This window comes from Polynucleobacter sp. MG-27-Goln-C1 (assembly GCF_018881905.1).
GTDB lineage: Bacteria > Pseudomonadota > Gammaproteobacteria > Burkholderiales > Burkholderiaceae > Polynucleobacter.
Map to the genome: position 1 here is coordinate 282,464 of NZ_JACVPM010000001.1, position 54,677 is coordinate 337,140.

Consider the following 54,677-nt stretch of genomic DNA (forward strand, 5'->3'; position numbering starts at 1 on the left):
GGCTGGTTTCTCATCCAGTCGGCTGTATTGAAGAAAGACTCTTCCAGTTGAGCGCCGATCTGGCCATCAATACCGCAATCTTCCATCGCACGATACATGCATGCCAGCCATTGATTGCGTTCCTTAAGACCAATCTTGAAGGGTAGATGCCTGGCCCGAAGCATTGGGTGACCATACTTGGGGGAATAGATATCTGGGCCTCCCATCCAACCCGATAAGAAGAGCTTCAGCTTTTCTCGCGAGTTTGATAGATCTTCCGAATGCATGGCCCGCAATTCTGAGAAGGGCTCTTCTAAGGCCATCAAGTCATAGAAGCGGTCAACCAATTCTTCAACCTTTGCTGCGCCACCAATAATCTCGTATGGGTTTTGTCGTTCGCTCATGCCCCAATTTTAATGCCAATAAAGCAGGGAATTGGCAAGTCTCCGTTTTGGGTATAGAGTGGAAGAACGGCTTTACTAGTTACTTAAACCCCTAATACACCTAAAGGAGAGTGGTAATGGACAAAAAAGATTTGCAAGCATGGCAACAAGAAAAGGCAAAAGAGTTATTTGCGTATTCTCATAAATTGCTAGATGCCGCTAAAGATTTGAGTGCGCACCATCTTGAAGAGATGCAGTGGGGCATGAAAAATGCCATGGAGAGCGCCAAGTCTGCAGCTAAAAATGATCTTGCTAAGCTCAAAGAGTTGCAAGAATCTGCGACACAAGAAGCTGCAAAGCGCGCAACGGTATATCAAAAGAAGGTGAAGTCTGTCCTAAGGGATATTGGTGAGGATGCGGCTGATGGAACCGAAAAGCATTTAGAAAAAGTACGCAGCTCCCTGGTGGGCTGGCTTGAAGATGTTGAGGACAAAATTCCAGGTCATGCTGATAAGCTATCTAAGGTAGTTCATGATATGTCGACTGCAGGGCAAAAGATGTTTAAAGAAGGTCGAAAAATCGTGAATCAGGTAGCCGATGCTGCTGAGAAAAACATAGAAGAGCATCTCAGAAAACCATCGGATACAAAAAAGAAGACTAAGTAATTAGACGTTTCGTAATCTTAGTAGCAAGAGGCCACCCAAGAAGGGTGGCCTTTTTTATACCCAGCCCTGAAGCCAAACCTCAGTATCTTTGAGGTCGCGCCAGGGAATGATCTCTACCTTCTTATCAAATACCGCTTCGATCTCCACGAATTCAATTGCGGCCTCAGGAATCTCTGGAAGAATGACCTTGCTCACCAGAAAATGTTTTCGTTTCTGAATGGGTTTGACTGCTGTCCATTTGGTTAGTAGCAGTTTCTTGGGATTGAGTGGGTTTTGTTCTTTAGAGGGCATTGCACTGAAATTCATTTGCACCGCTGATGAGTTTTCCTGAGTCAGGGGTAAAGTTGTAGCTCGAGTCCTTGGTCTGAGCGGGGCACTGTAAATCAAAGTAACTCACGGGGCCTAGACTTCCACAGTAGTCGTATTGCCGATCCTGAAACTGCATCTGGGCTTTTTTGAGAACCATGGCCGACTTTGAGCCAGAGTTATCTAGGCATGACCAAGTCGTATACGTTTCCCTGCCGCAAGCCAGGAGCCCTAAAGGCAATATCAATAAAAACAGTAATTTGTTCATAGCGATGAGCATAGCCTTATTTAACGCTTTTTGCTGATCGATCGTTTTGTATTAATATTTATCTCAACGGGTTCCCAAACTGGGAAGATCGCCAATAAGAAAAAATATAAAAGGAGAATTATGGATATCAATCGTCGTGATGCATTGAAGCTGGGCGCTACTACTGCTATCAGTGGAATGCTGATGCCCAATATGGCTAGCGCCTCAGAGCGTGCACCTATTGTCGTGGAGCCATTGACTGGTAAGGCAGGATTTCGGGTGGCCAATTACTTGCCCAAAATGGGTGCTAGCTCGCGCTTAGGCTTAGTGACAAATGATGGCCTAGTGGTAGATATTCCTGGTGAGGCTGCTAGACAAAAGCTCACACTGTCATTTGACCCTACTTCAATGATTTCCTTAGCTGCATCAGGCAATCATGGTTTGCTGGATTTAGCTGCGCTATTTAAGAATCGTAGCAAGAGCTCGGTTAATGTAAATCAAGTGGTGTTGCTCTCACCAATTCCGAAGCCACAAAGCAATATCTATTGCGTGGGTTGGAACTACCTGGATCACTTTGATGAGGGTATGCAGAGCCGCGCTGATAAGACTGTAAAAGAGTATCCCAAGGTTCCGGTACTGTTTACCAAGGGTACTCAAACTATGAATGGTCCGTTTGACTCTATTCCTTACGATGGTAGCTATTCGACTGCGATTGATTGGGAAGCAGAGCTAGCTGTCGTCATTGGTAAAAAGGGTAAAAATATCTCCGAAGAAAATGCAATGGATTACGTCTTTGGTTATTCCGCCTATAACGATACAACTGCGCGCGATGTTCAGCAAAAGCGCCACTCAGGTCAGTGGTTCAAAGGCAAGAGTCTAGATGGCCATGGTCCAATGGGTCCATGGGTTGTGACTGCTGGCGGCGTGAACTTGGATGACACCCGCATTATTTGCCGAGTCAATGGCGTAGAAAAACAAAATGCCAGCTATAAGCAGATGTATTTCAAAATCCCTGTGGTGATTGCGGAGTTGTCGAGAAGTTTAACTTTGCTCCCTGGCGACATTATTGCTACTGGTACGCCATCAGGAGTGGGTTACAGCAGAAAGCCACCAGAATTTCTGAAACCGGGCGACATGATGGAGACTGAAATTACTGGAGTTGGAATTATCCGTAACAAAATTGCCTAGTTAGGAATGGTGGCGTCTGATGAGGCGCCACCATTATTCAGATTTACAGCACCCAGAAGTGATGGGTGCCATCTTTACCAAGTTGCTCTACCAAACCAAATTCCCAATCTAGATAAGCCTGCATTGCTGCTGGATCTACGCTAGTTCCTTCATAAGGTCGTTTGTAACGATCTAATGGTGGGGATGCTAAGTGAGTCGGACCTTTTTCAATATCAAGACCAGCATCAATCCAAGACTTATTGCCACCAGACAATACACATATCTCTGCTTTTGTTAGTGCCTGAATTTCTGGGGCGGCAAAAACAGCAAGCTCACCCGTAGTGCTAGTGAGTACATAACGATTTGCCTTTGGCAGTTGCTCTAAGGCCTTCGAGAATTGCGAGCGAAGTGCAAACCAGCTTCCCGGAATATGACCCTTCACATAATTGGCATGCGTACTGAGGTCTACACAGATGGTGTCCTTGTCATTCTGTAACCAGCCTGCAGCTGTCTTGACATCAACGACTTGAATCTTCGGTGCTGCTGGAAGAGGGGCAATCCAAGCGCCTTTTTCGGTGAGATCTGAAGCTGTGATATCGTCGATGACGTAAACATCCCAAGCCATCTGAGCAAGCCATGAGGCGGGCATATTGGCTCTCACTCCACTAGGGTCTGCTAAAACGATGCGTGCACCACGAACAGGGGCGACCATTTCTGTTTCTTGTACTAACTGCCCGCCTGGAGTGGAGCGAAATCCAGGGAGGTGTCCAGCTTTATATTCTTCGGGCGTTCTGGTATCAAAAAAATACGTCGTTCGCTCAGCTTGAGATTTCCACTTCTCAATATCGGCAAGCTTGACTCGTTTAACTCCAGCTTGATCGGCAACGCCACGCGCACGGTCAGCTGCGACCATGGCAGTGCCTTCGCTGACTTCTTTGAATTTACGACTTTGCCCCTTATCCAACTCTTGACCAGCTAGAGTCCAGCCAATTGTTCCGTTGCGCAAGGCATTCACTTCATTTGGAATACCTGCATTAATCAGAGATTGGGTGCCGATAATGCTTCGCGTCCGTCCTGCGCAGTTCACAATGATTCTGGTCTTTGGGTTTGGTGCCAGCTCAGGAACGCGTAGGACTAGCTCGGCACCGGGGACGCTGATTCCGGTGGGGATGCTCATGGTTTGATATTCATCAAAGCGACGGACATCCACTACCACCACATCTTCCTTGTCATCAATCAACTTCTTTACTTCTTGAGCGGACAGGGAGGGTGTATGTCTTTTGGATTCCACAAACTCACCAAAAGATTTACTTGGCACATTCACATCTTTAAATACTTCACCACCAGCCGCTATCCAGGCTTTAACGCCGCCCTCAAATACAGCAACATCAACATAGCCCAGCGCAGAAAGTCTTTCTGCTGCCAGTTGAGCATCTCCTTGACCATCATCTAAGGTGACAATCGGTACGTCTTTTCTGGGAAGCTTGCTCAGTGCATCGACTTCAATACGAGAGAGCGGAAAATTGGCTGCGAATAAAGGGTGCTCCTGTGCATGCGGGTCTTCCTCACGCACATCCAATAGTGCAATCTCTTCTTTTTTGAGGAGCTTGTTTCTAACAAATGCGTAATCTTGTTTTTTAATCGACATAAATTCTCTTCTTGATTTTTATTTTTATTGATCTATGTATTAATCTAATTTAGCGTTAGATTTTTTAACTACTTCAGCCCAGCGAACAATCTCTTGGTTGATGTAGTTGGCCAGTTCAGGGCGGCTCATTTTCGGAGCTGTGGCACCCATAGCTGCCCAACGTTCTTTGATATCAGGCGAGGCGAGGGCAGTCTGTACTTCTGCACTCATCTTGTCGACGATCTCTTTTGGTGTTCCTTTGATTGCCCACATTGCATACCAGCTGTACACCACAAAGTCTTTAATGCCCAGCTCTTGCGCAGTTGGCACGTTAGGGAAAGCATCCACACGTTTTTGTGTTGCTACTGCAACAGCAATCAACTGACCGTTTTTGATGAAGGGGGCTGCACCAGCTAGGGTGTCAAACATCATATCCACTTGACCGGCTACTAAATCTTGGAGGGCTGGTCCAGTTCCGCGATAAGGGATGTGGGTGATGAACAGCTTGTTTTGCATCTTAAATAATTCGCCGGTCAAATGCTGGGAGGTGCCGTTACCGGTTGATGCGTAATTGTATTTACCTGGATGCTTACGAATTTCTTCAATAATCGATTTCAGATCATTTTTCGGAAACTTGGTTGGGTTGACCACGATGACATGGGGCACGCTGCCAATGATGGCAACTGGCTCAAAATCTTTGGTGATGTCATAAGAAAGGTTGGTGTACATGCTCGGGGCAATTGAGTGGTGCACTGCGCCAAGAAGCCAGGTATAGCCATCTGGAGCCATTTTTGCAGCCGCTGCTGCACCAAGGGTGCCACCAGCGCCACCTTTGTTATCCACAATGATTGAGGTGCCCATTTGTGTGGACAGCTGCTTTGCTAGCGGGCGCCCAAAAGCATCCACGGCACCACCAGGGGGAAATGGATTAATAAAGGTAATGGGCTTATTGGGGATTGGCCAATTGCTGGCTTGGGCAAAGGATTGCAGGCTAAGTAATGCGCCAGCCAATAAAACAAGGATATTTCTGATTTTCACGTTTGTCTCCGTTAGTTTTTTAGTAGTTTTCCCTAATTTAGAGGATTTGGCGAATATAAGAGTTATCCCTGATATCCACCCTGAATTCCTCTGGTTTTTCTAGGGATATACTGATTCCGAGCTCAATACTCATACTTTGATCAGACATATAGGAGACAAGATGTCACAACACGATACATTGTTGGCTGCTTTCGAAACTTACAAAGCGGAAAACGAAAAGTTTATTGAAAAAGGCGTTAAGGCATCTGCTGCGCGTGCCCGCAAAGCGTTGCAAGAAATTGCTGGTGCATGTAAAGAGCGTCGTAAAGAAATTACAGCCGCTAAAGAAGCGATGGAAGCTAAGAAGTAATTCTTCTTACCCTGAATTGAATTCAGCCTGGCCCCCAAAAGGAGCCGGGCTTTATTTTTTATACGCTTACTGAAAATAAGGTGAGCTTCATCGCTTTACTCCTAATGGCTAGCAAGCTTTGATACTCAGGGCTATTAGCCCATGACTGAGAGTGTTCCAAATCTGGAAACTCCAGCTCAACAAATGCACTAAAGGAATCGCAATGTAATTCATTCCAGAAGAATGCATTGAATGATCCACGAGCAGTAATCTTCCCTTGATATAGTGCCACTGTATCCCCCACTTGAGATCGATACTCCTCAAAAGCCTCTGGATCATTTAACTGAATCAGGCCAATCACTTTGGTAGTCATGCCATCTCCTGGTAATTTATTGGACTAGTTTATAAGCAAGCTATAGTGAGATCTTAGAACTTCACTATCTCATACGAGGCGTATATGAAAGTCGCATTTTTGGGTTTGGGTAATATGGGTCTGCCAATGGCCCTCAATTTAATTAAAGCAGGGCATCAAGTCTATGGCTTTGATTTGGTGCAGTCTCAGCTTGATGCCTTCAAAGCTGGCGGTGGCATTCCTGAGCAGAGCGCATCAGAGGCTGCCAAGGGTGCGGATGTCATTATCAGCATGCTCCCAGCCTCACGCCATGTTGAGGCTTTGTATCTGGGTGATACCGGCTTACTTGCCACAGCCAATCCAAAGGCCTTACTCATTGATTGCTCTACGATTTCACCAAAGGTATCGCAAGCTGTGGCCGCTGCCGCAAAAGCCAATGGTTTTGCCATGATCGATGCTCCAGTCTCTGGTGGAACTGCAGGGGCTCAGGCGGGGACCTTAACCTTTATGGTGGGTGGTGATGCTTCAGCGCTTGAGTGTGCCCGACCATTATTAGAGAAGATGGGCAAGAATATCTTTCATGCGGGTGCAAGTGGCAGTGGGCAAACCGTTAAAGTCTGCAACAACATGTTGCTCGGTATTCAGATGCTGGGAACAAGCGAGGCATTGCGCCTAGGAATTGCTAATGGCATGGACCCCAAAGTGCTCTCTGACATCATGTCCAAGAGCTCTGGTCGCAATTGGGCTTTGGAGCTCTATAGCCCTTGCCCTGGGGTGATGGAAAACGTGCCATCCTCAAAAGGCTATGCAGGGGGCTTTGGTGTCGACCTGATGCTGAAAGACTTGGGCTTGGCCACTGAGAATGCTGGCGATCTAGATGCTAGCGTTCCATTGGGGGAGTTATCCCGCAAGCTGTACGAAGCCCACAGTAAAGCAGGAAACGGCCAGCTTGATTTCTCGAGCGTTTTTAATCTAAGGGCGGATTAAAGCAATACTTCCAGATGTTGATTTTGTTTGTCCGTCATTTGTCCAATGACACAGGCGCTAGCGAAGTGATGCTGTTTAAAGATTTCTAAAACAGTATTCACAGCATCGGCGCTGCAGGAGACGAGTAAGCCGCCGCTAGTTTGAGGATCCGTTAGAAGCGCTTGCTGTGCAGGGCTAAATTGCTCCGGTAAATGAACCTCCGCTCCATAGCTTTGCCAATTACGATCTGATGCACCAGTAATGACGCCTTGATCAGCCAGGCTCTGAACATTGGAAAGCAGGGGAACCTGATTCCACTGAATTTGTGCGGTGAGCTTTGAGCCTCGAGCTAATTCCAAAGTGTGCCCGGCAAGACCAAACCCAGTAACGTCAGTTAAAGCATGTACGCCAGGTAGTATTGCAAGATCAGGACCTGCAGAATTTAACTTGGTCGTGTTGGCAATCATCTCTTGATAACCAGCGTCACCTAAGAGATCTTTTTTAAGGGCTGCGGATAAGATGCCGACGCCTAGTGGTTTGCCTAGAATTAATACATCTCCAGTCTGAGCGGCCGCATTGCTCTTAACGCGCTTAGGGTCAACAATACCAATAGCAACTAAGCCATAAATAGGCTCAACGGAATCAATCGTATGACCACCTGCAATCGGAATACCTGCTGATCTACAAGCTTCAGCACCGCCTTCAAGAATGCGTGCAATTGTGGCATTTGAAAGCACTTTAATAGGCATGCCAACGAGAGCCAAGGCAAACAGCGGGGTACCGCCCATCGCATAAATATCACTAATAGCATTAGTGGCAGCAATCTTGCCAAAGTCAAATGGATCATCAACGATGGGCATGAAGAAATCGGTTGTTGCAACAATCGCCTGAGACTCATTAATTTGATATACCGCAGCATCATCAGAAGTTTCAATGCCAATCAAGAGCTCTTTTGGAAAAGGTAACTGCGGAACGCTTTTCAGGATTTCTGAAAGAACGCCGGGAGCAATCTTGCAACCGCAACCGCCGCCATGTGAGAGGGAGGTTAAGCGGGGCTCTTGGGTAGATGGAGTATTCATATCAATAAACTCAATGTATTAAATCGTATGGATGCAATATTAGCGGAGACTTAACGATTAAAACTGCGCTTAGGCGGACTTCCACGTTTAGCAGCTGGCTTGCCTCCACCATTACCGCCACCATTTCCACCGCCAGCATTACCTGGCCTAGGCTTACGAGATTGTTGGTGTTGTTGGCTACGCAATTGGATCGGTTGCGCTACGGCATTCGGATCTGGTTCAAATCCAGCAATCACCTCCTGTGGCAGTTTTTGCTTGATGAGCTTTTCAATATCACGGAGCATTTGATGTTCATCAACGCAGACCAAAGATACTGCAACACCATTTGAGCCAGCTCTACCAGTTCTACCGATACGGTGAACGTAATCTTCAGATACGTTTGGTAAGTCATAGTTCACGACATGGGGGAGTTGATCGATGTCGATACCACGTGCTGCAATATCGGTAGCAACTAGTACGGTGATCTTTCCATCTTTAAATTCTGCTAAAGCCTTGGTGCGCGCGCTCTGACTTTTATTGCCATGAATCGCCATCGCAGTAATACCATCCTTTTCAAGCTGGGTTACTAATTTATTGGCACCATGTTTGGTGCGAGTAAATACCAAAACCTGTTGCCACTGATTGGTTTTAATCAGATGTGCCAATAAAGGATGCTTTTGGGTTCTGTCTACTGGGTGAATGAGTTGAGCAATCGCTTCATTCGTGCTGTTACTACGTGCCACTTCAATCAATGCTGGTGAATTCAGCAAGCCATCAGCCAGTGCTTTGATCTCGGTCGAGAAAGTTGCTGAAAACAGTAGGTTCTGACGTTGCTTTGGCAATGCAGCCAAAATCTTTTTGATATCACGCAAGAAGCCCATATCTAACATGCGATCTGCTTCGTCCAAGACGAGGATTTCAATATTGGCGAGTGAGACGCAATTCTGTGACATTAAATCAAGGAGGCGACCTGGTGTTGCCACCAAAATATCTAGCCCAGCAGCGATCGCTTTAATTTGTGGATTCGCACCAACGCCACCAAAGATCACTGTAGATTTAAGGCCAGTATATTTGCCGTAAGTCACAACAGACTCTTGAACTTGGGCGGCCAGCTCGCGGGTAGGTGTCAAAATCAAAACGCGCAATTGACGCTTGCCGCCAGTTTTAGCAGTACTGCTTAAGCGCTGAAGAATCGGTAGGGTGAAGCCGGCAGTTTTACCGGTACCAGTTTGAGCTGCAGCGAGTAAGTCTCCACCCTTTAATACCGCAGGGATGGACTTTTCTTGAATGGGGGTGGGGCTAGTGTAGCCTTCTTCACTAATAGCGCGAAGAATGGATTCTGATAAACCAAGATCTGTAAATAACATAGGGACCAAATAAATATTGGCCCGTATTCAATTAAACGACTATCCCGGCCAATGGGGTGAGCTGCCACACTTGCAGTGTTTGCAGAAAGAGCCCCTATTTTAAGCTATCAGGCTGCATTCCAAAGATTTGGCGTTACTGAATTAGCATATCCCGAGACAAATAATTTTTCTGCGCCTGTAATGGGGTCAAACACAGCGCGCTGGATGCGGCCAATATTTCCACCATAAACATGAATGCTGATGGAAGTTTGGTCACTCAAAGCATTCTCGACCACATGGATGTCATGTGTTTGGGGGGATACGGTAGCAACTTGACCTGGGTGGCAAATGAATGACTCATTGGCTTTATAGCTGCCATCAGCCTGTTGGTAATAGTCAGCACTGCGTTCTTGCCCTCGCAACTGGCCAATCATGCCCCAGACAGTATGGTTATGTAATGGCGTCTTTTGACCGGGACCCCAAACAAAGCTGACTACTGAAAAGCGATCGAGTGGATCTGCATAGAGCAAGTATTGTTGGTAGTACTGAGGATGTGGTTTGCAAAACTCTTCTGGTAACCAGTCATCAACCTGAATTAAGTTTTCTAAGAGCTTTTTGCCTTTAGAGAAAACAATTTCCTCACTCGGCTTGCTCTCTATAAGCGTTGCGAGTTCTTTAACAAAAGTCAGTAGCTTGCCTTCTTGCATTGAAGTCTCTTCAGTAGTGATGTTATTGATCTGCTGCAAAGAGCCAGTCAGGTAGGCCCTTTGGTTTTAGGGTGGTAGTGTCAACACAGACAATGTGCAGTAATGCGGTAGCAAGAAGTTCTGGCTCCATTCCTTCGACGATACGTTTCGCAGTTTGCTTCACTGCAATTTGGGTGCGACCACGGTGCTCAATGATTTGATCAATGCTTAAGAGGTCATCTAATCGCCCCGGCCTATGAAAGTTCATCGTGATTTCTCGGACGGGAAGAACGATCCCAAATTCATTGACCAACTTTGTTGGGCTTAAGCCTCTTTGCTGCAGCCATTCAGAACGGCTTCTTTCAAAGATCTCTAAATAACGAGCGTGATACACAAATCCTGCTGCATCGGTGTCCGAGTAGCAAACACGAAAGAGGAAAGGGGGATTGCTTAATTGGGTCATAGGGGTAAGGTGCTTTTAGATATATAGAATCATATCGCGATGTGCGATCCCGGCTTCATCGTAGATATCACCTTGTGCAGTAAACCCAAACTGCTCGTAAAACGGCATGGCAGATAGTTGGGCATGTAATTCCAGTTGGGTAATGCCCTGGGATTTGCTGAGCTCTAGCAAGGCACGAAGTAAATCACCTCCAATTCCCTGTCTTCGATGCATCGGCAATACCGCCATGCGTCCAATTCTGCCAACGTTCCCAGGTAAGGTCACAAGGCGAGCCGTCCCAATGCATTCTGAGTCCAGATAGGCTAGAGCATGCTGTGCGAGTGGGTCGTACTCGTCGAGCTCCATCTCTGCTGGAACGCCTTGCTCTTCGATAAAGACGCGTTTTCGAACGGAGTAGGCCTCTTCCTTGCCATCTAGCCAGGATTTAATCAAGATCACGCGTTTATCTCTCAGCTATCTATATGTGGAGGCAAATTGGCTATTCAGCCTCAAATGTAGCAAATTGCAGCTTTTTTGGCTTCAAATATTAGCTCTAAAGCTTATAAGTAAGCCACTTCATGGTTAAAATGAATTGGTGGTGCCAGAGGGTTGGCGCCCCTCACAAACCTTTATTTAGGAGTTATCTTGAAGAAATCTTTATTGGCTACATTAGTTGCCTCACTCGGTTTAGTTGTTGCAGGTTCAGTATTTGCTCAAGCACCAGCAAAAATGTTGCCTTTGGCGGCTGAAGCAATTGTATTGACTGCTACTGTTGATTCAGTGGACGTAAAGAATCGTATCGTTGTTCTTAAGGACGCTAACGGTAACTTGGCTCAAATGAATGTATCCAAGCAAGTAAATGATTTGGATAAAGTGAAAAAAGGCGATGTGTTTGTTGTTGAGCATGCTCAAGCGATTGCAGTTGGTTTAGTTGCTGCTCCTAAGGGCGCAAAACCAGGTGTTTCAGGTGTTCGTTCAGTAGTGATCGCTGGCAAAGGTTCTGCTAAGCCATTTGAAGAGACTACTGATACTGTTTATGCAACAGTAAAGATCAGCACAATCGATGCAAAAACTCGTGTTGTGACATTTACATTACCATCAGGCGAGAAGCAAAAGGTTAAAGTAGACCAAAGCGTTTTAGGTCTTGAGAAATTCAAGGCTGGTGACGACGTAATGGTTGAGTTCGTTGACGACACAGCTATTGGTTTCACAACGCCAAAGAAATAAGTAAAAACTAATTCAGCATTAATCATGCTGGAGCAGTAAAGAAAAAGGCCCGCATTGCGGGCCTTTTGCATATCAGCTAAAGATTAAGCGTCTTTGGCAATCATCACATCAGAAGCTTTGATTACCGCCCAAGCCTGATCACCAACTTTGAGCTTGAGTTCATCAACGGCCTCATTAGTAATGGAGGCAGTAACAATGTGGCCAGCACCAATATCTAACTTCACGTGAGAAGTGGTTTGACCCATTTTGAGTTCAACAACTTTACCGCTGAGAGTATTGCGTGCGCTGAGTTTGACTTTAAGTTCCATGATTTCTCCTAGTGAAGGTATTGTTTGGCGTAGACAGCATCATTGTAAAGAGCTTCTTTGTACTGCGCCTTGCCGTAGTTGCGAATAATGGCCTGGCCTTCATCAGAGGCTACAAATTGAATGAACTTAGCGGCAATATCGCGGTTCTCAGTGGCGCCGACAGGGGCTACTAAAGCATCATAGGTATTTACTAGGTAGGGATCGCCGCGATAGAGAATCTGTAGATCAGGGGCAACATTTTTCTCCGCCACCCAAGTGCTGCTATCTGTCATGAAATACGCTTTGTCAGTATTTGCCCGTTTAAGCGAGGCTGTCATGAAGTCATTGGTCACGATGTACCAATTACCTTCAGGTGTAATCCCGGCCTTCTTCCAGATATCCATTTCTTTCTGGTGGGTGCCTGATTTATCGCCGCGAGAGATGAAATTAGACTGTGCCTTGGCGATCTTTGCATAAGCATCAGCGCCACTGCTAGCGGATTTGATTCTGGCGCTATCCGCTTTAGGCCCAACGATATAAAACTCATTGGAACCAATCAGCGTCCTACCAGTTGCCCATCCTTCAGCAATTGCTTTATTAACACCCTCTGGTGCGTGAACCATGATCATGTCTACCTGCTGTGTTTTCAGCAGATTAAGGGAGGCACCACTTCCGGCTTTAATCCAGACCAAGCGTGCGCCTTCCTTTTTGTCGAACGCCTCACCCAGTTGTTGCAGAAGGCCTAACTCTCCAGGGCTGCCGGTTGCCAATTTAAAGCTCTTGGCACCTTGACCATAGGTAGCTTCCACTTTGGGAGGGTTGGATTGCGCTAATGATGTTTGCATTCCAAGCCCTATTAATAAACTGGATAGAAGTGCACTAAATAACTGTTGTGGATATCTCATGCTAATTATTTACTAGCGTTAGGGAAGAAGAGTTGCTCGCCACCAATTTTGTAGCTTGCAATAACATCTTGACCATTTTTAGAAATCAGCCAATCAATAAACTCCTGTCCTTCAGCTTTTTTCACATGCGGGAATTTCGCTGGGTTTACTAACATGACGCCATACTGATTAAATAGCTTTGGATCGCCTTGAACCAAGATGACCAAATCGCCGCGGTTCTTAAAGGAAAGCCAAGTAGCGCGATCAGCCAAGATATAGCCATTCATTGCGGATGCGGTATTGAGGGCAGGGCCCATGCCAGATCCAGTTTCTTTGTACCAGGCGCTAGGTGCCACTGTAATGGCTGCATCTTTCCAGTAACGTAATTCGGCAGCATGCGTACCACTCTTATCACCACGAGATACGAATGGTGCTTGCGCTGCTGAAATTTTCTGAAACGCTACTTTGATATCTTTGCCGCCACCAATTTTCGCCGGATCGGATTTAGGTCCAATCAATACGAAGTCGTTGTACATCACTTCGTAGCGTTTTGTGGAGAAGCCCTCAGCTACAAACTTTTCTTCAGCAGGTTTGTCATGAACAAACACCACATCAGCGTCGCCACGACGACCAATATCCAAAGCTTGGCCAGTTCCAACGGCAACTACTTTGACATCGATACCGGTTTTCATTTTGAAGATTGGCAAGATAAATCCAAAGAGACCAGATTGCTCAGTAGAAGTTGTGGATGACACAACAATGCTTTTCTCTTGCGCATAAGCAGTGTTGCTTAAAAGTGCTAGGGCAGTAATGGCAGATGCCAGTATTCGGGTAAATGAGAATTTCATCTGAGTTCGCTTCCTTAAGGGTGTTCGGTTAAGATCTGTCATATTACAAAACATCAATATGCAAAAAATTACATATGAGAATTCAGATCCGACCCACCCTTATTTTTGGTAATAAGAACGCCAAAGATCCGGCCGTTGTGGACTTGGTCTGGCTAACTAGCCTCTTAAAAGACATCGAGCACGGCAAAACCTTGATGTCCGCTTGTAAGAAGATGGGCCTCTCCTATAGAAACGTGTGGCAAAAGCTTAACGATGTTGAGGAGGCCTTAGGCTTTAAATTGATGGATCGGGTTAGAGGGCATGGATCCCAGCTCTCTGAATATGCCAGGTACCTGATTCAATTTACCGATGATTTTGACCAAAAAACAGTGCGCTTGGGTCAAACCAGCCTTTCTCATCTAGAAGAGGGCTTTGCTCAATTTAGAGTGAAGGCAAAAAAACAGTGGCGGCTTGCCAGCAGTAGCGACCCCATTATTCAAAAATCCGTGTTGGATATCGGTGGTTTTGAATTAATTACAGCGGGATCGGGCGAGGCGCTTGAGCGCCTATTCAATTACGAAGTGGATATTGCGGGCTTCCATGTATCAGACCAGCAAAGCTCACAAATTATTGCAAAGCGCCTAAAAAAAGAGGGGATGCAAATCTTTCCGGTGATGAAGCGCGTTCAAGGCTTGATGGTCGCTAAAGGTAACCCCCAAAATATTAATAGCCCTAAGGACCTGTTGCGTCCCAAGATTCGCTTTATTAATCGTCAAAAAGGTTCCGGTACGCGCCTCCTGCTCGATACCATCCTAACTAAAGAAGGTATTGATTCTCATCGTATTAAGGGCTATGAGAATGAGGAGTTCACGCACTCTGCAATTGCGATGGCAATCTTGGCTAAGAAAGTAGATGCGGGCATGGGCGTCAAGAGTGTAGCGATTGAGAACGGTCTCGACTTTATTCAACTGAAAGACGAAATCTTTTTCCTGGCTATGGGCGAGGAGTTGAGCGCCAATAGAGAGCTTGCCAAGCTCATTCGGAAGATTCGTACGCTCTCAGGGGAAACACCTGGTTATAAATCGATTGGACTTAATAAGCAGATTGCCGGTTGGTTATAAACTAGCCCCATGATCAAAAGCATTTGCGTATTGGGTTTCTTGGCTTGGAGTTTTCTAAGCTCTATCGCCTATGCGCAATCAGTCACGGTCGCCGTGGCGAGCAATCTGAAGCCTGCATTCGAGGAGATTTTTAAGGGCTTTAGTCAGAGCAATCCCCAAAGTAAAAATATTCGCGTTGTTTATGGATCATCGGGCAATCTATCAAGTCAGATGAGACATGGTGCCCCATATGAGTTATTCATTTCCGCAGACGAGGCCTATCCACTAAAATTGGTTGAAGCGGGCTTAACTCGAGATCGTGGAGTAGTTTATGCATCCGGGCACTTGGCCTTGATAACCAATGCAGCGGCTGGTCTTCGCTTAAGTTCAGATCCGGATAGCATTCAATCTTTGCTGAGAAGCGCTAAGAAGATTGCGATCGCCAATCCAGATTTGGCTCCCTATGGCAGAGCCTCTGTTCAATATCTTCAGGCAATCGGCTTATGGGATGAGCTGCAGAGTAGGGTGATATTTGCAGAAAACATTTCCATTGCCGCTGTCTACGTGAGTACTGGAGCTGCCAAGGTTGGTATTACCGCTTTATCTCTAGCAAAGTCTTCGGAGCTGTCTCAACAAATTCAATATATTGCCTTGCCTGATAATTTGTATGCTCCGATTAAACAGCGCATGGTTTTAAAGCGAGATCCAGCGCCGATTGCCATCGCACTGTATGACTATTTTCAGAGCTCTGTTTCTAAGCAGATTCTGCGCAATCACGGATATTCCGTTCCCTGATTAGACTAAGTCGACTTTTTTGTTTTAAATCAAGATGGCGGCCTAGTAATTAGGCGATGATTAAGCCCATGAACCACTCCGAGAGAATGATATTCATTCTCATGTGGGCATATAATTGGTCTATCAATCCCATCAATCCAGACATGAATCTTGAAGAAATCCTCCCGGGCGTCAGAGCCCGCGTTAGCAAGATTGCCACCACAGGCGATCAACGTGAAGATATTCGCGGTCAATTAGAGGATATTGGCTTTCTTCCTGGTGAGCAGGTGGAAGTCTTGCGCAAGGGATTGTTGGGTCAGGGCCCTATATTGATTCGAGTTGGATCATCGACATTTGCCTTGCGAGAATCTGAAGCACGATTAGTTGAGGTAGAGATTCTTTAAGCATGTCCGAAGCGCAGATCCATTTCTATCCAAGTGAACCTCTAGTCGCATTGCTGGGTAATCCCAATTGCGGAAAAACAGCACTCTTTAATTTGCTGACGGGTAGTCGTCAAAAGGTCGCCAATTATTCTGGTGTGACTGTTGAGAGAAAAGAAGGGCGCTTAACCCTCGCATCTGAAAAAGTCATTCGCATTCTTGATCTTCCAGGTGCTTACAGTTTGTATCCGCGCTCTTTAGATGAGCGAGTCACTTGTAACGTGCTTCATGGCAAGGCCCAAGGCGAAAAGCGTCCAGACCTCGTGCTCTGTGTTCTCAATGCCATGAACCTCAGACGCAATTTACGCTTGGTCTTATCTGCAAAGCGCTTAGGTTTACCCTGTGTTGTCGTACTCAACATGGTGGATGTTGCTCAGCGCCAAGGTTTAAATGTTGATGCAGAAGGCTTGTCTCGAGAGTTGGGTCTCCCTGTTATTGCAACAGTGGGTATTCATGCCAATGGTGCTGATGAACTCAAACACTTTTTGAGTGTGCTGGATTGGAAAAACTTATCCGCATTAAGTGCGAGCAATATAGATGAAGGTATTGAAACTTCTGTCGATCACTCAGCCCATACCGAGTCTGACAACATTCAGGTTCAGCGTGTATTGCAAAATCTAGGTCTTGATCAAATCATTCCTGATCGTTTGAGTGATCGTCTGGATTCTGTACTGCTGCATCCTGTTTTTGGCCCACTCATCCTCGCTACAGTGCTCTTCTTCATTTTCCAGGCGGTATTTAGTTGGGCCACCTTGCCAATGGAGTTGATTAAAGCTGGAGTGGATTGGTTAGGCGCTCTATGCACTCAGGTACTGCCAAATAATTGGCTACGCAGTTTATTGGTGGACGGTATTTTGGCCGGCGCTGGCGGAGTATTGATTTTCTTGCCGCAGATTTTGATTCTGTATTTCTTTATTCTCATTTTGGAAGAGTCTGGTTATCTTCCACGAGCCGCTTATTTGCTGGATCGATTGATGGGGCGGGTGGGTCTATCAGGTAGATCCTTTATCCCACTGTTATCTAGCTTTGCCTGTGCCATCCCTGGAATTATGGCAACGCGCAGTATCTCCAATGCACGCGATCGTTTGGTAACGATCTTGATTGCACCCATGATGACTTGTTCAGCACGTCTACCTGTATATGCCTTATTGATTTCCGCCTTTATTCCCGAGCGTAAATTGTGGGCCGGATTAGATTTGCAAGGCCTAGTTTTGTTCTTACTCTATGTTGCAGGCATTGCTGGAGCAATGGCCGTAGCTTGGATACTCAAACGCTTTACTAGCGAAAAGTTTCAACTCAATGCCTTGATGATGGAGCTGCCGAGTTATCACTTGCCACGCTTAGGTAATTTAGCGATTGGTCTTTGGCAGCGTGCTGAAATTTTCTTGCGCCGCGTTGGTGGAATTATTCTGATCATGACAGTCTGTCTATGGGCGCTCTCGAGTTTTCCGCTTCCTCCAGAAAATGCGACTGGCTCACCCATTCAATACAGTATTGCTGGAATAATGGGTCAGGCTTTGGCGGTAGTCTTCGCTCCGATTGGTTTTAACTGGCAAATCAGCATTGCTTTAGTTCCTGGTATGGCAGCTCGAGAAGTGGTGGTGAGCTCTTTGGCAACCGTATATGCATTATCCAGCTCTGGTGTTGATGCAGCAGATGCTTTGGTGCCGCTGATCTCTACAGGCTGGAGTTTAGCCACGGCCTTATCGCTTTTGGCCTGGTTTGTCTTTGCCCCCCAATGCCTCTCGACAATTGCTGCCGTCAAAAGAGAAACGGGTGGATGGAAGATCCCAATCATCATGCTGAGCTATCTTTTTGGCTTAGCCTATCTGGCAGCCTTTATTACCTATCGGGTTGCGAGCTACTTTGGCTTAGCCTAGTACTTAATTAGGCATTCAATGCAAAATTGAGATAAATTGTCATAAATAACAATTAACTCCTCATTGGTGCCCTTATGAATTTATCTCTTCGCCACATATTATTTACTGCTGCTTGTACTCTTAGCTTGAATGCGTTCGCTGAGCCAGGTGAAAATACTTATAAACAGGTTTGCGCTGCCTGCCATGCTTCTGGCGTTTTAAATGCCCCCAAGTTTGGTGACAAAACCAAGTGGGCCCCTTTGATTGCTGAGGGTCAAGTGACTCTGACAGCGCATGCCTATGTTGGTGTAAGGCAGATGCCTGCTAAAGGGGGCGTTCCTAATATGACCATTGAAACGTTTTCTGATGCCGTAGCCTATATGGCTAATAAGGCAGGCGGTAATTGGAAGACGCCTGATGCAAAAACTCTGGTATCAATCAATAAAGAAATCGAATCCCGTAAGGCCGGCTTAAATCAAAAGCAGTAATTGCATGAATTTACAGCCACATCAGATTGAGATCATTGGCTACTGCGCTGCATTTTTGACAACGATTGCTTTTCTGCCTCAGGCCATTCAATCCTGGCGCACCCGAGACCTCTCTGGAATCTCGCTCGGTATGTATAGCTTGTTTACTGTAGGCGTTGGCTTATGGCTTATCTACGGCATCATTATTGAAAAGTGGCCCTTGATCTTGGCCAATGCCTTGACCTTTGCTTTGGCCCTCAGCATTTTGCTGCTCAAACTCCGAAGTAGTGGTCATAAATGACATTGACTCAAGTAATGTCATAATTAATTCACACAATAATTATTAAAAAACTAGACATTCATTAGAAAGGCTATTTATGAGCGCTGCATACGTTATTGACCCACCAATCGTTCCATCCCTCCCTGTAGTGGGTGACACCCGTCGTTTTGCTGTGAACCGTATTTATTGCGTTGGTCGCAACTATGCTGATCACGCGCGTGAGATGGGCCATGATCCTGATCGTGAGCCACCATTCTTTTTCATGAAGCCAGCCAATTCAATCGTAGCTGATGGCAAAGATATGCAATATCCAAATCTATCGAATGATGTTCATCACGAAATCGAGATGGTCGTTGCTATCGGTAAAGGTGGCGTTAATATTCCAGCGGATAAAGCGCTAGAGCATGTTTATGGTTACGGTGTTGGTCTAGATATGACTCGTCGTGACCTACAGGGCGAAGCCAAGAAAATGGGGCGCCCTTGGGATACTGGTAAAGCCTTTGATCAATCCGCTCCTTGTGCGGCAATTACTCCAGCTGCTCAGTTCGGACATCCGAATAAGGGCGTGGTCAAGCTATTGGTTAATGGTGAAGTGCGTCAAGAGGGTAACTTAAACCAATTGATTTGGAATATTCCTGACACTATCGCTTACTTATCCACTTTGTTCACCCTCGAGCCAGGCGATTTGATTATGTCTGGCACGCCTGCAGGTGTTGGCCCTGTGAAAAAAGGTGATGTACTTGAGGGAAGCGTCGAAGGTCTTACGCCACTCAAAATTAAGATTGTTTAATACACGCAAACAGTCTTAAAAAATTACTTGCCAATCCACTTTGGCGAGCGTCCTTCAAGGAAGGCATTAACCCCTTCTTTGAAGTCGACGCTGTTGTAGGTCTCTCTCATAAGTTCAGTGCAATCCGGTAAATTACTTTCCATTAAGCGAGCTAAAGTTACCTTACTTGCCTTCTGGGTAATTGGGGCAAGCGATGCCAATTTGATGGCTAAGGATTCAGTTGCTTGCGCAATATCCTCAGGAGTAGTAGTTTGATACAGGTAGCCTGAGTTCAGTAATTCGGGTGCCTTGATCAGTTCTGCAGTAAGCAACATCCGCTTCACCATCGGTACACCTAAGTGATTAGCAATCCAAGATAGATTGCTTGGCGATAAACAGTTACCTAAAGTTTTTGCGACTGGAATACCAAAGCGCGCATCATCGGTTGATATTCTGAAATCACATGCGGTGGCGATGAGTAAACCACTGCCAACCGCCAAGCCCTCGATTAGTGCAATGGTTGGAATAGGTAAGTGCTGCAAAGAGTGAAAAATCGCATCCACTGCAACTTCGTATGCTTCATTCTCTTGGAGATCTATAAATTGCTGGATGTCGCTACCGGATACAAAGGCTTTATCACCGGCACCCCTAAAAATCGCTACCCGGATTTCTGGTCTACTCGCCAAGTCATCGCAAAGACGTTTGAGTTCCTCATACATCGGCCAGGTCAAGGCATTGCGTGCGGCAGGATTATTAAATGTAATGCGGGCAATGGGCCCATCGAGCTGGAAGTCGATGCAGGGTGGGGTGGTGTTCATGACTGCATTCTATACAAAAGACCCTTTAAACAGCTTGTTTTCAAGTTCTAGAACGACCTAGGATAGAATTCATTTATGTACATGTTCCTACCTTTCCTGACAGCCTTTATCGGCCTTGTCCTTGTTTGGTTTGAGAAGCGTCTGGCTGGTTTAGTGATGCTTGCTATTACCCTTGGCATCCTCATGTTCTGGTTTCGCATTCATGCGACCGACCATCTCAATATCAGTCTGTAACGAACATGAGTAAACATTCCCTTCCTTCATTAGCCGCCCTTGGCAATCAACTGGCTCTAGTTGCGATTATTGGCATGTTGTCTTATGCCTTTGTCGATCAACTCTATTTTGGTGAGTTACCTTGCCCGCTGTGCTTAATGCAGCGCATGGGTTTTGTCATCATCGGGTTTGCACTAGTTCTGAATATTCGTTTCGGTGCGCATTCTTCTCACTACGGTTGGGGTATCATCGGCGGCTTAACTGGGATGATGGTTTCCTTGCGCCAAGTTTTCCTGCACATTCTTCCGGGTGACAAAGGATTTGGAAAAACTTTTCTCGAGTTGCATTTTTATACTTGGGCATACGTAGGCTACGTTGGCTTGTTAGCTGGTCTTGCGATTCTTTTGATGTTGCCTAACCGTGATGTGCGCTCACGCTCGCTGTTTGCAAATACTTTAATCATTCTATTTATTGTTTTAGTCTTTGCTAACCTCGCTTCCACGCTGTTGGAATGCGGCATTGGCCCTTGTGCTGATGATCCCGTTAAATATGACGGATGGATCTGGTTGCGCACTCGTTTTGGTTTTTAAGTTCGTGTGAGTGATGTCATGCTGATCACCTCTAGGGTGGTTAAGGGTTTGGCGGTTCTACTGATTTGCTTGGGCTTTGCCAATACCGCTCAATCTCAAACTGCTAAAACCAATACTGCTTGGCCTAAACAAGCGATTCGGATTGTGGTGACATTCACTCCTGGTGGAGCTCCCGATATTTTGGCGCGTGTACTGGCTGAGAGTTGGCAACAAAGTTTAGGTGTACCGGTCCTCGTAGAAAACCGCCCTGGCTATGGCGGCAATATCGGCGCCGATATTGTGGCAAAGAGTGAACCAGATGGCTACACACTCCTGATTGGTACGGTGGGTATCCATGCCATTAACGGCGCGCTCTATGACAAGATGTCTTTTCATCCGATTAATGATTTCACACCCATTAGTTTCTTGGCGAGCACGCCTAATGTATTGGTGGTCAATAAGAAGTTAGGCGTGAGTAATTTGCACGAACTGATTGAGCTGGCCAAAGCCAAACCCAATGAACTTACTTTTGGCTCTTCTGGTGTCGGCACTTCCTTGCACATGTCTGGCGAACTTTTTAAAGAAATGACTGGAGTACAGATTCGGCACATTCCCTATAAAGGCAGGGCTCAATCTTTGCCGGATCTGATTAGTGGTCGGATTTCCATGCTCTTCGATAACCTCTCATCATCACTGCCTCTGATCAAGGCGGGTGAGGTGCAGGCTTTGGCAGTCACCACCTTAAAGCGCTCTCCAGCAGCTCCGGAGATTCCGACCATGGCAGAGCAAGGCTTGCCTGGATTTGAGGCAACATCTTGGTTCTCGCTCATGGCACCCGCCAATCTGCCCCCATCCTTGCAAAAGCGCTTAAATACCTTGACTCGCCAAACCCTCAATCAGCCTGATGTTAGAAAAAAGTTGCTGGCTAGTGGTTTAGATCCTGCTCCAGGAAGCCCCCAAGAGCTTTCCAAGTTGATTCAAGCTGAGACCAATAAATGGGGTAGAGTGATTTACAAATCAGGCGCAAAATTAGAGTAATTAGTCTAAAAGCTGAAGTGATAAATATTCCAATAAAAGCCCAATTCTTGTCAGCCTGGATTTGGGTGAAGCGTTAAAGGTAGTAGGAGGCGACCAATTAATGGGGTCCACTATGAAAACAAGCCAAAAGCAATACAACTCAGTTTTGTCTAAAGCGGTTCTGACGCTCTTTGCAGCAGCAGGTCTATTTACCCTTGCTCCGGTAGCGGCTCAAGCGGGTAATGTGGGCTGGGCTGTCTCTGTTGGGGGCGGTTACGGAGGCGGTTGGCGCCCAGCAGCTTACGGCCCTGGTTGGGGTGGTGGCTGGGGTCCAGGTTGGCGTGGCGGATATTACGGCGCTGGCTATGGCTATCCCTATGGGGCTGGCTACTATGCTCCACCCGTGGTTTATGCAAGTCCGCCGGTAGTTACTTATGCAGCGCCACAGCAGCCTATGGTTTTAGCTTCTCAACCTCAGCCTCCAGTTTGGTATTACTGTGAAGCGAGTGGGCAGTATTTTCCATATGTACAAAGTTGCGCATCTGGATGGCAGACTCAGCCAGCAATGCCACCATCTGGCAATGTATCGACACGGCAACGTAGTCACAATTAAATAGTTATCCGATTTAAGGAATCAATATGAAACGTACCGTACTGACATTGGCGCTCATCAGCTCTTTAGCTGCTTGCGTCTCTGCGCCAACGGGCCCAACTGTGGCAATCATGCCGCGTGAGGGCAAACCTTTTGAAGTCTTTCAGCAAGAAGATCAACAGTGTCGTGAGTTCGCTGCAAACGCGATTAAGGACACTAGTAATGCAGCTCTTAAAGAGGGTGCAACTAGTGCAGCCATTGGCGCCGCTTTAGGTGCGGCTGCTGGTGCAGTGATTCAGGGTGGTAGTAGCCAGAATATTGGCACTGGCGCAGGCATTGGTTTACTTGGTGGCGCCGCTTTAGGTGCCATGAACTCCTCCGGTAAGCAAAATCAGGGGCAGGTTCAATACAACATCGCTTATCAGCAGTGTATGTATTCCAAAGGCAATCAGGTACCTAGTTATCCAACTCAAAACTTTGGTGGCGGTGGCGGTAATAATAATGGATACAACATTCCCCAAGGCAAGCCATCAATGCCTCCAAATGGATTTAAACCTATTCAGTAAATCTAATTGCTGGAATTGAATCTCGACTAAACCTCAACCGGCGGATGCGTTTTCTCAAAGCGCGCCGCTGTTTTTCTAAAGAGGTAGAGTAAAAGTAGTGCGGCTAATCCTAAGCTCATGCTGTTACCAGCCCAAAAGCCATTAGCGCCTTGTAAAAACTCTGGTGTATTGCCAAAGACATTGAACCCCATCAAGTAGCCGCCACCCAAGCCTACACCCCACAGTGAGCCTGCGTAAATCAACATTGGCCAGAAGGCGATGCGGTACGCGCGCAGAATAAATGCCGCAGTAATCTGCAAGGCATCAAACACTTGATAAAAAGCGATAAACAAAAATAGCGGAATCGAAAAGACTTTCACTTCTGCCGGTGGATCATAGAGATCTAAAAGTTGAACCCGGAAAATCCATACCGCAATACCAATCGAAATACACAGAGTAGTTGTGAAGAAGACTGATGACCAGCCAATCTCTTCAGCACGCTCCTGCTTGTTAGCTCCAATCGATTGAGAGACTAATGTCATCGTTGCAATAGATAGGGATAAGGGCACCATATAAATTACCGTCCCCATATTAGCCACAATTTGGTGACCAGCTAGAGCAGTAGTACCAAGACGCGCAATGAAGAGCGACATAAAAGTAAATGATGTCACTTCAATCAAATAGCTAAAGCCGATGGGTGCACCCAATTTCAGTAAGGTCCAGATGCGATGCCAGTCTGGCCAACTAAAGCGCGCAAAGATCTTAAATGGCTTGTAGAAGCCATCGAAGAGCACAAAGCTGAGGGTGATGATGAGCCAAAACCAATTAATGATGACGGTAGCTACAGCACAACCTGGTCCACCCATGCCTTCAATGCCAAGCCCACCATAAATGAATAGTAGGTTGAGCGGCAGCTTTAAGCCCAAACCAATCAGTTGCACTACGGTAATTACTGCTGGTCTAGAAACAGCATTGTGCAGCGCCATCAGCACACGCATTGCCATGCTGGCAGGTAAACCAATGGCAAGAATATTGAGATACAACTTAGCCTTGCCTTCAATATCGGGTGTGACTTGAGAGATTTGCAGCAGATGATCCGCGTTGAGCAGAATGGCGCCACCCAATAAGGTGAGGCCCACCGCTAGCCAAGTAGCTTGACGTACTTCTTCACCGATCTCACCAAAACGCTTAGCCCCAAAGAGTTGGCCAGCGATTGGGGCGAGGGCGGAGATTACACCAGTGAGACCAACATAAATACTAATAAAGATGGCGGATGCCATTGCAAGTGCAGCTAAGTCGTCAGCGGAGTAGCGCGCTGTCATAGCGGTATCTAAAACGCCAAAGGTAATCACTGCCAGCTGACCAATCAACAATGGTCCAGCAAGTTTTAATAGGGAGGGGATGTCCTCGCGCAAACGCGATAACTTAAAGTGCAACACGTATTATTCTTTACCAGCAGGGGTAATTTGATAGAGGCGCAGACGCTCATCACGGTCAGATGCCCGGCGATCCTCCCAAAGCAATTCAATTTTCTTTTTATTGAGGCTAGCGTATGCCTTAGCTTCTAAAGAGTTATGGGTCAGCATGAGATTGCAGTTGGGATCATCACGCAAAGGTAGTTTGGTGAAGTAGCTAAATGAAGCTAGCTGTGCAGAACCCAGATTGCTGGTATCAATACATCCTGGTGTGTTGGCAATAATTTGTACCAGACGATCAGAAACATATCGATAAGTCTTTGCATAATTAATCGTTGGCAACCAAAGTGTCATTAACAACACCCACATCAATGTAGTGCCAGATGCGGAGATGATGAGACAACGCCAGATTTCTTTTGGAGCGCGTGAAGTTCTCCAGCGCACAATTGCTAACCACACGCCAGTAATGATGAGGGCAATAACAAAACCAAAGTAGTCAAACTGCGCCTGAAAGCCCGGTAGGAGTCTCGCCAAATTGGCGGCAGTAGATTCTGGAAAGCCGGTTACTTTAGCGAACCAAATAATCCAAATAGCCAAAGCGATCATGGTGAAGCTAAACATCGCAAACCAATCGATGAAGCTAATGAGGCTACGCTTGAGAATCGGCAAACTAAACGCAGCAATGATCGACAAGCTGGGGATCAAAATGATGAGGTCATGTTCATTGGCTTCTAGTCTGAAAAGGACATAAATTAAGCAACCAATAAACAAGCTAAGCGGAATGCAAAGGTGAGGAGCGCGCCATTGACCCGCTTCTTTGACCCGACCCCAATGGGCGAGGGAGATGATGGCTAATGGCCAAACTGGCCAGGCATAAGCCCAGAAGTTGACGCTCAAAAATCCAAGGGATTCAATAGAAGGCGTTGCGCGCATCTCCGGCATATTGCGCCAGCCTTCTTCAGCGATATGACGCCACTCTGGAGTCAGGTTACCCAAATACCAAAGCGCAGGCCAAATCGCAAAACCAATGAGGCCTAAAACCGTACTGGTCAAAGTCCAGCGAAAACGTAACTTCGCATTACTAGCAATGACTGCAATGATGGTGGAGCTGACGATGATGAGGCTGAGTGTGAGATTGCTCGAAAGCGCAACGATCGCAATGCCTAGGCCAGTCCATAAACCGCCTTGCCATGGTTTATCCAGGCCACGCACTGTGCCGTACAAAACAATACTGATGCCCATCAACTGAGCCATCATTGGTGTAGTCTCGTGTGCGCGTTGTGCAAGACCGACGCATGCCAAGAAAATCAATAGCGCACCATCGGCTAAGGTCATGCCATAGTTTTTACGACCTGGCTGACCACCAACTGCTAAGACCATGGGTTGAACTTCTTGACGACGACCCAATAGATAAGTCGCGTACCAAATAGCCAATGCAGAGGCGAAGAAGCAAACAGCCGCATAAAGGCGCGCAGCATTAGCTGCTCCAATCAATGGACCAAATAGATCCATGAGGGTGGCGCCTAGCCAGTAAGGGAAAGGTGAGCCAAGCGAGATATCGCGCCCAGCTAGATGCGGAACAATCCAGTCGAGTGCTTTGCCATGTTGCAAAGTCCACATGCCACCAAAACCGATGGCATCTTCGTTCTTCCAGGGATCACGCGCAAATAGGCCGGCAAAACCATAGACCAAGGTCAACGCAAAAATAATGATGCGTGGGATGGAGGTGGTGGCGGCGGCGGTGAGTTTGACCATAAAAAACTAGCAATAAAAAAGGCAGCAAACGCTGCCTTGATTATCTCGCAGGGGAGGGTGAATAGTGAATATCCAAACCCCAGCCCCTTTGTAGAGTAAGCCTATTACTTCTTCTTAGCTGGCTTTTCAGCAGCTTTAGCTTCTGCAGCAGCAGCTTTTTTCTCAGCTGTTTTTGCAGCGCCATCGCCAGTTGCTTTAGCAACAGCTTTAGTACCGAATTTCTGACGGAATTTCTCAACACGACCGGCAGTATCCATAATCTTCTGGGTACCAGTGTAGAAAGGGTGTGACTCAGATGAAGTCTCGATCTTGGCCAATGGATATTCATTGCCATCTTCCCACTTGATTGTCTCTTTAGTAGACATAGTGGAGCGAGTCTTGAAGCTGAAGTTATTAGAAACGTCTACAAAGACGATTTCACGATATTCGGGGTGAATGCCAGGTTTCATTATTAAGTCCTATTAGCAGGCAGCCGTTCGGGTCCTAAGACCTAAATACTTACCCAAGTTAAATGCAAATTATTAAAGCGGTAAAGGCGAAATTATGCCATGAAATCAACAACAAAGCGCACTTTTACCGTCTCTGAGAGTCTAAATTAGCCACCCTTACGCATTAAATCGAAGAATTCACCATTATTTTTGGTGGATTTGAGCTTATCAACGATAAAGTTCATCGCCTCGATATCGTCCATATCGGCCAATAATTTACGTAAAACCCAGATTTTCTGGAGGTTTTCAGCTTTAACCAGTAACTCTTCACGGCGGGTGCCGGACTTGTTGAGGTTAATCGATGGGTAAACGCGACGCTCAGCCAAGCGACGCTCAAGGTGAACTTCCATATTGCCGGTACCTTTGAACTCTTCGTAGATGAGGTCATCCATACGGCTACCAGTCTCAATCAAGGCAGTAGCGATGATGGTGAGTGAGCCACCTTCTTCAACGTTACGCGCAGCACCGAAGAAACGTTTTGGGCGTTGCAATGCGTTTGCATCAACACCACCAGAAAGTACTTTTCCAGATGAAGGGATAACAGTGTTGTAAGCACGAGCAAGACGGGTAATCGAGTCAAGCAAGATGATGACGTCTTTTTTCATCTCAACTAAGCGCTTAGCCTTTTCAATCACCATCTCGGCAACTTGCACGTGACGCACAGCTGGCTCATCAAATGTAGAGGCAACGACTTCACCGCGTACAGAGCGCTGCATTTCAGTAACTTCTTCAGGACGCTCATCAACCAACAGCACGATCAAGATCGCATCTGGATTGTTCGCAGAAATCGCATGAGCGATGTGCTGCATCATCACGGTCTTACCGGATTTAGGTGAAGACACGATCAAGCCACGCTGGCCATAGCCAATCGGGGAGATCATGTCGATGATGCGGCCAGTTAAATTCTCTTCAGCTTTGATGTCGCGCTCTAACTGAATGACGCGATTCGGATGCAAAGGCGTTAAGTTTTCGAACATGATGCGGTTCTTCAAGGCCTCAGGAGCCAAACCGTTGATCTTGTCTACCTTAACCAATGCAAAGTAACGCTCGCCATCTTTAGGGGTGCGAACCTCACCTTCAACGCTGTCACCAGTGTGCAGGTTGAAGCGGCGGATCTGTGCAGGGGAGATATAGATGTCATCCGGAGAGGCCATGTAAGAGGCATCTGGTGAGCGCAAGAAACCAAAGCCATCAGGCAATACTTCCAAAGTACCGTCACCGAAAACAGATTCACCTTCCTTGGCGCGCTTCTTGAGGATGGCAAACATCAACTCTTGTTTGCGCATACGTTGTGTATTTTCAATCTCCAGGCTGGCTGCCATTTCAAGCAGAGCGGATACGTGGAGTACTTTGAGTTCAGATAATTGCATGTGGTTCTCGGGTGTAGATAAGGATGTAGATGTGTTTTGGGGTATCGCTGTCTAGATGGACATCAGACAGATTGGAAAAACAGAATTTTGGGGAGTTTGCTAAAAAAGAAGGGGAGGGAAAATTGCTGGGAATATTGCCGAAGATCGGGGCACTGAAAGTGCGTTGAAATAGATACTACACTAAAAACAGCTAAAAACCACAGGCTCACCCAGTGAACCTGTGATCAAGGACTATTTACAGATGACTATCAATAAATGCAGTCAACTGGGATTTAGCCAAAGCGCCTACTTTTTGAGCAGCAACAGTGCCGTTCTTAAAGAGGATCAATGTTGGGATGCCACGAATGTTGAATTGGGCGGGAACGCCTTGGTTCTCATCCACGTTCATCTTCGCGATTTGGATCTTGTCGCCGTATTCACCAGCCAGTTCTTCAAGGATAGGGCCGATCATCTTGCAAGGACCACACCACTCAGCCCAGAAGTCGAGGAGAACAGGTTTATCGGACTTGAGAACGTCTTGCTCGAAAGAAGCGTCAGTTACATATTTGATGCCGGCACTCATGAAAATTCCTTAATTAGTCTTATTTAGTTTTATATAGTTATTGCTCTACAACGCTTATATTAGCAATAAGCCACACTTTCTGCCTAAATACTAAAAAACCAGCCCTAGAACCACCCTCAATGCCGCATCCATTCCCAACCCTAAACGAGCAAAAGCAGCAACATGCTTGGGCAATAGCGCCCAATGCCAGTGCTCTGAAGTCGCTCGCCGAGGGTATCTGGAATTGTGCAAAGCAAACAAACCAGCGCCCCTTAGTGGTGCTAAGTACCGCAGGCCCATTAATGGGGGTAAGAGCTGCCCTGGAAAAGTATCGACCTAAAGATCTGCCTAGTCACATTGCCTTCCTGCCCCAAGTCATGAGTTTTAACGACTGGCTTGAAGCAGCGCCAGGCGCCTGGAAGTTCCCCAAGAAGCACACGGATCTAGAGCGTTGGTTATCTGTTTACGCCACTCTGCGCAAACATATGCAATTGCAATCCTGGTTTAAAGCAGAAACCGAGGCAGGTTCGTGGGGATTGGCCCAAGCCATCATCGCAGCCTGCGATACCTTATCGAACTCTATAGCGCCCAGCCTTCAGCAAGAGCTAAATCGATTGATCTCAAATCAAGAAGAGCTTGCTACTCAAAATACGCAATCTTGGATCGAGACCCTGGAGCCATTATTGGATCGCACTATTGGGCAGGCATATCCAGTACTTGCAAGAAAAGTAGTGGATCAAGAAGCGCAAGTACTTCTGACATTTTGGAGATACATCACCAGCCCAAGTGATCCCGCATTCAGAAAGCAATTTGCTATGGCCGCCTATCTGGAGGCTGCTAAGAAAAATTCTCAAGCAAATGCAAAACTTTTAAATACAAGACCTTTGATTTGGGTAGAGACTGCAGACCCAACTCCGATTGATAAACGGCTTATTCAGGGATATTTAGCGGACTATGCGCAGTTCGCACCAGCAGTTGAGGTGACGATGAACTGGGAGTCAGTCGCGCTCTGGACAGAAGCCTTCAATCCCAGCGTCCCTGAAGAGCAAAAGCTGCAAGCTATCCAAGTCAATATTAGCAATGCGCATCCAGAGCATTGGAATCTGATTGCCGCCAAGCGATTTGAAGAGTTGGCATGGGCAACAGCTAAAACCATTGAGCAGCAGTTAATAGATGGCAAAACCAACATCGCCCTGGTAGCGCAAGATCGCCTCGTTGCCAGAAGGGCGCGTGCATTACTGGCACGTCTTGGACCATCACTCAAGATTCAAGATGAAACGGGTTGGAAGTTGTCCACCACCAGAGCAGCAGCAGCGCTCAATAGCTGGCTCGAGTTATTGCGCGCTCCATCTGAGGGGCCGAGTGCAGCTGATCTATTGGAGTTTTTGCAAAACCCATTCTTAGATCTTGGAAAGTGCCTTAACCCCAACAGTACGCGTGACGCAGAATCTTTAAATGGATTGGTAGCGCAGCTTGAAGATATTTTGATTGCTAGCCAGGCTAAATCTGGCTGGGAGACTTTCCACATGGCGATTGAGGGATCGGTCACACACGGCTCCGCTGCACCTAATCCACTTTTGCTAGAGCTGCTGCAATCCATTCGTGGTCGTCTCAATCGTTGGCGTGGAGTCAAAATCAATTGCGCTCTAGCTCATCAATATCTGATGGATGACCTTATTCAAATGGGAATGACTCAGGGCTTAGAAAAAGATTCTGCTGGCAAACAATTGCTTGAGCTGCTGGAAACATTTGATTTTGATGTTGAGCATCAGCAAATTTCGATGCGCCTCAATGAATGGCTCAGCCTATTAAAAACAGTCATTGAAGAATCTTCATATGAAGAGAAGGGCGTTAGTGCTGCAGCTAGCCTGAGCATCTTGCCGTTGAGTTCTACCCGCTTTAGAGAATTTGAATCTGTGGTCATGGTGGGTTGTGATGAACAGCAACTTCCTGCATTTTCTGAGCCGCCATTATTTTTCTCGGATGCTTTAAATCGACTCTTGGGTGGATCCAGCATTGAGGCTCAGTTTATTCAGCAGGCGCGAGATCTCTCTCAACTGCTCATCTCGTTCCCCAGCGTTGATCTCCTTTGGCAAAGTAAGAGCAAGAGTGGGGAGCCGCTGAGGCCTTCGGCATGGATTCAGAGGCTCCAAATTGATTTGCCGAATTGGCAGGCGCAAAATGCCAGTACATTATTTGCGCCTCGCAGTGGAACTTCGGCTCCATCCCAAATGGCGATCGCAACATTGGATTCAGATTTACCAATGCCAGTCTCGATGAGTCCGAGTGCTTACAAAGCATTACGTGACTGTCCATATCGCTACTACGTGCGCAGTTTGCTAGGTCTACGTAAGCTCAAAGGCTTTGAAGAGGGCTTTGATGCCTCGCTAGCTGGACAAACTTTGCATAAGATCTTGCGTAATTTCTATCACGCTATGAAAAGCGAGGCGCAAAAATCTGCCTCACCAATCACCATTGATCCAGAACTGCGCCGAGCTTGGATGCAAGATCAGTTAACGCTGATTTCAGAACAGGTCTTCAAGCGCTTAATTGAAGGTGATGCCAGAGTTTTGGGTGTCTTGAGAGATTGGCAAAAGCAAATCCCAAGTTTTATTCAGTGGCAGTTAGATCGTGAGGCTCAAGGTTGGCAGTTCTACGACGCTGAAGTAAAGGTCGGCTTTGATCTGCCATTCACTGATGTAGATGGAAATGAGCGTCACATTCGTATAGAGGGTTATGCGGACCGCTTTGATGTGAGCACCCATGACCCTAAGGCTGCAGCAGTGATTGACTATAAGAACCAGAGTCTCACTAAAGTTGAGTGGCGATCCGAGGTGGTTCTGGATGATCCGCAGCTATTAATCTATGCCAGAGCTTCTAATGAGAGCAAGAAGATCCCTGGGCGCGTAGTGAATGCAGCTGAGTGGGTTGCTTTAAAGGCCGATGTAAAAAAAGGTGGGGATGAAGCTGAGCGTTCTGTAGTCATTTCAGAAATGCCAGAACTCATGCAAGAATTTTCTGAGCAAATCACTGAGGATGTGCAATCTCTCTGGTCCGGAAAGCCGCTCAAAGCATTCGCACCGGATAGCGTTTGCCAGTATTGCGAAGCTAGGGGTATTTGCAGAAAGGGGATGTGGTGAGTAAGTCTACGTTCCCAGTTGATGTTGCTTGCGATCCCAATCGTTCAGTGATCGTGTCCGCTTGCGCAGGCAGCGGCAAGACTTGGTTGTTAGTCACTCGTATGACTCGCCTACTTTTAGCTGGTGCCAAGCCTCAAGAGATCCTCGCGCTCACCTTTACCCGTAAAGCAGCGCAAGAGATGCGTGATCGACTTTATCGCCTGCTAGAGGAATTTTCACAATCGAGCGATGAGCAACTGATTGGGCATTTAACTGAGCGTGGCCTGAGTGCTGATGAGGCGAAAGCATTGTTGCCTACTGCCAAGTCCCTTTATGCCAAAGTTCTGGCAAGCCCGCAAGGCATTGTGATTGATACCTTCCACGGTTGGTTTGGCAGGCTTTTAGGTGCAGCGCCAATCTCAACTGGCATACAGCCGGGCTTTAGTTTGCGCGAAGATGCAAAGCGTTTGCAAGATGAGTGCCTAGATGACTGGTGGGGCAATTTACCCGAAGGTATTCAGGCGCATTACGACACCTTGTTAAAGGCACTTGGTGCAAGTGAAACTCAGAAGTTCCTGATGAGTAATTACAGTCTCTTTAAGCAAAGAGGGGCTTGGACATTCTTCTCGCAAGCATGCAAAGCCCATGGCACTTCTCCTATTGAGAAACTCACAGCTGATTTGCCTAGACTGAAGATTGACAATCCACTGAATGCAATGTGGAATGCCATCAACGCAAAAGCAGATTTAGAGTTTCTACATCGTTGCTTTAGTAATAGCAGCGCTACAGAAATGGCCTATGCGCCGATTATTCAAGCCGCCATCAATCTCAAGGTTAGTGGTGGGGATGTGATGGAGATCGTTGCGGTATTGCAGTCCGTATTTTTGACCCAAGACGACACCAATCGCACCTCGAATGACAAAGCCGCAGGCGACCTCAAGAAACATCTCAAAAAAGAGGGTGAGCTAGATCGCGAACTAGAGCATGTCACTTATAAACAAGCTTGGGCAACGGCTTTCTTGGAATTTGTTGCCTGGAATAAAGAGCAAGAAGCCTTTGCGCTAAATGAAGCTTGGTTTGCCATGAGCGCCGCAATGATGGATCACGTTAGTGCGACCAAAGAATCGATGCGTGTACGCGACTTTGATGATCTGGAGATCGGTGTCGGTCAGTTAATGGCGGACTCCGCTAATGCAGCCTACTTACAGTCGAGGCTAGATGCAAAGTACAAACATATTCTGGTAGATGAGTTCCAGGACACTAATCCCTTGCAGTGGCAGATTCTGCGGGCATGGCTAGAAGGCTACGGTCAGGATGAATCTAAGCCTACCGTCTTTATCGTAGGAGATCCTAAGCAATCGATTTACCGATTCCGCCGCGCTGACCCTAGATTGTTTAATGATGCGCAGGCTTTCTTAGTAAAAGAAATGAATGCAGCCGCATTAAATCAAAATACTACCCGCCGTAATGCGCCAAAAATTAACGAAGCAGTAAATCAGATCTTTGGCACTGAGCAATTGCCGGTGTCATATCCATTTACCGCCCAAAACACTTTGTGGAAAGCGCCCGCAGGAAGTGTTGCGGATGCATCGTATTCAAGCGAAGGTGAAGCCTATTTATTGCCTTTAGTGAAATACGAAGCCGAAGAGTTGGAACAAAGAGCCGGCAATGCCTTTGAAGAGGCGATTGTGGATGCTCGACAAACTGCTGATATCACTCAGCGCTACGTTGAGGGCCAGCAGGTCAGCGCATTAATACAGAACCTCATCCAGACGCGCCCTGTAGTTGATCGCGTCAATGGTAAAGAAGTCTGGCGCAAGGCTAGAGAGAGTGATTTTTTATTATTGGTGAAGCGCCGCAAGTACCTCCCACAATTTGAGCGCGCTCTGCGTGAGGCAGGTTTAGCATTCGAGAGCTCAAGACTGGGTGGATTACTCAATACTCTAGAGGTTGACGATCTTATTGCGCTCTTAACGATCTTGGTAACGCCGCGCCACGATTTGCCACTCGCGCAGGTGTTAAGAAGCCCGATCTTTGCGTTCACCGAAAGCCAAATGCAAGCCCTCACCAAGGCAATGGCATCGAATCAATATCGCTCTTGGTGGGATGCTTTGCAAGATAGTCCAGATGCAGGCTTGATACAGGCGGCGCGTTATTTAGAGCATTGGCGCGTGCTAGGTGAGCGCTTGCCAGTACATGATTTGCTCGACCGCATTTATCAAGAAAGTGATTTACGTATTAAATACGCGAGCGCTTCTCAAGAGATTGCCCGCGCACAAGTCTTAGCAAATCTCGATGCCTTCCTTGAGTTAGCACTCAATCAGGATGGTGGCCGTTACCCAAGTTTGGGTCGCTTTATTGAGGAGATCAACACCATCCGCCGCGGCGACGATGATGAAACTCCGGATGAGGGTGATGTTGAAGCGGAAGCAGATCTTGTTGAGCTCGATGAAGAGAGCGAGTTATCTGAGGAAGATAAAAATAAGCGCGTTCGCATGATGACGATTCATGGGGCAAAGGGCCTGGAGTCACCATTTGTCATCATGCTGGACGCTAACCACACTGAAGGCAAGGCAGATCATCGCGGTGTCTTATTGGATTGGCCGCCCGAGAGCGAAAGTCCTAGTCATTTGTCGATGTACACCTCGGCCACCTTAACCAATCCCCGCAGTGAAGTACGTGAACGGGAATTGCTCATAGCTAAGAATGAGAACTGGAATCTGCTGTACGTTGCAATGACCAGAGCAAAGCAGGGGCTTTGGATTAGCGGTGTGGCAAAAGCATCCACTGCAAAAAATCCTATAGGTCTAGATGAGAAGTCTTGGTATGGCAGAGCGATGCTAGGCCAATTAAACATTCTTGAAGATCAACCCGCACCAATAAAAAACCAAATTCCAACTCCAACAGGTCAGAAGACAGTCAATTCAAGCAATTTCATGATGGATGACTTTGAGGTTTCCTGGGGTGCCGCTAAAGCGAGTTATGAGCAGCTGCTCAAAGATATTGAAAGTGGTGTGACACTTGAAGTCTTCCAGGATGATGACGGCGCACCAGATAACTCCAAAATATTGGAAGAGGGCGTGCATTTTCACCGCCTACTAGAGCACCTCACCCATCAAACCGGGGCAACAGCTCCGGAATCCATGAGCGCAGATCAAATAGCTCGCTGGCTTGGTATTAGTAATGAGTTAGCAAGCAAAGCGCTAGACCAGGCGACGACTGTTCTTAATGCAAAAGCGCTCCAGCAGTACCTCACAGCAAATCAGTGGGTACAGGCCTGGAATGAGATTGATGTTTTAAGTCTGGACGGCAGAAGCTTCCGCCTGGATCGCTTAGTAGAGTTTGAGGATCACTTGGTTATTCTCGATTACAAGCTCACCATTCCTGAGGAGGGTAGCGAAGCCCACAATAAATACCGTGCACAGCTCAATAACTATAAACAAGAGCTAGCCAGAATACGTCCGGATAAGCCTGCTAAGACCTTCTTAATCTCTTCAAAGGGTGAGATTCGAGAGGTGGTCTAAGAATTCTCTTAGGCAGCAATTTTGAGTTTGCTGGAAATTAAATTGCCTTTGATGATTTTTTTCTCAACAGCTGATATGGATTTAGCTTCTTTTTTAATTTCACCCAGCACCTGATTGATGAACGTTTGCCACCCTTCGCCTTTAGATTTATAAAAATCTAAAACATCCTTATCGATCCTCAGGGTAACCTGCTCTTTGCTTCCACTGCCTAAGGGCCTACCGCGACCGCGAACCATAGTGGGTCTGGCTTTCTCCCACTCTTCATCGGTGAACGGGATAGAGTCTGGGTCTGCCATTGCGGCTTTGGTGATTGCGGCATCTTCTGCGGCGCTATGTCTAATTAGTTTTTTCTTCATAGGTATTCATCTCGCGGTTATTTGCTCTTCTTAAGCTGATCATTCTCACGCTCGTTTTTAGCTCAACATAAACTACACAATGCAGGCGTTTATTAATTAGGGCCAACGCTACACGCCTTTCCTCGCCATAATCTTTTCTGTGATCAACCCAGCTAATAGCTGAGTCCCAATCAATAAGTTCCGCCTCGGAGAGTGACAAACCATGTTTCGTAATATTGGAATCATTTTTAGCCGAATCATAAGATAATTTCATCGGAAATATTGTAGTTACGTTAAATCATATCAGCAATGAATTTATATGGCTACAAAAATTAAGGGCATTCAAGTCTTAAAGAAGTGGTGCGCCCCTTGAAATCCAATCTAAAGACCCTATATAAGTAGGGAATAGCAAAAATCCCCAAACTAGGGATAATGAAATTCACACGAAACATCCTACAAGGGGTCCTGATGAAAATTCGTAAAGTAATTAATGTATTCGTTGGCGTATTTACGGCAGCGCTACTGTTAACTAGCAACGCAGCATTTGCCGAGGCAACTTTGCCTGAGGTATATCAAGCTGTGCAATCTGGGCAGATGGCTAAAGCTGATGCCATGATGCAAGAGGTTCTGCAAAACCATCCTAATAGCGCTAAAGCACACTACGTAGCTTCTGAGCTTTACCTTAAAGAGGGTAAGTTAGAAGCGGCGCGCAATCATTTCATCAAAGCGCAAAACTTGGCGCCTGGTTTACCGTTTGCCCAACCTGAGTCTGTACAAAAACTTCAGATGCAATTAGCTAGCACTCAAGTTGCGCCTGCTGCCAGTCAGACATCCATTTTTAGTAATCCACTCTTTTGGGGCCTGATTGCCATCTTGGTGATTGGCGTCATGATTGTGATGAGACGTCGTAAGGCAGAAGCAGTGCAAGTCTACAACGCACCAAGCGCTGGTTATCCTGGTACTCCAGGTGGCCCAACTGGCTATCCCGGTGGTCCTGGCGGTCCTGGTTACCCTGGAGCACCAGCAGGTGGCATGGGTAGCGGTTTGATGGGCAGTCTGGCAACTGGTGCCGCATTAGGCGCCGGTATGTATGCTGGTCAAGCGCTAGCAAGCAATCTTATGGGTGGTCACGATAACGGCCATTCCAATGCCGGCTCTAACCCTAACTTGAATCAGGTTAGTGGCCCAGCATCTTTAGATCCAAACTTTGGCGTACGTGATGCCAGCTCTTGGGATGATGGTGGCGCTAGTTCATGGGATGACAGTGGTGGTGGCGATTTCATGAGCGATGTTTAATTCGCTCTCAGTCCAGTAATTTATACAAGAAAGTATTTATGGCAATCTCCATGTACCAAGCATCGGTTCCTCAGTTAAAGAAAATGCTGGTCAACCTGACCACTATTTTGACGAAGGCTGAAGAGCATGCAGCCGCAAAAGGAATCGATGGCAAGGTCTTGGTGGAGGCGCGCTTATTTCCGGATATGTTTCCTTTGGCCAAGCAGGTGCAGATTGCTTGTGATCAGGTGAAGTTTGGTTTGGCGCGTTTGGCTAGTGTTGAAGCGCCTAAGTTTGACGATACCGAAAGCACGCTTGCTCAATTAAAAGAGCGCATTGCTAAAACAATCGCTTTTATGGATAGTATTAAGCCAGAGCAGATTGACGGCACAGAAGCAAAAGAGATTAAGTTCTCGATTAAAGAGTGGAGCTTTGAGTTTGTGGGTGAGCAATATGTACTCACTTGGATCATTCCAAACTTTTACTTCCACGTTACGACGACTTACAACATCTTGCGTCACAACGGTGTTGAACTTGGTAAAGCGGATTACCTCGGCTAATGGAGCGAGTAATAGAGATCATCGAAGTGGGGCATGCCTGGCTGTATCGGGCAAGTATCTACACTTCTAATGCATTCTTGGATGATCCGGCCATACTGGCATTTGCATTCTGCTAAGAAATAACTAAGCAGCTTAAGTAAATAAAAACCACCTTCTGGTGGTTTTTATTTAAGCGGTGCAGGCTCAGTAACTTTGCCGTTGTAAATATTTCCAATGGTTTCATTGACCATCTCAACAGGAGATAGGCGAGTCAGGGACGTGTGATATGAGCTAGCCGTTGCCATTGGGAAATCGGTTTTGGGATCTCGCACTGTTACTGTTAATTGGAGAAGATACATAGTGATATCCCACATCCATTTATCCACATAAGTAATTACTGCATCAGCATTGCTTGGTGCGGGTCCATCACCATTACTAGCTTTTACGCCTCTCAGACGCAAGTTGTCCGCAATTAAGGTGTCAATCCGCTCTTTATCTTTTGGTTGGTGGACAACGTAGATTGTCTTTAGCGCTTGCATATCCGTCGTTGGGGCAACTGTGACTGACTGCCTATTAACGCAGGCACTTAATAGAAGGGCTGAGATAAGAAGGGCTAGGGATCGCAATTTCATCAAATTCCTTTATGGAGGTTAAACTTTGAATTCAAGCTAATTAATTCCAATATAGCACTAAGATTTATAATCATGAGAATAATAATATTGGGTAAATATGAGCAATATCGCACTAGAAACGATGCAAGAATTACTTCATGAGCGTCTTGGTATTGAGAAAGATAAAGTTTCGCTAGATTCCTCGCTGGATGATCTTGGTATTGACTCGCTCATGCAAATTGAATTACTTTTTGATTTTGAAGACAAATACAAAGTCAAAATACCTGATATCTCAGAAAAGCCAACGACAATACGTGAATTGCTCGCAGTCATTGAGCCATTCATTCCAAAATCATAATTAACTGAGATCTTCATCATGAAGAGACGGGTTGCTATTACCGGCGTTGGATTGGTTGATCCACTAGGTAATTCTATCGGTAGTTTTTTCGACCGCACTATACGTGGAGAGTCGTCTATACGCCATTACTCTACAAACGATATCCCCGTCCCGATTTCAATCCCTGCTGTTTATTGCGCAAGTTTTAATGGTGATGAGATTCTGGGTAAACCCAGAACCATTTCTATGGATAAGTTTTCGCAGATGGGTTTAGTTGCAGCGTTTGACGCTTGGACTAATGCCGGTTTTGATATTAACGATAGATCGCATAAGCCTGATATTGGCGTCTCTTGGGGTACAGCTCTTGGAGGAACCCGTATTTATGAACAAGGCTTAAAAGAGATGTGGCTTAACGGAAGAGAGCGTTTGCCACCGCTATCGGTAGTGATGGGGATGAACAATGCCTGCTCTTCGCATATTGCCATTCAGCTTGGGCTTGGAAACTCCTCATTAAGTTATACAGTTGCTTGTTCATCAGCGTCAGCTGCAATTGGCGAGGCTTATAGAAGAATTCGTGATGGCGAGGCTAATGCTATGGTTGCTGGCGGATCTGATACGCCGCTGATATATGGGGTAATACGCGCCTGGGATGGTATGCGCGTGCTCTCTCCAGGTGATGAGGAAACATCCCCCAATGCTTGCCGCCCATTTGACAAAAGTCGCTCAGGCCTTGTCCTGGGAGAGGGGGCCGCAGCACTCATTCTTGAGGACTGGGAGCATGCTGTTGCTAGAAATGCTCCAATCATTGCGGAGTTGGCTGGTTATGGGGCGAATTGTGATCATGCAAATTTAGTCAAACCTGATCCGAATGGACAGGTTGCTGCTATTTCTCTAGCCCTAAATGATGCCGGCATTGCGCCTGAGGATATTGGTTATATAAATGCTCACGGTACCGCAACTGTAGAGGGTGATCCTAGTGAGATTGAGGCGCTTAGAACGGTATTTGGAAATCGAGCCAAGGATTTGGCTGTCAGCTCTACTAAATCGACGCATGGTCACCTGATGGGTGCGTCTGGAGCTATAGAGGCTGTAATTACTATTCTCTCCATTAGGAATGGAATGGTTCCCCCAACGGCTAATTTGAAAGATATTGATCCCGCTTGCGAAGGGGTGCGTCACATAAAAGTCGGCGATAACAATAAGTTAAATCTGAAAGCGGCAATATCAAACTCATTTGCCTTTGGCGGTAGTAACGCAGTTTTAGTATTTAAATCTGCTAATTAGGTCGGCAACTGAATGAATTCTTCTGCTAAATTTGGGCTTAAAGCTTGGTCGGCCTGGAGCTCATCCCTAAGAACTCAAGAAGAATGGTTGTCATGGGCTAAGAATCCCTTTACGCCCAATGGTGCAGACAAGCCAAAGGTGGAGGGAATGCAGCCAATCAATCGAAGAAGATTGAAACGTCTTGGTAGCATGGCCTTAGAGACTGCTTATAACTTACCGGACACTAGTTCCCCAATTATTTTTTGTAGCAGGCTGGGCGAGTCTGAGAGGTGCTACGAGTTGCTCAAGGAGTTAGCGGAAACCGGTGCTCTATCACCACAATCTTTTAGCTTAGCTGTTCATAATGCAATCCCCAGTTTGTACACGATAGATAAGAAGATGCACTCAAATGTTCTTGCCATATCTTCTGAGGCGGGGGTATTCTCGGCCATCATTGAGGCGCTGGGGTTGTTTGCATGCGGCGAACAGATAGTGCGCATCATCGTTACTGAGGAAGCTGTATCTAACGAGTACAGGCAATATTGCGACTTTGCCGATGAATCTTACGCCTATGCCATTGATCTTGTTCCGACGGGAAATATGTCACTCTCATTTTCTGGGAATGAGCAATGTAGATTAGTTTCTGCTGAGCTATCCACCAACCTCCAGGCGTTTCGATTCTTATTATCTGACGATCGTTTGTGTGAATGTGCCATTGGCAGGACCTCTTGGATGTTAAAGAGGGAAGGGCTTTGAATCGCTACTGGCGCATTTTTGCGACCGGCCTTTCATTCACCATATTTGGGCTCGGCGGAGTATTGCTGACTTTCGCTTTAATTCCCATTTTGGTCCTTACGAATGACAGTGAGTCCCGTAGAAAAATCGGAAAGATATTGCTCAAAAAATCATTTCAATGCTTTTTATGGGGTATGCAGTTTTTAGGCGTAATGAATTTAGAGGCAAAAAACATGTATCGCTTGAAATCAGGCGGGCGTTTAGTTCTAGCAAATCACCCCAGTTTGATCGATGCAGTTATATTGATTGCGTTAATCGAAAACCCAAATGGAATTATTAAGTCCAGCTTATTTAATAACCCATGTATGTATGGTTTAGCCAAAATAGCCGGGCTAATGCGTAACGTTGAGGGTCCAGAGTTAATTAGAAAATCTATAGAATCTATAAGCGCTGGTGATAATTTGATAATATTCCCCGAGGGAACCAGAACAAAGGTTTTGGGGGAGGCTGTTTTTAAGCGGGGGGCGGCCTACATAGCATTAAAAGGTGGTTTTGATATAACACCGGTATTAATAGTTACCTCTGAGCCAGTTCTGAGAAAAGATCATAGTTGGTACAAGGTGCCATTGAGTAAGCCTGTATTCACTGTTTCCGTGATGGAAGAGATTAAGGTTGCCACAAAAGTTGGGTCTGGTGATGAGCTTATCTTGGCAACCAAAGAATTAACTGAGTACCTAGAAGAATATTATTTGCACGAACTAAGAGAATATGAGCGACCTGGAATTAGAGATTAAGAAATTAATCATAAGTAGTTTAAATTTAGAAGACTATCAACCAGAGGATATCTCCTCTGAAGAATCGCTATTTGCTGATGGTCTTGGCTTGGATTCTATCGACGCTCTGGAGCTGGGGGTTGCTCTTCAGAAAAAGTATGGACTTGAGTTAACAAACGTAACAAAAACTGAAGGAAAGCATTTCTATTCCGTTGCAACTTTAGCTAAGTTCGTTGCTGAAAATAGAACAAAGTAAGTTCTTAACTTAATAAATGGAAGTCAATGGAATTTCTGCTGGCAATTTTGCTGCCAATATCGATCTGGGTATTCAAGTTTTTCGGGATACCGTTTTGGGTAGCCGGAATTTTTCTTATTCCCCTCATTTTCCTTAAAAAAAATCCCTACTGGGGCAAGGCTCTCGCACTTATAGCTTTAGTTCTTGGCTGCGCTTCTTTATTGCTACAGACTCCTGATTTTGTCTACTTCTATCCAGTAATGGTGAATGCAGTTCTATTGTTTGTATTTGCTTCAAGCCTATATAGACCGCAGACTATCGTAGAGAAGATTGCTCGATTACGGGATCCTAAATTCTCCGATCTGGAGATTCCTTATGCAAGGAAGGTTACGCTTGCTTGGGTATTATTTTTTGCCATGAATGGTTGCGCAGCATTTATTACGGTCTTACTAGAAGATAAGTTTTATTGGTCTATCTACAACGGTGCAATTTCATATGGACTGATGGGGCTCATGTTTGCTGGAGAGTTTTATTGCCGTAAAAGGTATATAAAAAGTGCTTAGCCATAAACTATCGGTCTTGCTAGTCAGCGGTCATGATGACTTACTCATTACTGATGATGGCATAACCCTTGGCAGACTTAAGGGCGATGTAGCAAAGGCAAGGGGGTCCATTAAGGGTATCCCCAATACAGAAATTGCTTTATTTCATTCTGATGCTTATATCTTTCTGGTTTGGTTGCTAGCAGCCTGGCAGGAGAGGCGAAAAGTGCTGGTCCCCGTTGATAAAAATATTGCAATTAGCCCTGGGTTTTCCAGCTGGTTCAAACTCGGTGAGTTTGATGAGCCGGATCTAATCGGGTGGGACGCAAGTACTCAAGTCGACAATTCAGAATTTATTGAAGTTGATTCAAGCTTTGATGCATTAGGAGTCTTTACTTCGGGATCAACTGGCGAGCCGGTACTAATAGATAAAACGTTGCGTCAACTTGAGAATGAGGTAGATGCTCTTGAGTTCACATTTGGTGAGAAGATCGCAAAGAATGTTGTGTTTTATAGATCTGTGAGTCACCAGCATTTTTTTGGAATGCCTTTTGGTGTCTTTTGGGCGGTGTCGCGAGGCTCGACGCTGTCCAGGTTCGCGATCAAAGGCGGACATGAGTGGAATACCTTAAATCAGCAGGTATTCATAACTAGCCCATCATTTTTAAAAAGTATTGCAGATACAACTGCTCAGCATAAAAATATTGGCCCTGGGATTCAGTCGATTTTTAGTGCTGGAGGAATTCTTGAGGATTCCATCTTCTCTACAGTCAATGCAATTACAAAAACTAGGGTTGTTGATATTTACGGTAGCTCTGAAACTGGACATATTGCCTGGCGAAGTTCACCCGCAATGCCTTGGCAAGTTCAGGCGGGAGTGGAGTTTAAAAAGCCAGTCGAGGATGTGCTGCAAATTAAATCCAAGTTTTGCCCTAGCGATGACTGGTTCCCTACATCCGATTTAGCACGCCAAAATGGCAATTCTTTTGAAATCCTTGGAAGGGCTGATCGAATTATCAAAATTGAAGGCACTAGGGTTTCCTTAAGTCAGCTTGTAGCGTCTATTAAGGAATCTAGCTTTATAGAAGACTGCCTAATTAGCGACATAGAGAACGGGAGAAGAGCCCAATTGGGCGCAGTACTAAAGTTAAGCCCTATAGGCCTTAAAACTCTGGAAGTCGATGGAAGATTGCGATTAATTAATAGCCTGAAAGAGTTGTTGCGAGGCAAAGTCAATTCAATTGCTATACCAAGAAGGTGGAGATTTGTAGAGGAGTTCCCAAAAAATAGTCTGGGCAAGGTTTTAAAGGCAGGCTTAGATGGCTTATTTTCTGAGAAATTAAAGGCTCCCATCATCATCAGTCGTCAAGTTGAGGAAAATTCTATTGAATTAGTTTTAGATATGCTCAAAAGTCTAGATTGCTTTAACGGACACTTTGATGGTTTCCCGATTGTTCCTGGCGTGGCATTAATCGAATGGGCAATTACCGCTGCAGAAGGACATTTGGTTAAAAATCAGGTCTTCTCGGGTATGTCTCAAGTGAAGTTTCAAAAATTTATCAAGCCGAATCAAATAATTCGCCTCAGATTGGAATTGAACCCTGAGGCAAAGAATCTAAAATATCAATATCACAGTTCCGATACTGTCTATTCCAGTGGCATTGTGAAGTTTAGGAGCGCGGAGTAATGAATCTTTGCGTTCTGATACCGTACTACAACCATCCGGATGCTATTGGATCCGTGGTTAACCAGTTACTGCCTTACAAGCTCAATATTATTCTTGTTGATGATGGAAGTGGGGAGCAGGCAAAGCAAAGCCTATTACCTCTGATTCAGTTGCCAGGAGTGCAGTTGGTAACTCGTGCTCTTAACGGAGGCAAAGGAGCTGCGGTAATCTCTGGAATGAGGGAGGCGCTAAAGCAGGGTTACACACATGCATTTCAGGTAGATGCTGATGGGCAGCATGATTTAACAAAAATTCCAGAGCTAATTAAGCTGTCTCAACAGAATCCCGAAGCAATTATTTCTGGAATGCCTGCATATGACGAAACGGTACCTACTAATCGGAAGTTGTGGAGATATGCAACGCATATTTTGGTTTGGATCCATACACTTTCGTTGGAAATTAAAGACTCGATGTGTGGATTTCGCATATACCCCCTGAGAAAAACTTTAGAAGTTATCGATTCCCGAGATAAGTTCGGGCAGAGAATGGATTTTGATATTGAAATACTTGTTAGATCCCAGTGGGCTGGTTTGCGAGTTGAGCAGATGCCGGTAGGGGTGCGGTATCCCATTGATGGGGTATCCCATTTTCAATTGTTTAATGATAATTTTTTGATAACCAAGATGCATTTCAGGTTGTTTTTTGGAATGCTAATAAATTCACCAAAACTTCTTTTTAGAAAGTTTGTAGCTTGATACATTGGGCTGACATAAATGAGGTCTCGGCCTCCTTTGGACTGAAAATCCTATTTTTCATATATAGGGTTTTTGGGAGGGTGCCTGTATTAATTATTCTTTACCCTGTTATTTCATGGTTTTTTCTAGCCAGTAGGGTTGCTAGAGAATCATCTCGAGATTATTTAAGTAGGCTTTATGTATATAGCGGATGTAAGTCTCCAAAGCCAAGCTCATTGAATGTCTTTAGGCATTTATATGCATTCGGTGAGTGCATTCTAGATAAGTTGATTATTTGGAGCGGTCGAATTGATGATCTTCCTTATTCATTGGAAGGCTTGGAAGAATTTCATTCTCACGCTAATGCGGGGCATGGCGCGGTTGTTGCTGTGTCGCATTTGGGAAATTTAGATTTTTGTAGGGCTATTGGACAGTTGTACCCCGATATTAATTTGACTGTTCTAGTGCATACAAGTCATGCCGTCAAATTCAATCAGCTTTTAAAGTCGATCAACCCTGAAAGTGCGTTAAATATTATTCAGGTATCTAAATTTTCGATGCATGATGCAATGCTCTTATCTGAAAAGATTGAAAAGGGTGGCTTGATAGCAATAGCAGGTGATCGCGTTCCTTTGTTGTGGGGAAATACGGTCACCGTGAATTTCATGGGCTCTAAGGCTGAATTCCCCGTTGGTGCATACATGCTGGCCAAAACCTTAGGGTGCCCTCTATTTTCATTAATTTCAATTAAGGTTGGGGAGAAGTACGAGCTATCCTGTTGCACAATTTCCGAATTAGGTGGGGAAGATAAATCAGGGTCGATTCAAGATGCTGCGCAAGCCTTTGCTAATAGGTTGGAGGAGGGATGCTTAAAGTCTCCTTTCCAATGGTTTAACTTTTATCCTTTTTGGCAGCGAGGCGTCAATCATGAATAGGATTACCAAGAGCTTCATGGTCCTTATCTTGTGTTTAGTTGCCGGTTCTGTTTACGCTGATTCATTAGTAACTCAAATTAGTGCTTTAGTCAGCGCATCCCCTACGGTCCGCGGAAAGTTTGCCCAAAGCAAAACTCTTTCAGGCGTCAGTAAAAAGTTAAATTCTGAGGGATTCTTCATCGTTGACAAGGGCAAGGGAGTTGTATGGGTTACGGAGAAACCTATTTATCAAACCCTTAAAGTATTTGACTCAGGAATTCGCATGGGAAATAAGAGTGGTGTGTTGATGAATTTGGACGCTCGCAGCGAGCCATCGGTTAAGTACATCAACGAATTGGTCCTAGCTATTTTTTCTGGCGATATGAGTGCGCTAGAGAAGTTGTTCAATTACTCTGGTGAAGTAACAGCCAAAGACTGGAATCTTCAATTAACACCTAAAAACACAGTCTCAATGCCTTTTAAGAAAATTTCGATTGTTGGTAGCTCTGCAATTAGCCGTATTAGCTTCGCATCAAAAGATGGCGACTTAACGGAGGTGATCTTTTCTGATGTGCGTTTAGCACCAGCTCTTAGTAACGATGAAGCACTTCAATTCCAGTAAGGCCCTAGCGGCCCTTTTTCTTTCTGCAACCCTTGGGTTTGCTATTTGGACAGCTTTTAACCTCCAACTTATTTCTACTCGGTTAGATGGTAATGTTTTTTCGCTGCTTCCAAAATCAGAGCGAAATGTTGTGGCCGAGGAGTTTATTGACCGTGTAGCCAAAAATGGCGAAAGATCACTGGTTGTACTATTGAGTTCAAGCAAGCTTGAGGTATCTATAGAGGCGGAAAAAACGTTCAAGTCCTTAATTGAGGGCTTGGCTGTCAAGAGCGCACCTCCGCAAGATGGCTACTCTGAATACGTATCCAAGCTTCTATCCCATAAGTCCGGACTGCTCACTCCGGATGACATTGCGCAGCTAGATAGTCAGGCAGCACCTTTTTGGCTTGATAAGTCTAATGCGATGGCTTATTCCATGGGTAATTCGCTCATTCCCTGGAAGGATGATCCCTTCGGCCTGCTGGGTGATTGGCTATACAGACTAGGTGGCGTGACTAAGGTGAGGCCTTATGGCGATGGTCTGGTTGTTGAGAGGGCGGGAGTCTCTTATGTCGTTTTGCCTATGGAGATTAATGCCTCTGTGGATTCATTGTCTGCCCAGGTTGTTCTTGCTGATGCAATCAATGCTGCGATTAGGGGGACCAAACTCAAGCACCAAGGAGTGGACGCTCTTAAGGCCGGGGTTATTTTCTTTGCCTCTGACACTTCAAAATCAATCGAAGCAGATATTTCATTGATTGGATTAATTTCCGGCATCTCCGCATTGCTTCTGATAGTTTTTATCTTCAGAAGTCTTTATGCGGTTGGATTTGTTTTGCTAACTGTCTCGATTGGTTTTATGTATGCCGTCCTGGCATGTTTTTTCATCTTTCCAAAAGTCTATATTTTGACGCTAGCTTTCGGCACAAGCTTAATAGGAATGTCTGTTGACTATTGCCTATATTGGCTAACCGCTTCAATTGAAGACAATAAAAATCCGCTTGAGAGAAGGCGCTATCTATTGCCTGGAATGTTCCTGGCTTTAATTACAACGGCAATAGGTTACTTTTTGATGGCCATTACACCATTTCCGGTGTTATCTCAGATGGCGGTTTTTTCTATAGCCGGTATATCGGCCGCTTGGTTAACCGTAGTTCTGATTTTTCCACACGTCAATAAATTACGTTTTAGTGCGGGCAGTTCTTTTGCGCTGGTTCATTTCATTCAACCCAAAAATTATCGAATTGCAATTGCAGCTCGAAAAGTGATTGTTGCTGCAATGATCCTAGTATCCCTTTATGGTATTTTTTTCTCACGCTCCAATGACAATATTAAATCTCTAGCAAGTTTTGATAAGGAATTGATAGCTCAGCAAATAAAAACTTCAGAGATTCTTGATTTACCAAGTCCATCTCAATTTTTTATTGTTAGCGGATCTACTGATGAGGAGGTTCTCAATAGGGCTGAGCAGCTAACTCATCAGTTAGACAAATTTGTCGTGGATGGGGTAATTACTGGATATCAGTCATTAACCAGGTTTGTTCCATCTACTGCTACGCAAAACATAGCAAGTAAGGCATACGCATCCCAGGGCAGGGCAAATGCTACAAAGCAGATTGCTAAGGAGTTTGGCATGGACCCAGCCTGGGCGCAAAGCCAAAATCAAATCAATGCGCCGCTAACAATTAATGAGATACGGGATACCCCTCTTTACAATAGGTTGTCTTATCTTTGGTTTGCGTCGGATGCATCATCGATTAAATCAACCGCAGTTCTATTAACTGGGGTTAATAGTGCAGAAGCGGTAGGAAAGCTCTCTAAGTTGGCGGAGCCGGACATATTTTGGGTTGATAAACCCCAAGAAATTTCAGATGTATTCGCTAGATACAGAACCATTTTTTCTTATGTTGTTGCACTTGGCTACTTATTAACATTCGTGGCGATTTACTTGAAGTACGGTAAGAGTGCTTGGAGGGCTGTTTTGCCTCCGATTTTGGCAACTTGTCTTACTCTAGCCATTCTCACTATAGCTGGTGAAACAATTACACTCATGACTGTCATTGCATTTGCCTTACTTCTTGGCGTGGGTACTGATTATGGAATCTTCCTCCTCCAGTATCCTTCTGATAAGAGGGTGCTGCTATCAATATCAATTGCAGCATTGATGACCTTAATTTCCTTCGGCAGCCTTTCTTTGAGCTCCGTTCCGGCAATACATAGTTTTGGTATTGCGCTACTTTTCGGTGTTTTAATATCTTGGTTGCTAACTCTATTTTTTGCCAAAAAAGTTGATACAGGTGAGTAATCATTTAATTATTCGTTTGCTGGGAATGCTCCTCACTGTCCTTGCATTGAGCTCATGCTCTACTGTATTTCTGAACGACTCTGATGGCACAAGCCTTAATGCATTAGGTGAGCCACGCATCCTTGAGATGCAAATGCATTTAATAAGGGGGTCTGACTCCTACACAATGGATCTTGTAGTTGAGGTGCGTAAATCTGGCTTAACGGTGGTCGGATCGTCATTTGGGGTTCGAGTATTTACGCTTTCATATGACGGTGCCGTTATAGCGGAGGGCACTGGAGCTGGTTTGCCATTTTATGTGCCAAATCAGTTGATTCTGGACGATGTCATCTTGGCGCTTTCCTCAAGGCAATCTTTGGAGTCTAACTTGCCAAAGAACTGCCAGCTAGTAAGGGATGGAGATGTCGGGAAGATATACTGTGACGAGCGGCTCTTGGTAAATATTACGCACCAAAAGACTGCCAATAAAAACAATCTTGTTTTGGTGGAGAGATTCCAGCCAGAATACAAAGTTAATTTCGTTATAAGTGAAGTTAAGTGACTATTTATATCAATAATTATTCGATTGTTAGCCCATTGGGTTATGGCATCGCAGAAACTCGTAAAAACCTCTTTTCTGGCATTAGTCCGGGGATGATGAAAACGGAAAAATATAGCCCCGGAAGATCGCTTTTTTTGGGGTTGGCTGGCGATCAGTTGCCCGATCTAAGCTTAGCGCCTATAAAGCATCGCTCAAGAAATAACCAATTACTTTTAGCGGCCCTTCAGGGGATTGAAGATAGTTTTTATCTGCTATCAAACGGGGTGGATAAAAGTCGTATAGCTATTGTGATTGGTTCAAGCACTTCGGGTATTTCCGGGGAAGAGGACGCCTTCCCTTATTTGATGGAAAACAATAAATTTCCAGAGACATTTGACTTGGCACAGAGATTGTTTTGCTCGCCCGCCAATTTCCTTGCTGATAGATTGGGCGTTACTGGAATTGTGCATGGAATATCAACGGCATGCACATCAAGTGCTAAAGCAATTACCAGCGGTGCCAGGCTATTAAAGTCTGGGATGGCGGATTTAGTGATCGCCGGTGGAGTTGATACGCTATGTAAATTTACTGTTGCGGGATTTACTGCGATTGAGTCTGTATCTGCCGATCGTTGCAATCCCTTATCACTTAATAGATCTGGGATAAATATTGGAGAGGGCAGCGCATTGCTCTTAATGAGTCGCCAACCTGGGGATATCTCTCTTTCAGGATGGGGTGAGAGTTCTGATGGTCATCACATCTCAGCGCCAGACCCAAGTGGTTTTGGCGCATCATTGGCAGTCAATAATGCGCTGAAGATGTCAGCCAAGGAAATTGACCAAGTTGAATATATAAACTTACATGGTACGGCTACACGGCAGAACGATGCAATGGAGTCTCGACTTATTGGCACATTAGGATTTAAGTGCCCTGTTAGTTCCACTAAGCCACTCACTGGACATACGCTTGGGGCTGCAGGTGCAATTGAGGCCGTAGTTTCTTGTCTTACTCTTGCTGGTGATGGACGACTACCCCCTCATATTTGGGATGAAGTGCAGGATCCCGAGTTGCCAAAACTCAACATTGCGGGTAAATATGCAAGCCCACCTAAGGTTGTTATGACTAATAATTTTGCATTTGGTGGCAACAACACCTCCCTCATTTTGGAAGCAGTTTGAACTCTAAATTAACCGAATTGCTCCCGCATGCATTACCAATGCTTTTGGTGGATGAGCTGATTTCGAGCACTGATGATTCTGCTGTTGTTGCAGTAACTATTAGGAATGACTATCCATTTTCTGGGGATAGTGTTGGCACTTGGGTTGGTCTGGAGTTGATGGCGCAGTCAGCGGCTGTATTGTCAAAACTGAGAAAGCAACAGAAATCTGAAAAGCCTTCGCTGGGATTCTTACTTGGTAGTAGAAGTTACGCCGCTTACATTCCTAAGTTTTCTCCTGGCCAGCAGGTTTTGGTGGAGATTCGATTGGATCCTGAAAGTCTAGGGCAGGCCACGATTACCGCTTCAGGTGCCATTAGAGATACCTCGGGACAGTTAATTTGTGAAGGCGTTCTCACCTTGTTCGAGCCGAATGATGATGCTTTATATTTATCCAAATGAAACTAAATAAAACCGTTCTTATTACCGGTGCAAGCAAAGGTATTGGCAGGGCTATTGCTTACAAATTGGCTGCTGAAGGCTACGACCTAGTACTTCATTGCAGATCTAGCATGAGTGAATTGGAGTCATTGGCTGGCTCACTTCAAAAAGAATTTAATACCGATTCATCTCTTTTGCAGTTTGATGTTTCGGATAGGGCGGCATCTAAAGATGCCCTTGAGAATTATTTGGCGAAAGCTGGTGCACCCTATGGCGTTGTTTGTAATGCAGGAATTACTGCTGACAATGCATTCCCCGCGATGCTTGGTGGGGAATGGGATAGCGTTATTGATACAAACTTAGGTTCTTTTTATAACGTACTTCATCCCTTGGTTATGCCCATGGTTTCAGCTAGAAGACCGGGAAGAATTATTACCATGTCATCTGTTTCAGGCGTAATGGGTAACAGGGGGCAAGTGAACTACAGCGCCTCAAAGGCTGGAATTATCGGCGCAACCAAGGCCTTGGCTATTGAGCTGGCCAAAAGGAATATTACCGTTAACTGTGTAGCGCCGGGACTAATAGAGACCGACATGGTTTCTCAAGAGCTTGCTGATGCTGCCATAAAGAGTGTGCCAGCCCAGAGAATGGGTAAGCCAGAAGAGGTGGCTGCAGCCGTGAGTTTTTTGATGAGTGAAGGGGCTTCGTACATCACTCGTCAGGTAATCTCCGTCAACGGCGGAATGATTTAGGACTTGCGAGCCATAAGGAGGAGGGGTTGCCCCTCGCTCCTAAGTGCATCCTGCTTACTGTGCAGCTCCTTTTTTAGCTTTCTTTTCTTCTTCTTTTTGAATTTCTTTCATTACTTTTTTGCCGTACTCAGAATTCACTGGACCCTGGCATTTGAAATCTAGATCAATGATGCTCGTATTGGGTGAGGCTGGATCAACCCTTAAGTTTTCCTTGGTCACTTCAATTCCATTGGCACTCTTCTCGGCGCAGAATTTTTCAGCATGCTGGTAAGCGCGCAACTTTACTTTAGCGGCATCCCCTTGGGCTACGTTGATCGTATAGGCGCCATCACCCTTAGGTAAAACACCCGTTGTGGTAGCGCAGGCAACAACGAACAAACCTGTCAACAGGATGAGAATATTTTTGGCGTTAGAAAACTTCATTTTTACCCCCTAGAGTTATATTTTTACAAAATCTATATAGGATTATTGTATGTTAAATTTCTCTTAATTTTTGTATATAACTTAGGTGCTTTTGCTAGATATGATTCTTCTGACCGGCGCCACTGGCTATATAGGCTCTCATCTCTGGATAGAGCTCCTGAAGGGGCCCACCCCAGTTCTGGGCTTGGATAACCTCTCCAATTCTTCTGCTAAAACTCTGGATGTTATTGCCGCCATCTCAGGTAAGACCCCGGCATTTATTAAGGGTGATATTAGGGATGTTGAACTGCTCGAGGACGTATTTTCCAGAAACTGTATAACAAGCGTTATTCATCTTGCTGGGCTGAAGGATGTGCAAGAGTCCGAAGAGAGGCGACTTGAATACTTTGATGTCAATATTCAAGGTTTCAAAAATTTACTCCAAGTAATGCGAGCACATAGTTGCTTGAAAATAATTTTTAGCTCCTCTGCGGCTATATATGGGCAACATGCAATATCGCCAATCTTAGAAGGGGTTAGCGCAGCACCTGCCAACTATTATGGTGAAACTAAATTGGAGGGGGAGCGCCTTCTTGCCCAGGAATTTAATAAGCACCCGGCAATAAGCTCTGTGAGCCTCAGGTATTTCAATGTCGCAGGAAAACATGCGTCTGGATTATTGCAAGATTACGTATCCTCAAATGCGCATTCTCTTTTCGCTGAGATTGAGAGTGTTCTACTGGGTCGGGCAAGTGCGCTATCTGTATTTGGCGATGACTGGGGCACTCCAGATGGAACATGTATTAGGGATTATTTGCATGTTTCAGATCTTGCGCAGGGGCATATTGATGCCCTCGAGCTCTTGGGCGGTGTTGATAAGTGTGCTGCATTAAATCTTGGGCTCGGTATTGGCCAGAGCGTATACGACGTTATTTCCACCTATGAGCGCATCACTGGCAGCTCTATACCTAAAGTTATAGCTGCCAGGCGGGCGGGCGATGTAGGGGTAAGTTTTGCTGATACTCATTTAGCTGCCGAGTTAATGGGCTGGAAGCCGAGAAAAACCTTGTCTGATATGTGTAGGGATAGCTATCAGTCTTGCACTAAGCGCTTGAGCTAGCCCCCTTAAAAAGGGGTCAAAAACCACGTTTTTGAAAAAATAAGGCCCGGGTATTGAAATACTGTATGGATATACAGTATATTAGAACCCATGGCACTTATCGCACTTCCACAAAGCTCCTCAGAAAGCACGCTGACCCAGGACCCACAGGCCTTGGCAGCCAATGGCGCCTATGAGTTCAAGCTCCTGAGCCACCGCATTTCAGCGGGATTTCCGAGCCCAGCAGCGGATTATGCGGAGGAAGGTCTCGATTTAAACCACTATTTAGTCCAAAACAAGCCAGCTACCTTCATGTTCACCGTCAAGGGTGATTCGATGATGGGTGCGGGTATTTGTGACGGCGACAAGGTGGTGGTCGATAAAGCCCTCAAGCCAAAACATAAAGACATTGTTGTTGCCGTAGTGGACGATGAGTACACCATCAAGCGCCTCTATCAATTGCGTGGCAAAACCGAGCTTCAGCCAGAGAACCCAAATTACGAGCCCATTACCTTTAACGAGAACAGCGAACTCCAAATCTGGGGTGTAGTCGTTGGAGTAGTGCGCAAGTACAGCCACGCAAGCAGCAGAAACGGGAGGTCCGCATGAACCAAGCTGGCCAAACTAATCAACTCTTCGCACTCGTAGATGTGAACAACTTCTACGTATCTTGCGAGCGCGTATTTGCTCCCAAGTTAGAAGATGTACCAATGGTGGTGCTATCCAATAACGATGGTTGTGCAGTAGCGCGTAGTGCTGAAGTTAAAGCGCTGGGCGTGAAGATGGGTACACCCTGGTTTCAGATGAAAGATCTGGCTAAGCAACATGGCATCCAGGCTTATTCCTCAAACTACACTTTGTATGGCGATATGAGCGGTAGGGTAGTGGAAGTCTTAAGAAAGTTCACACCCAATCTCGAGGTCTACAGTATTGATGAGAGCTTTCTGCAAATCGAGACAGTGCTCAAGCAATATGCTGACCCAACTAGCTTAGGTCAAATCATTAAGCAAGATGTTAAAGACACTACAGGCTTGCCTGTATGCGTTGGTATTGGTGCTAGCAAGACTCTTGCTAAGTTAGCCAATCACTTGGCTAAAAAGAATCCCCAGTTTGCTGGTGTATGTGACATCAGTTCTATGTCTAAAGAAGCGCTCTATCAATGGATGGCAGAGACAGCCGTAGGTGAGGTGTGGGGTATTGGAGGCAAGACTGCCAAGAAACTCAAAGAGCTCAAGATCAATAGCGTATTTGATCTAGTGCAAGTATCACCACAAGCGATGCGTCAACAGTTTGGTGTTGTAATTGAGCGCATTTGCTACGAGTTGCGTGGCGTATCTTGCCTGCAGCTCGAAGAAGTGGCCCCAGCTAAACAGCAGATTATTTCTTCAAGAAGCTTTGGTAAGCCAGTGACCTCCATGGAAGAGTTAGCTGAGTCTGTTGCTACTCATGCTGCAAGAGGTGCCGAGAAACTCAGAAGCCAAAAGTCAGTCACGGGCGCACTCACTATTTTTGTGCAAACCAATCCACATAAGCCGTTTGAGCCACAACACCATCAAAGCATCACAGTAGTTCTGAGCGACCCTAGTGACAACACCTTAACCCTCACTAGCGCTGCATTAAAGGGGCTAAAGCAAATCTATAAGACAGGCTTTAAGTACAAAAAAGCAGGCGTCATTCTCAATCTCTTGGCTGACAAACCCACCATGCAGCAATCATTATTTGATGACATGGAAGTCAAAGGCAAATCTGCTGGACTCATGAAAGCCATGGACTCGATCAATACTCGTTTTGGTAATGCCGCCATCAAAACCGCAGCATCTGGAACTAAGCAAGACTGGCAAATGAGATCAGGCAATAGATCGCCAAACTACACCACGCAGTGGGATGAATTACCCGTAGCACGATAAATAATTAATCAACCAATCAAGTAAAAATCAAGCAAAAGCAAACAAGGAGAAATCAAATGGAACTA

At 45.7% G+C, this 54,677-nt stretch carries 64 protein-coding genes (2 of these 64 running past the window's edge); 40 read left to right on the forward strand and 24 right to left on the reverse strand.

What is annotated here, in order from left to right; all coding sequences use genetic code 11:
* Positions 1–383 carry the 5' portion of a group II truncated hemoglobin gene (locus ICN14_RS01465; RefSeq protein ID WP_216224332.1) on the reverse strand. It extends 7 nt beyond the left edge of the window, so the window shows 383 of its 390 coding nt (coding positions 1–383); its start codon is at positions 381–383; the stop codon falls past the left edge of the window.
* Positions 384–499: 116 nt separating this feature from the next.
* Between ICN14_RS01465 and ICN14_RS01470 the strand changes: the two genes are divergently transcribed.
* A complete protein-coding gene (locus ICN14_RS01470; RefSeq protein ID WP_216224333.1) occupies positions 500–1,027 on the forward strand; it encodes a phasin family protein in 528 nt (175 codons plus the stop codon).
* Positions 1,028–1,081: 54 nt separating this feature from the next.
* Here ICN14_RS01470 and ICN14_RS01475 read toward each other — a convergent pair whose 3' ends face one another.
* On the reverse strand, positions 1,082–1,318 hold the full coding sequence (locus tag ICN14_RS01475; protein ID WP_216224334.1) for a TIGR02450 family Trp-rich protein: 237 nt from the start codon (positions 1,316–1,318) through the stop codon (positions 1,082–1,084).
* Entirely contained in the window at positions 1,308–1,601 is a 294-nt protein-coding gene (locus ICN14_RS01480) for a hypothetical protein (protein ID WP_216224335.1), read from the reverse strand. Before ICN14_RS01480 ends, ICN14_RS01475 begins: the two co-directional genes overlap by 11 nt.
* A gap of 120 nt (positions 1,602–1,721) precedes the next feature.
* Between ICN14_RS01480 and ICN14_RS01485 the strand changes: the two genes are divergently transcribed.
* Complete coding sequence (locus tag ICN14_RS01485; RefSeq protein ID WP_216224336.1) at positions 1,722–2,768, forward strand: fumarylacetoacetate hydrolase family protein; 1,047 nt, start codon at positions 1,722–1,724, stop codon at positions 2,766–2,768.
* Positions 2,769–2,811: 43 nt separating this feature from the next.
* Here the strand turns inward: ICN14_RS01485 and ICN14_RS01490 are convergent, their stop codons facing one another.
* A complete protein-coding gene (locus ICN14_RS01490; protein ID WP_216224337.1) occupies positions 2,812–4,395 on the reverse strand; it encodes a rhodanese homology domain-containing protein in 1,584 nt (527 codons plus the stop codon).
* Between the two features lie 39 nt (positions 4,396–4,434).
* The gene (locus ICN14_RS01495) at positions 4,435–5,412 is read right to left on the reverse strand and encodes a tripartite tricarboxylate transporter substrate-binding protein (RefSeq protein ID WP_216224340.1); all 978 of its coding nucleotides are present in this window, start codon (positions 5,410–5,412) and stop codon (positions 4,435–4,437) included.
* A gap of 160 nt (positions 5,413–5,572) precedes the next feature.
* Between ICN14_RS01495 and ICN14_RS01500 the strand changes: the two genes are divergently transcribed.
* Complete coding sequence (locus ICN14_RS01500; RefSeq protein ID WP_173942993.1) at positions 5,573–5,761, forward strand: hypothetical protein; 189 nt, start codon at positions 5,573–5,575, stop codon at positions 5,759–5,761.
* 58 nt (positions 5,762–5,819) lie between these two features.
* On the opposite strand, the gene ICN14_RS01505 is transcribed toward ICN14_RS01500, so the two are convergent.
* Entirely contained in the window at positions 5,820–6,113 is a 294-nt protein-coding gene (locus tag ICN14_RS01505) for a DUF1330 domain-containing protein (protein ID WP_216224342.1), read from the reverse strand.
* A gap of 84 nt (positions 6,114–6,197) precedes the next feature.
* Here ICN14_RS01505 and mmsB point away from each other — a divergent pair, with 84 nt between their 5' ends.
* Positions 6,198–7,079, forward strand: coding sequence for a 3-hydroxyisobutyrate dehydrogenase (gene mmsB, locus ICN14_RS01510; protein WP_216224343.1), 882 nt, complete (start codon positions 6,198–6,200; stop codon positions 7,077–7,079).
* Here the strand turns inward: mmsB and selD are convergent.
* From selD to ICN14_RS01535, 5 genes are all read right to left on the reverse strand, one after another.
* Positions 7,076–8,137: a selenide, water dikinase SelD gene (gene selD / locus ICN14_RS01515; RefSeq protein WP_216224344.1), complete on the reverse strand. Its 1,062-nt coding sequence runs from the start codon at positions 8,135–8,137 to the stop codon at positions 7,076–7,078. The genes mmsB and selD overlap by 4 nt on opposite strands.
* A 50-nt stretch (positions 8,138–8,187) precedes the next feature.
* On the reverse strand, positions 8,188–9,483 hold the full coding sequence (locus ICN14_RS01520; RefSeq protein WP_216224345.1) for a DEAD/DEAH box helicase: 1,296 nt from the start codon (positions 9,481–9,483) through the stop codon (positions 8,188–8,190).
* Positions 9,484–9,590: 107 nt separating this feature from the next.
* Positions 9,591–10,169: a hypothetical protein gene (locus tag ICN14_RS01525; protein WP_216224952.1), complete on the reverse strand. Its 579-nt coding sequence runs from the start codon at positions 10,167–10,169 to the stop codon at positions 9,591–9,593.
* Positions 10,170–10,191: 22 nt separating this feature from the next.
* Positions 10,192–10,611 carry a YbgC/FadM family acyl-CoA thioesterase gene (locus ICN14_RS01530; protein ID WP_216224346.1) on the reverse strand — a complete coding sequence of 140 codons (420 nt, stop codon included), beginning with the start codon at positions 10,609–10,611 and terminating at the stop codon, positions 10,192–10,194.
* Positions 10,612–10,626: 15 nt separating this feature from the next.
* Entirely contained in the window at positions 10,627–11,049 is a 423-nt protein-coding gene (locus tag ICN14_RS01535; RefSeq protein ID WP_370624792.1) for a GNAT family N-acetyltransferase, read from the reverse strand.
* 186 nt (positions 11,050–11,235) lie between these two features.
* Here ICN14_RS01535 and ICN14_RS01540 point away from each other — a divergent pair, with 186 nt between their 5' ends.
* Entirely contained in the window at positions 11,236–11,817 is a 582-nt protein-coding gene (locus ICN14_RS01540; RefSeq protein ID WP_255535916.1) for a hypothetical protein, read from the forward strand.
* A gap of 83 nt (positions 11,818–11,900) precedes the next feature.
* Here the strand turns inward: ICN14_RS01540 and ICN14_RS01545 are convergent, their stop codons facing one another.
* The 3 genes from ICN14_RS01545 to ICN14_RS01555 all read right to left on the reverse strand — a co-directional run bounded on the left by ICN14_RS01545 (position 11,901) and on the right by ICN14_RS01555 (position 13,836).
* Positions 11,901–12,125 carry a molybdopterin-binding protein gene (locus tag ICN14_RS01545; protein WP_216133578.1) on the reverse strand — a complete coding sequence of 75 codons (225 nt, stop codon included), beginning with the start codon at positions 12,123–12,125 and terminating at the stop codon, positions 11,901–11,903.
* Positions 12,126–12,133: 8 nt separating this feature from the next.
* Positions 12,134–12,949 (reverse strand): substrate-binding domain-containing protein, encoded by an 816-nt coding sequence (locus ICN14_RS01550; RefSeq protein WP_216224347.1) that lies wholly within the window; start codon positions 12,947–12,949, stop codon positions 12,134–12,136.
* Positions 12,950–13,014: 65 nt separating this feature from the next.
* Positions 13,015–13,836, reverse strand: coding sequence for a substrate-binding domain-containing protein (locus tag ICN14_RS01555; protein ID WP_216224348.1), 822 nt, complete (start codon positions 13,834–13,836; stop codon positions 13,015–13,017).
* 74 nt (positions 13,837–13,910) lie between these two features.
* Here ICN14_RS01555 and ICN14_RS01560 point away from each other — a divergent pair, with 74 nt between their 5' ends.
* The 7 genes from ICN14_RS01560 to ICN14_RS01590 all read left to right on the forward strand — a co-directional run bounded on the left by ICN14_RS01560 (position 13,911) and on the right by ICN14_RS01590 (position 19,525).
* On the forward strand, positions 13,911–14,936 hold the full coding sequence (locus ICN14_RS01560; protein ID WP_216224350.1) for a substrate-binding domain-containing protein: 1,026 nt from the start codon (positions 13,911–13,913) through the stop codon (positions 14,934–14,936).
* 9 nt (positions 14,937–14,945) lie between these two features.
* Positions 14,946–15,710, forward strand: coding sequence for a molybdate ABC transporter substrate-binding protein (modA, locus tag ICN14_RS01565; RefSeq protein WP_216863194.1), 765 nt, complete (start codon positions 14,946–14,948; stop codon positions 15,708–15,710).
* 101 nt (positions 15,711–15,811) lie between these two features.
* Entirely contained in the window at positions 15,812–16,093 is a 282-nt protein-coding gene (locus ICN14_RS01570) for a FeoA family protein (protein ID WP_255535917.1), read from the forward strand.
* Between the two features lie 2 nt (positions 16,094–16,095).
* Positions 16,096–18,009, forward strand: coding sequence for a ferrous iron transporter B (locus ICN14_RS01575; RefSeq protein WP_216224351.1), 1,914 nt, complete (start codon positions 16,096–16,098; stop codon positions 18,007–18,009).
* Between the two features lie 74 nt (positions 18,010–18,083).
* Positions 18,084–18,476 carry a cytochrome c5 family protein gene (locus ICN14_RS01580; RefSeq protein ID WP_216224353.1) on the forward strand — a complete coding sequence of 131 codons (393 nt, stop codon included), beginning with the start codon at positions 18,084–18,086 and terminating at the stop codon, positions 18,474–18,476.
* A gap of 4 nt (positions 18,477–18,480) precedes the next feature.
* Positions 18,481–18,756 carry a SemiSWEET transporter gene (locus ICN14_RS01585; protein WP_216224354.1) on the forward strand — a complete coding sequence of 92 codons (276 nt, stop codon included), beginning with the start codon at positions 18,481–18,483 and terminating at the stop codon, positions 18,754–18,756.
* Between the two features lie 76 nt (positions 18,757–18,832).
* A complete protein-coding gene (locus ICN14_RS01590; RefSeq protein ID WP_216224355.1) occupies positions 18,833–19,525 on the forward strand; it encodes a fumarylacetoacetate hydrolase family protein in 693 nt (230 codons plus the stop codon).
* A 23-nt stretch (positions 19,526–19,548) separates the two neighbouring features.
* On the opposite strand, the gene ICN14_RS01595 is transcribed toward ICN14_RS01590, so the two are convergent.
* Complete coding sequence (locus tag ICN14_RS01595; protein ID WP_216224356.1) at positions 19,549–20,322, reverse strand: enoyl-CoA hydratase/isomerase family protein; 774 nt, start codon at positions 20,320–20,322, stop codon at positions 19,549–19,551.
* A gap of 81 nt (positions 20,323–20,403) precedes the next feature.
* On the opposite strand from ICN14_RS01595, the gene ICN14_RS01600 reads away from it, so the two are divergent.
* From ICN14_RS01600 to ICN14_RS01620, 5 genes are all read left to right on the forward strand, one after another.
* The gene (locus ICN14_RS01600; protein WP_216224357.1) at positions 20,404–20,556 is read left to right on the forward strand and encodes a DUF5993 family protein; all 153 of its coding nucleotides are present in this window, start codon (positions 20,404–20,406) and stop codon (positions 20,554–20,556) included.
* A 5-nt stretch (positions 20,557–20,561) separates the two neighbouring features.
* Positions 20,562–21,125, forward strand: a complete 564-nt coding sequence (locus ICN14_RS01605; RefSeq protein WP_216224358.1) for a disulfide bond formation protein B — start codon at positions 20,562–20,564, stop codon at positions 21,123–21,125.
* An 18-nt stretch (positions 21,126–21,143) separates the two neighbouring features.
* Entirely contained in the window at positions 21,144–22,142 is a 999-nt protein-coding gene (locus ICN14_RS01610; protein ID WP_216224962.1) for a tripartite tricarboxylate transporter substrate binding protein, read from the forward strand.
* 112 nt (positions 22,143–22,254) lie between these two features.
* Positions 22,255–22,734: a hypothetical protein gene (locus tag ICN14_RS01615; RefSeq protein WP_216224359.1), complete on the forward strand. Its 480-nt coding sequence runs from the start codon at positions 22,255–22,257 to the stop codon at positions 22,732–22,734.
* A 26-nt stretch (positions 22,735–22,760) separates the two neighbouring features.
* Positions 22,761–23,279, forward strand: coding sequence for a hypothetical protein (locus ICN14_RS01620; protein WP_216224361.1), 519 nt, complete (start codon positions 22,761–22,763; stop codon positions 23,277–23,279).
* A 26-nt stretch (positions 23,280–23,305) separates the two neighbouring features.
* Here ICN14_RS01620 and ICN14_RS01625 read toward each other — a convergent pair whose 3' ends face one another.
* The 5 genes from ICN14_RS01625 to trxA all read right to left on the reverse strand — a co-directional run bounded on the left by ICN14_RS01625 (position 23,306) and on the right by trxA (position 28,848).
* On the reverse strand, positions 23,306–24,697 hold the full coding sequence (locus ICN14_RS01625) for an MATE family efflux transporter (RefSeq protein WP_216224363.1): 1,392 nt from the start codon (positions 24,695–24,697) through the stop codon (positions 23,306–23,308).
* A gap of 3 nt (positions 24,698–24,700) precedes the next feature.
* A complete protein-coding gene (locus tag ICN14_RS01630; protein WP_216224365.1) occupies positions 24,701–26,428 on the reverse strand; it encodes a glycosyltransferase family 39 protein in 1,728 nt (575 codons plus the stop codon).
* Positions 26,429–26,532: 104 nt separating this feature from the next.
* The gene (locus tag ICN14_RS01635) at positions 26,533–26,877 is read right to left on the reverse strand and encodes a type B 50S ribosomal protein L31 (protein ID WP_015421284.1); all 345 of its coding nucleotides are present in this window, start codon (positions 26,875–26,877) and stop codon (positions 26,533–26,535) included.
* A gap of 146 nt (positions 26,878–27,023) precedes the next feature.
* Positions 27,024–28,286: a transcription termination factor Rho gene (rho, locus tag ICN14_RS01640; RefSeq protein ID WP_046330324.1), complete on the reverse strand. Its 1,263-nt coding sequence runs from the start codon at positions 28,284–28,286 to the stop codon at positions 27,024–27,026.
* Positions 28,287–28,521: 235 nt separating this feature from the next.
* Complete coding sequence (trxA, locus tag ICN14_RS01645; RefSeq protein WP_062309025.1) at positions 28,522–28,848, reverse strand: thioredoxin TrxA; 327 nt, start codon at positions 28,846–28,848, stop codon at positions 28,522–28,524.
* A 119-nt stretch (positions 28,849–28,967) separates the two neighbouring features.
* Between trxA and ICN14_RS01650 the strand changes: the two genes are divergently transcribed.
* Positions 28,968–31,967, forward strand: coding sequence for a PD-(D/E)XK nuclease family protein (locus ICN14_RS01650; RefSeq protein ID WP_216224367.1), 3,000 nt, complete (start codon positions 28,968–28,970; stop codon positions 31,965–31,967).
* Positions 31,964–35,470 carry a UvrD-helicase domain-containing protein gene (locus ICN14_RS01655; RefSeq protein WP_370624793.1) on the forward strand — a complete coding sequence of 1,169 codons (3,507 nt, stop codon included), beginning with the start codon at positions 31,964–31,966 and terminating at the stop codon, positions 35,468–35,470. The genes ICN14_RS01650 and ICN14_RS01655 overlap by 4 nt, the downstream gene beginning before the upstream one ends.
* Positions 35,471–35,478: 8 nt before the next feature.
* Here the strand turns inward: ICN14_RS01655 and ICN14_RS01660 are convergent, their stop codons facing one another.
* Together ICN14_RS01660 and ICN14_RS01665 are read right to left on the reverse strand one after the other, a co-directional pair.
* Positions 35,479–35,826: a BrnA antitoxin family protein gene (locus tag ICN14_RS01660; protein WP_216224369.1), complete on the reverse strand. Its 348-nt coding sequence runs from the start codon at positions 35,824–35,826 to the stop codon at positions 35,479–35,481.
* On the reverse strand, positions 35,807–36,079 hold the full coding sequence (locus ICN14_RS01665; RefSeq protein ID WP_216224370.1) for a BrnT family toxin: 273 nt from the start codon (positions 36,077–36,079) through the stop codon (positions 35,807–35,809). Before ICN14_RS01665 ends, ICN14_RS01660 begins: the two co-directional genes overlap by 20 nt.
* A 194-nt stretch (positions 36,080–36,273) precedes the next feature.
* Between ICN14_RS01665 and ICN14_RS01670 the strand changes: the two genes are divergently transcribed.
* Together ICN14_RS01670 and ICN14_RS01675 are read left to right on the forward strand one after the other, a co-directional pair.
* A complete protein-coding gene (locus tag ICN14_RS01670; RefSeq protein WP_216224372.1) occupies positions 36,274–37,101 on the forward strand; it encodes a tetratricopeptide repeat protein in 828 nt (275 codons plus the stop codon).
* Positions 37,102–37,139: 38 nt separating this feature from the next.
* Positions 37,140–37,640 carry a DUF1993 family protein gene (locus ICN14_RS01675; RefSeq protein ID WP_216133530.1) on the forward strand — a complete coding sequence of 167 codons (501 nt, stop codon included), beginning with the start codon at positions 37,140–37,142 and terminating at the stop codon, positions 37,638–37,640.
* 164 nt (positions 37,641–37,804) lie between these two features.
* Here ICN14_RS01675 and ICN14_RS01680 read toward each other — a convergent pair whose 3' ends face one another.
* Entirely contained in the window at positions 37,805–38,251 is a 447-nt protein-coding gene (locus ICN14_RS01680) for a hypothetical protein (protein WP_216224374.1), read from the reverse strand.
* Between the two features lie 97 nt (positions 38,252–38,348).
* On the opposite strand from ICN14_RS01680, the gene ICN14_RS01685 reads away from it, so the two are divergent.
* The 15 genes from ICN14_RS01685 (at position 38,349) to fabG (ending at position 51,204) form a co-directional block, all read left to right on the forward strand.
* Positions 38,349–38,588 (forward strand): phosphopantetheine-binding protein, encoded by a 240-nt coding sequence (locus ICN14_RS01685; RefSeq protein WP_216224376.1) that lies wholly within the window; start codon positions 38,349–38,351, stop codon positions 38,586–38,588.
* 18 nt (positions 38,589–38,606) lie between these two features.
* Entirely contained in the window at positions 38,607–39,851 is a 1,245-nt protein-coding gene (locus tag ICN14_RS01690; RefSeq protein WP_216863195.1) for a beta-ketoacyl synthase, read from the forward strand.
* A gap of 12 nt (positions 39,852–39,863) precedes the next feature.
* A complete protein-coding gene (locus ICN14_RS01695) occupies positions 39,864–40,586 on the forward strand; it encodes a beta-ketoacyl synthase chain length factor (RefSeq protein WP_216224378.1) in 723 nt (240 codons plus the stop codon).
* Positions 40,583–41,359, forward strand: coding sequence for a 1-acyl-sn-glycerol-3-phosphate acyltransferase (locus ICN14_RS01700; protein WP_216224380.1), 777 nt, complete (start codon positions 40,583–40,585; stop codon positions 41,357–41,359). Before ICN14_RS01695 ends, ICN14_RS01700 begins: the two co-directional genes overlap by 4 nt.
* A complete protein-coding gene (locus ICN14_RS01705; protein ID WP_216224381.1) occupies positions 41,334–41,594 on the forward strand; it encodes a phosphopantetheine-binding protein in 261 nt (86 codons plus the stop codon). Before ICN14_RS01700 ends, ICN14_RS01705 begins: the two co-directional genes overlap by 26 nt.
* 26 nt (positions 41,595–41,620) lie before the next feature.
* Entirely contained in the window at positions 41,621–42,136 is a 516-nt protein-coding gene (locus ICN14_RS01710) for a septation protein IspZ (RefSeq protein ID WP_216224382.1), read from the forward strand.
* Complete coding sequence (locus tag ICN14_RS01715) at positions 42,129–43,802, forward strand: AMP-binding protein (protein ID WP_216224383.1); 1,674 nt, start codon at positions 42,129–42,131, stop codon at positions 43,800–43,802. Before ICN14_RS01710 ends, ICN14_RS01715 begins: the two co-directional genes overlap by 8 nt.
* Positions 43,802–44,536: a glycosyltransferase family 2 protein gene (locus ICN14_RS01720; RefSeq protein ID WP_216224384.1), complete on the forward strand. Its 735-nt coding sequence runs from the start codon at positions 43,802–43,804 to the stop codon at positions 44,534–44,536. Before ICN14_RS01715 ends, ICN14_RS01720 begins: the two co-directional genes overlap by 1 nt.
* A gap of 215 nt (positions 44,537–44,751) precedes the next feature.
* Complete coding sequence (locus ICN14_RS01725) at positions 44,752–45,450, forward strand: acyltransferase (RefSeq protein ID WP_216224385.1); 699 nt, start codon at positions 44,752–44,754, stop codon at positions 45,448–45,450.
* Positions 45,443–46,051 (forward strand): outer membrane lipoprotein carrier protein LolA, encoded by a 609-nt coding sequence (locus tag ICN14_RS01730; protein ID WP_216224387.1) that lies wholly within the window; start codon positions 45,443–45,445, stop codon positions 46,049–46,051. Before ICN14_RS01725 ends, ICN14_RS01730 begins: the two co-directional genes overlap by 8 nt.
* Before the next feature lie 130 nt (positions 46,052–46,181).
* Positions 46,182–48,335 carry an MMPL family transporter gene (locus ICN14_RS01735; protein WP_216224389.1) on the forward strand — a complete coding sequence of 718 codons (2,154 nt, stop codon included), beginning with the start codon at positions 46,182–46,184 and terminating at the stop codon, positions 48,333–48,335.
* Positions 48,328–48,876 carry a DUF3261 domain-containing protein gene (locus ICN14_RS01740; RefSeq protein ID WP_216224391.1) on the forward strand — a complete coding sequence of 183 codons (549 nt, stop codon included), beginning with the start codon at positions 48,328–48,330 and terminating at the stop codon, positions 48,874–48,876. The genes ICN14_RS01735 and ICN14_RS01740 overlap by 8 nt, the downstream gene beginning before the upstream one ends.
* Complete coding sequence (locus tag ICN14_RS01745; protein ID WP_216224393.1) at positions 48,873–50,033, forward strand: beta-ketoacyl-ACP synthase; 1,161 nt, start codon at positions 48,873–48,875, stop codon at positions 50,031–50,033. Before ICN14_RS01740 ends, ICN14_RS01745 begins: the two co-directional genes overlap by 4 nt.
* Positions 50,030–50,473, forward strand: coding sequence for a hypothetical protein (locus ICN14_RS01750; RefSeq protein WP_216224394.1), 444 nt, complete (start codon positions 50,030–50,032; stop codon positions 50,471–50,473). The genes ICN14_RS01745 and ICN14_RS01750 overlap by 4 nt, the downstream gene beginning before the upstream one ends.
* Complete coding sequence (gene fabG / locus ICN14_RS01755) at positions 50,470–51,204, forward strand: 3-oxoacyl-ACP reductase FabG (RefSeq protein ID WP_216224396.1); 735 nt, start codon at positions 50,470–50,472, stop codon at positions 51,202–51,204. The genes ICN14_RS01750 and fabG overlap by 4 nt, the downstream gene beginning before the upstream one ends.
* Before the next feature lie 54 nt (positions 51,205–51,258).
* On the opposite strand, the gene ICN14_RS01760 is transcribed toward fabG, so the two are convergent.
* Entirely contained in the window at positions 51,259–51,627 is a 369-nt protein-coding gene (locus tag ICN14_RS01760; protein ID WP_216224398.1) for a hypothetical protein, read from the reverse strand.
* Positions 51,628–51,727: 100 nt separating this feature from the next.
* Here ICN14_RS01760 and galE point away from each other — a divergent pair, with 100 nt between their 5' ends.
* The 4 genes from galE to ICN14_RS10340 all read left to right on the forward strand — a co-directional run.
* A complete protein-coding gene (gene galE / locus ICN14_RS01765) occupies positions 51,728–52,726 on the forward strand; it encodes a UDP-glucose 4-epimerase GalE (protein WP_216224401.1) in 999 nt (332 codons plus the stop codon).
* Between the two features lie 90 nt (positions 52,727–52,816).
* Positions 52,817–53,314 (forward strand): LexA family transcriptional regulator, encoded by a 498-nt coding sequence (locus ICN14_RS01770; RefSeq protein ID WP_216224402.1) that lies wholly within the window; start codon positions 52,817–52,819, stop codon positions 53,312–53,314.
* On the forward strand, positions 53,311–54,612 hold the full coding sequence (locus ICN14_RS01775; protein ID WP_216224403.1) for a Y-family DNA polymerase: 1,302 nt from the start codon (positions 53,311–53,313) through the stop codon (positions 54,610–54,612). The genes ICN14_RS01770 and ICN14_RS01775 overlap by 4 nt, the downstream gene beginning before the upstream one ends.
* Positions 54,613–54,668: 56 nt before the next feature.
* Positions 54,669–54,677, forward strand: the beginning of a protein-coding gene (locus tag ICN14_RS10340) for a hypothetical protein (protein ID WP_255535920.1). Its footprint extends 123 nt past the window's final position; only the first 9 of its 132 coding nucleotides appear in the window; it begins with the start codon at positions 54,669–54,671; its stop codon lies off the right edge, out of view.

What these genes read in the sequence shown, in the direction of transcription:
- ICN14_RS01620 (WP_216224361.1), top strand. Translation starts at nt 22,761, where the DNA reads ATGAAACGTACCGTACTGACATTGGCGCTCATCAGCTCTTTAGCTGCT.
- ICN14_RS01760 (WP_216224398.1), bottom strand. Translation starts at nt 51,627, where the DNA reads ATGAAGTTTTCTAACGCCAAAAATATTCTCATCCTGTTGACAGGTTTG.
- rho (WP_046330324.1), bottom strand. Translation starts at nt 28,286, where the DNA reads ATGCAATTATCTGAACTCAAAGTACTCCACGTATCCGCTCTGCTTGAA.
- ICN14_RS01660 (WP_216224369.1), bottom strand. Translation starts at nt 35,826, where the DNA reads ATGAAGAAAAAACTAATTAGACATAGCGCCGCAGAAGATGCCGCAATC.
- trxA (WP_062309025.1), bottom strand. Translation starts at nt 28,848, where the DNA reads ATGAGTGCCGGCATCAAATATGTAACTGACGCTTCTTTCGAGCAAGAC.
- ICN14_RS01630 (WP_216224365.1), bottom strand. Translation starts at nt 26,428, where the DNA reads ATGGTCAAACTCACCGCCGCCGCCACCACCTCCATCCCACGCATCATT.
- ICN14_RS01585 (WP_216224354.1), top strand. Translation starts at nt 18,481, where the DNA reads ATGAATTTACAGCCACATCAGATTGAGATCATTGGCTACTGCGCTGCA.
- ICN14_RS01695 (WP_216224378.1), top strand. Translation starts at nt 39,864, where the DNA reads ATGAATTCTTCTGCTAAATTTGGGCTTAAAGCTTGGTCGGCCTGGAGC.
- ICN14_RS01575 (WP_216224351.1), top strand. Translation starts at nt 16,096, where the DNA reads ATGTCCGAAGCGCAGATCCATTTCTATCCAAGTGAACCTCTAGTCGCA.
- ICN14_RS01615 (WP_216224359.1), top strand. Translation starts at nt 22,255, where the DNA reads ATGAAAACAAGCCAAAAGCAATACAACTCAGTTTTGTCTAAAGCGGTT.
- ICN14_RS01680 (WP_216224374.1), bottom strand. Translation starts at nt 38,251, where the DNA reads ATGAAATTGCGATCCCTAGCCCTTCTTATCTCAGCCCTTCTATTAAGT.
- ICN14_RS01610 (WP_216224962.1), top strand. Translation starts at nt 21,144, where the DNA reads ATGCTGATCACCTCTAGGGTGGTTAAGGGTTTGGCGGTTCTACTGATT.
- ICN14_RS01520 (WP_216224345.1), bottom strand. Translation starts at nt 9,483, where the DNA reads ATGTTATTTACAGATCTTGGTTTATCAGAATCCATTCTTCGCGCTATT.
- ICN14_RS01560 (WP_216224350.1), top strand. Translation starts at nt 13,911, where the DNA reads ATGAGAATTCAGATCCGACCCACCCTTATTTTTGGTAATAAGAACGCC.
- ICN14_RS01690 (WP_216863195.1), top strand. Translation starts at nt 38,607, where the DNA reads ATGAAGAGACGGGTTGCTATTACCGGCGTTGGATTGGTTGATCCACTA.
- ICN14_RS01650 (WP_216224367.1), top strand. Translation starts at nt 28,968, where the DNA reads ATGCCGCATCCATTCCCAACCCTAAACGAGCAAAAGCAGCAACATGCT.
- ICN14_RS01670 (WP_216224372.1), top strand. Translation starts at nt 36,274, where the DNA reads ATGAAAATTCGTAAAGTAATTAATGTATTCGTTGGCGTATTTACGGCA.
- ICN14_RS01485 (WP_216224336.1), top strand. Translation starts at nt 1,722, where the DNA reads ATGGATATCAATCGTCGTGATGCATTGAAGCTGGGCGCTACTACTGCT.
- ICN14_RS01710 (WP_216224382.1), top strand. Translation starts at nt 41,621, where the DNA reads ATGGAATTTCTGCTGGCAATTTTGCTGCCAATATCGATCTGGGTATTC.
- ICN14_RS01470 (WP_216224333.1), top strand. Translation starts at nt 500, where the DNA reads ATGGACAAAAAAGATTTGCAAGCATGGCAACAAGAAAAGGCAAAAGAG.
- ICN14_RS01570 (WP_255535917.1), top strand. Translation starts at nt 15,812, where the DNA reads ATGTGGGCATATAATTGGTCTATCAATCCCATCAATCCAGACATGAAT.
- ICN14_RS01685 (WP_216224376.1), top strand. Translation starts at nt 38,349, where the DNA reads ATGAGCAATATCGCACTAGAAACGATGCAAGAATTACTTCATGAGCGT.
- ICN14_RS01675 (WP_216133530.1), top strand. Translation starts at nt 37,140, where the DNA reads ATGGCAATCTCCATGTACCAAGCATCGGTTCCTCAGTTAAAGAAAATG.
- ICN14_RS01545 (WP_216133578.1), bottom strand. Translation starts at nt 12,125, where the DNA reads ATGGAACTTAAAGTCAAACTCAGCGCACGCAATACTCTCAGCGGTAAA.
- modA (WP_216863194.1), top strand. Translation starts at nt 14,946, where the DNA reads ATGATCAAAAGCATTTGCGTATTGGGTTTCTTGGCTTGGAGTTTTCTA.
- ICN14_RS01665 (WP_216224370.1), bottom strand. Translation starts at nt 36,079, where the DNA reads ATGAAATTATCTTATGATTCGGCTAAAAATGATTCCAATATTACGAAA.
- ICN14_RS01530 (WP_216224346.1), bottom strand. Translation starts at nt 10,611, where the DNA reads ATGACCCAATTAAGCAATCCCCCTTTCCTCTTTCGTGTTTGCTACTCG.
- ICN14_RS01730 (WP_216224387.1), top strand. Translation starts at nt 45,443, where the DNA reads ATGAATAGGATTACCAAGAGCTTCATGGTCCTTATCTTGTGTTTAGTT.
- selD (WP_216224344.1), bottom strand. Translation starts at nt 8,137, where the DNA reads ATGAATACTCCATCTACCCAAGAGCCCCGCTTAACCTCCCTCTCACAT.
- ICN14_RS01770 (WP_216224402.1), top strand. Translation starts at nt 52,817, where the DNA reads ATGGCACTTATCGCACTTCCACAAAGCTCCTCAGAAAGCACGCTGACC.
- ICN14_RS01590 (WP_216224355.1), top strand. Translation starts at nt 18,833, where the DNA reads ATGAGCGCTGCATACGTTATTGACCCACCAATCGTTCCATCCCTCCCT.
- ICN14_RS01720 (WP_216224384.1), top strand. Translation starts at nt 43,802, where the DNA reads ATGAATCTTTGCGTTCTGATACCGTACTACAACCATCCGGATGCTATT.
- ICN14_RS01505 (WP_216224342.1), bottom strand. Translation starts at nt 6,113, where the DNA reads ATGACTACCAAAGTGATTGGCCTGATTCAGTTAAATGATCCAGAGGCT.
- ICN14_RS01580 (WP_216224353.1), top strand. Translation starts at nt 18,084, where the DNA reads ATGAATTTATCTCTTCGCCACATATTATTTACTGCTGCTTGTACTCTT.
- ICN14_RS01550 (WP_216224347.1), bottom strand. Translation starts at nt 12,949, where the DNA reads ATGCAAACATCATTAGCGCAATCCAACCCTCCCAAAGTGGAAGCTACC.
- ICN14_RS01555 (WP_216224348.1), bottom strand. Translation starts at nt 13,836, where the DNA reads ATGAAATTCTCATTTACCCGAATACTGGCATCTGCCATTACTGCCCTA.
- mmsB (WP_216224343.1), top strand. Translation starts at nt 6,198, where the DNA reads ATGAAAGTCGCATTTTTGGGTTTGGGTAATATGGGTCTGCCAATGGCC.
- ICN14_RS01595 (WP_216224356.1), bottom strand. Translation starts at nt 20,322, where the DNA reads ATGAACACCACCCCACCCTGCATCGACTTCCAGCTCGATGGGCCCATT.
- ICN14_RS01475 (WP_216224334.1), bottom strand. Translation starts at nt 1,318, where the DNA reads ATGCCCTCTAAAGAACAAAACCCACTCAATCCCAAGAAACTGCTACTA.
- ICN14_RS01605 (WP_216224358.1), top strand. Translation starts at nt 20,562, where the DNA reads ATGAGTAAACATTCCCTTCCTTCATTAGCCGCCCTTGGCAATCAACTG.
- galE (WP_216224401.1), top strand. Translation starts at nt 51,728, where the DNA reads ATGATTCTTCTGACCGGCGCCACTGGCTATATAGGCTCTCATCTCTGG.
- ICN14_RS01490 (WP_216224337.1), bottom strand. Translation starts at nt 4,395, where the DNA reads ATGTCGATTAAAAAACAAGATTACGCATTTGTTAGAAACAAGCTCCTC.
- ICN14_RS01600 (WP_216224357.1), top strand. Translation starts at nt 20,404, where the DNA reads ATGTTCCTACCTTTCCTGACAGCCTTTATCGGCCTTGTCCTTGTTTGG.
- ICN14_RS01705 (WP_216224381.1), top strand. Translation starts at nt 41,334, where the DNA reads ATGAGCGACCTGGAATTAGAGATTAAGAAATTAATCATAAGTAGTTTA.
- ICN14_RS01500 (WP_173942993.1), top strand. Translation starts at nt 5,573, where the DNA reads ATGTCACAACACGATACATTGTTGGCTGCTTTCGAAACTTACAAAGCG.
- ICN14_RS01480 (WP_216224335.1), bottom strand. Translation starts at nt 1,601, where the DNA reads ATGAACAAATTACTGTTTTTATTGATATTGCCTTTAGGGCTCCTGGCT.
- fabG (WP_216224396.1), top strand. Translation starts at nt 50,470, where the DNA reads ATGAAACTAAATAAAACCGTTCTTATTACCGGTGCAAGCAAAGGTATT.
- ICN14_RS01775 (WP_216224403.1), top strand. Translation starts at nt 53,311, where the DNA reads ATGAACCAAGCTGGCCAAACTAATCAACTCTTCGCACTCGTAGATGTG.
- ICN14_RS01525 (WP_216224952.1), bottom strand. Translation starts at nt 10,169, where the DNA reads ATGCAAGAAGGCAAGCTACTGACTTTTGTTAAAGAACTCGCAACGCTT.
- ICN14_RS01635 (WP_015421284.1), bottom strand. Translation starts at nt 26,877, where the DNA reads ATGAAACCTGGCATTCACCCCGAATATCGTGAAATCGTCTTTGTAGAC.